The sequence below is a fragment of the Streptomyces sp. NPDC030165 genome (assembly GCF_055573595.1).
Genome location: NZ_JBVIBD010000006.1, coordinates 114,985 through 172,655, shown reverse-complemented (window position 1 = coordinate 172,655; position 57,671 = coordinate 114,985). Strand labels below are relative to the sequence as shown.

The window sequence follows — 57,671 nt, the reverse complement described above, 5'->3', positions numbered from 1 at the left end:
GACCGCTACTCCGACGCCCTGGACAAAACCACCTATCAGGGCACCTTCGTCGGCAACCTCTCCGCACTCGCCCGCGACACCGACGGCTCCCTCGCCTCCCTCTCCGACCGTTCCGTGCGCATCGGCCTGGACGGACGCAGCCACCGGCCGGTACGGGCGGACAAGATCACCGACGAGCAGGGCGCCGTCCTCGACGCCGAGGGCCTGGCCGTCGAACCGGGCGGAAACTACCTCGTCTCCTCCGAGGACGAGCCGGCCGTGCGGCGTTTCGACCGTTCCCACCGGCTTGTCGGACGGCTGCCGCTTCCTGGCGCGCTGCGCGTCGCGCCGGCCGGCCGCGCCCAGGCGAACCAGACCTTCGAGGGCCTCACGCTCGTACCCGACGGCGGCACGCTGACCGCCGCCATGGAGGGGCAGCTCACCGGCGACGGCAAGGACACCGCCGGCCGGCCGCTGCTGCGCTTCCAGACCTGGCAGCGGCAGGGCAACGGGTCCCGCCCCGTGCCATACCGGCTGAGCAGGCAGTACGCGTACCCGGTGGACGCCGGACTGGGCGTCTCCGAGGTCGCCGCCCTCCCTGACGGGCGGCTGCTCGTCCTGGAACGCGGCTTCACTGCCGGCGTCGGCAACACCGTGCGCCTCTACCTCGCCGATCCGCGCCGAGCCAGTGACGTCCGCCGCGTCACCGAGCTGCCGGGCGGCAAGACCGTACGTCCCGCTCACAAAATGCTCCTCGCCGACCTCGGCGCCTGTCCCTCCCTGGGCGCCCCCGCCCGCCAGCCGCAGGCCAATCCGCTGCTGGACAACATCGAGGGCATGACGATCACCGGCCGCGCGCCCGGCGGACGGCTGCGCCTCCTCCTGGTCAGCGACGACAACGAGAGCCCGAAGCAAACTACGCGCCTGTACAGCCTGACGGTGCGCCCCGGCAGCCGCTGAGAGCCCGCCGAGAGCCCGCCCGAAGCCTGGGACCGGACATTCGCCGCTTTCCCGCGGCGCCGCCCCGGAATGTTGCGGCGGGATGAAATCCGCTGCCCACGGCGTTGGTGCCTCCTGGTGAACGACGAGATGCGGGAGGCAGTGCGTGACGGGGACGGGGACCGATCCATCGAGACAGGGCGGCTGGGCACGGCGGCTGACGCGCCTGTGCTGGCAGTACAAGAAGGACGTACTGCTCGCACTCGGCTCGTCACTCGCCGGGATGGGCGTGATGGCCCTCGTCCCGCTCATCCCGAAGCTGATCATCGACGATGTGATCGTCAGCCATGAGCGCCCGCTCGCGCCGTGGGCGACCCTGCTGGTCGTCGCCGCGCTCGCCGTCTACGCGCTGACGTACGTACGCCGCTACTACGGCGGGCGGCTGGCGCTCGACGTACAGCACGACCTGCGCACCCGGATGTTCCGGTCGATAGCGAGGCTGGACGGGCACCGACAGGACGAGCTGAGCACCGGACAGGTCGTCGGCCGCGCCACCAGTGACCTGCAGCTCATCCAGAGCTTGCTGTTCATGCTGCCGATGATGATCGGGAACGTACTGCTCTTCGCGATCTCGCTGGTCGTGATGGTGGTGCTGTCGCCGCTGCTCACCGTCGTGGCACTCGCCGTGGCCCCCGCCCTGTGGTTCATCGCCCAGCGCAGCCGCAAGCGCCTGTACCCCGCTACCTGGTCCGCGCAGGGGCAGGCCGCCGCCGTCGCGGGGGTCGTCGATGGCGCGGTCTCCGGCGTCCGCGTCGTCAAGGGCTTCGGCCAGGAGGAGCAGGAGACCGGCAAGCTGCGTACGGCCGGCCGCCGCCTCTTCGCCGGCCGGCTCCGTACCGTACGGCTCAACGCCCGCTACACCCCCGCCCTCCAGGCCGTGCCCTCCCTCGGACAGGTCGCGATGCTGGCGCTCGGCGGCTGGCTGGCCACCAATGGGCAGATCACCCTCGGTACGTTCGTCGCCTTCTCCACCTATCTCGCGCAGCTCGTCGCGCCCGTGCGGATGCTCGCGATGATGCTGACCGTCGGACAGCAGGCGCGGGCCGGCGTGGAGCGGGTCTTCGAACTCGTCGACACCGAGCCGATGATCGAGGAGCGCCAGGACGCGCTCGAACTGCCCGCCGACGCGCCGGCCACCGTCGAGTTCGAGCACGTCTCGTTCGGTTACGGCAACGGGCGGCCCGTCCTGGAAGACTTCTCGCTGCGCATCGAGCCCGGCGAGACCGTAGCCGTCGTCGGTACGTCCGGCAGCGGAAAGTCCACCGTCTCGCTCCTGCTGCCCCGTTTCTACGACGTGACCGAGGGCCGGGTCCTGGTGGGCGGTCACGACGTACGCGACCTCAGCCTCACCTCGCTGCGCGCGGCCATCGGCCTCGTACCGGAGAACAGCTTCCTGTTCTCCGACTCCCTGCGCGACAACATCGCCTACGGAACCCCGGACGCCACCGACGAGCAGATACGTATCGCCGCGCGTGCCGCACAGGCCGACGGCTTCATATCCGCCCTGCCGGACGGATACGACACCGAGGTCGGCGAGCAGGGCCTGACCCTGTCCGGCGGCCAGCGCCAGCGGGTAGCACTGGCGCGCGCGATCCTCACCGACCCACGGCTGCTCGTCCTGGACGACGCGACCTCCGCCGTCGACGCCCGCGTGGAACACGAGATCCACGAGGCGCTGCGCGGCGTGATGGCGGGCCGTACGACACTGCTGATCGCCCACCGCGCCTCCACCCTCGCCCTCGCCGACCGCGTCGCAGTCCTGGACGGCGGCCGGCTGGTCGACATCGGCACGCGCGAAGAGCTGGAGAGCCGCTGCGAGCTGTACCGCCGACTGCTGACCGACCCGGATGAGCTGGGCGGGACGGGCGAGCTGGGCGCGGCCGACGAACTGGGCGGGGCCGGACGCGGCCCGGCGGGCGCGGACGGGGGACCCGCCGAATCCGCCCGGTCCGGCGCCGCGCCGGCCACCGCCGGCTCCGGCACCGCCCCGTCCCCAGCCATCCCCGACCAGCGCGTCAACGGCGTCACCCCCCATCTGTGGAAACGCGCCGACAAGGAAGCCGGCAAGGAAGCCGACGCGGTCTCCGGCACGGCCGCCGGTGCCGCCGACGCCGCCCCCGGCATGTCCGCCACCCCCGAACTCCTCGCCCAGGTCGCCGCGCTCCCGCCCGCGACCGACACCCCGGACATCGACGAGGAGCGGGCCGCCCGACCCGAGAAGTCCTACGGGCTGCGCCGGCTCCTGCACGGTTTCGGCGGCCCGCTGGCCGTCGCCCTCGCCCTGGTCGCCGTGGACGCCGTGGCCGGGCTGCTGCTTCCGGTCCTCATCCGGCACGGCATCGACGACGGCGTACGGCGCGCGCAACTGGCGGGTGTCTGGACGGCGGCCGGCCTCGCCCTGTTCGTCGTACTCGCCCAGTGGGCGGCCCAGATCGGCTCGAACCGCATGACGGGCCGCACCGGCGAACGCGTCCTGTACTCACTGCGCGTCAAGATCTTCGCGCAGCTCCAGCGCCTCGGCCTCGATTATTACGAGCGCGAGCTGACCGGCAAGATCATGACCCGTATGACGACGGACGTGGACGCCCTGTCCTCGTTCCTGCAGACCGGCCTGGTCACCGCCGTCGTCTCCGTACTGACGTTCTTCGGGATCCTCGTCGCCCTCCTGGTCATCGACGTCCAACTGGCGCTGGTCGTCTTCGCCACCCTCCCGCCGCTGATCATCGGCACGTACTTCTTCCGCAAGCAGAGCGTGAAGGCGTACGAACTCGCCCGCGAACGCATCAGCGTCGTCAACGGCGACCTCCAGGAGAGCGTCGCCGGACTGCGGATCGTGCAGGCCTTCCGCCGCGAACGCAGCGGCGCCGACCGGTTCGCGGAACGCAGCCACGCCTACCGCGCGGCCCGCGTCCGAGGCCAGTTCCTGATCTCGGTCTACTTCCCGTTCGTCCAACTGCTGTCCTCCGTCGCCGCGGCGCTCGTCCTGATCATCGGCGCCGGCCGGGTCGGCGAGGGCACCCTCACGGCGGGCGCACTGGTCGCGTACCTGCTCTACATCGACCTGTTCTTCGCCCCTGTACAGCAGCTCTCACAGGTCTTCGACGGCTACCAGCAGGCCGCCGTCTCGCTCGGCCGCATCCAGGAACTGCTGCGCGAACCGACCACCACGCCCCAGGCCGAAAAGCCGCGCGCGGTACGCGACCTGGCAGGCGAGATCACCTTCGAGGACGTGCACTTCCGGTACGGAGAGGCGGGCGCCTCTCTCGACCCCGGTCACGACTCCGCCGGTTCGCGCGATTCCCGCAACTCCGACGTGACGGCGCTCTCCGGCATCGACCTGACCATCCCCGCCGGGCAGACCGTCGCCTTCGTCGGCGAGACCGGCGCGGGCAAGTCGACGCTGGTCAAGCTGGTGGCACGGTTCTACGACCCGACCTCGGGCAGCGTCCGCGTCGACGGTAGGGACCTGCGCGAACTGGACCTCACCGGCTACCGGCACCGCCTCGGCGTCGTACCGCAGGAGTCCTACCTGTTCCCCGGTACGGTCCGCGACGCCATCGCCTACGGGCGGCCGGACGCCACGGACGCCGAGGTGGAGGCAGCGGCCCGGGCGGTCGGCGCGCACGACATGATCGCCGGGCTCGACGGCGGCTACCTCCACGAGGTCGCCGAACGCGGCCGCAACCTCTCCGCCGGCCAGCGCCAGCTGCTCGCGCTCGCCCGCGCCGAACTCGTCGACCCCGACATCCTGTTGCTCGACGAGGCGACCGCCGCTCTCGACCTGGCCACCGAATCCGCCGTCAACGAGGCCACGGACCGGCTGTCCGGACGCCGTACGACGCTCGTCGTCGCGCACCGCCTGACCACGGCGGCCCGCGCCGACCGGGTCGTGGTCCTCGCTCACGGCCGGGTCGTCGAGGACGGTACCCACACCCAACTCCTGGCCAGAGGCGGCCGCTACGCCGAGCTGTGGCGGACTTTCACGGGCGAGGAGGAATCGGTCGCGGCCTGAACGACCGCCGCGACGCTTCGCGCACCAGGCGCCGCGGGAACCGGCGGTCGGCCGTCACGACGGCCGGCCGCCGGCCGCCGGGACGACGTACCACCGGATCTTTGTGAAAAGAAGGGGCTGGTGGGACGGTTGCCGCGCCGATAGGTTCACCCCGACCTTTGCTGTCCCAAGGGGAGGGTGCAATGCGCAAGGCCATCAGATGCCTGCTGTCATTCGCGGTGCTCATAGGCACGGCGAGTGCGGGCACGGCGTCGGCGACCGCGGCCACCGCCGCCACGCCGAAGGCGACCGACATCAAGGACCGGATCCTGGCGATCCCGGGCATGAGTCTCGTCCAGGAGAAGCCGGTCGACGGCTACCGCTTCTTCGTCCTGAACTACACCCAGCCGATCGACCACCAGCACCCCGCCAAGGGGACCTTCCAGCAGCGGCTGACCCTGCTGCACAAGTCCGTCGACCGGCCCACGGTCTTCTTCACCTCCGGCTACAACGTCAGTACGGAGGTACGGCGCAGCGAGCCGACGCAGATCATCGACGGCAACCAGGTGTCGATGGAGTACCGGTACTTCACACCGTCGCGGCCGCAGCCCGCCGACTGGAAGAAGCTCAACATCCGGCAGGCGGCCAACGACCAGCACCGCATCTTCAAGGCGCTGCACCGGATCTACGACCAGAACTGGATATCCACCGGCGGCAGCAAGGGCGGCATGACCGCCACGTACTACCGCCGCTTCTTCCCGGACGACATGGACGGCACGGTCGCCTACGTCGCGCCGAACGACGTGAACAACAAGGAGGACTCGGCGTACGACCGGTTCTTCCGCACCGTCGGCACCGCCCAGTGCCGTGCCGACCTCGCGACGCTGGAGCGCGAGGCGCTGCTGCGCCGCGGCGAGATGGTCAACCGCTACTCGAAGTGGGCGCAGGCGAACAAGAAGACGTTCAAGGTCGTCGGCAACGTCGACAAGGCGTACGAGGTCCTCGTCACCGACCTGGTGTTCGGCTTCTGGCAGTACCAGCCGGCCGCCACCGCCTGCGCCGAGGTGCCCAAGAAGACCGCCACCACGGACGAACTGTGGAAATGGGTCGACAAGATCGGCGGCTTCGACAGCTACACCGACCAGGGCCTTGAGACCAACATGCCGTACTACTACCAGGCCGGCACCCAGCTCGGTGAGCCCGGCTACAAGTACGACCACCTCAAGGACCAGCTGCGCTACCCGGGCATCAACAACTCCCGGACCTTCGTGCCGCGTGACATCCCCATGACGTTCGAGAAGAACGCGATGCGCGACGTGGACCGGTGGGTGCGCCACCACGCCGAGCGCATGATGTTCGTCAACGGCGAGTGGGACCCGTGGAGCTCCGAGCCGTTCCGGCTGGGTTCCGGCTCCGAGGACTCGTACGTCTACAAGGTCCCCGGCGGCAACCACGGCTCGAACATCGCGAAGCTGCGGGAGGCCGACCGCAAGAAGGCGACCGAGGCGCTGCTCGAATGGGCGGACGTCGACGCTCCGAAGGGCGCCGAGTCCGCGCCGCTGGCTCCGTACGACAAGAAGCTGGACAAGCGGGACGACACGCACCTGCAGATGCTGCGTCCGTGACGCGCAACGGCTGACGGCCCGGCCTGACCGCCGGAACCGCCGGCCGGACCCGGCCCGCAGGACCACGCTCGTCCTCGGGCCGGCCGGATCACAGGCGGCGGGCGCACCCGACCGGTGCCCCGCCGCCGAGCTGTACGTACAGGTCCGTGTCGGCCGGGCAGACGGCACGGGCGCGGACCGCCGCCGTCACTATGAACACAGGTGCGTCAATCCCCGTACCGTTGCAGGCGGTCTCCTTCACCTCGCCCTGCCGCGACGGGCGGACGCAGTCCCCGACAATGGTGCGCGGTCCACCGCCACCGCCCGGGACGCCGGGATGCGGCGCCTCCAGGTTGCGCATACAGGCGTACCCCTGAGGCACCGCGCCGTCGCCGTTCTCGTCGGAGTCCGGCCGGCGTTCGCTGATGTGCAGGACGAAGTCCGTACGCTCCGGGCACAGCGGGCCCTGCGCCCGAGGGCCGTCGTACCGGGCGAGCACCAGCGCCGCGGCCTTCTCGCTGCGGCAGGACACCTGGTGGAAGACGGTACGCCCGCGAGTGCTGCACGTACCGGGGGTGAGAAACGTGGCCATGGGAGACGGGGACGCGGTAGCCGCACCACCGTTCCCGTCCGCGGGCGCGCCATTGCCACCGCCATCGCCCTCACGCTGACAGGCGGACAACGCCACGAGCAGCAGAGCCACCGCCACACAGCCCAACGCGCCGCCACCGTGCCCTCCGACCCCGCGCATCGCGGCCCCCCTGCGTTCCCCGGTGCGTGCACACCAGCGTGACCCGCCCATTCGGGCGCACGCCAGGCGTAACGGGCGCATTGCGCAAGAGGTACGGGGTGCGCAGTAGGCACAACTGCGGGGCCGGCGGTACATGAGCCGAACGGGGGCTGCCGGGGGGCTGTCAGGGGTTGTACGGGAATTCGCGAGGCTGGACCGTACGGGACTTTGGACGCCGGAGCCCGAAGCCCCGTACGGATGGGTGCGAACCGCCGCAGTGCGGATGGGCGCGACCCGCCACCGTGCGGATGTATGCGACCGCCCACTGTACGAATGCGTGCGACCGGCCACTGCCGGCCCACGGATCAATAGGACAAGCCGTGCCCGACCGGGTAGAGCACAGTGCCCGGCGCATCAGTACGCATCACCGGTACCGGCAGCTTCCCCTCCGGGTCGCGGCGCCCGGCGATCACTCGGGCCGCGGCCCGCAGCTCCACGTCCGTCCAGGAGTAAGTGGCCAGCGCCGCCCGTACGCCCGTCAACTGCGCGATGTCATACGGATTACGCACGGCCACCTGCACGACCGGCTTGCCGGTGCCCAGCAACGCGTCGACCAGGGCGCGCTGCGACGAGGCCGCCGTGACGTTGTACGTCGCCACGACCGCCGCGTCCTGGGCGCGGAGCGCCGCGACCGCCCGGTCGATCAGTTCCTGGGTGGGCGCGGTGCCGGTGGAGAGCGCGGTGGCTGTGAACCCCAGCTGATTGAAGGTTTCTGCGAGCACCTTCGTGGGCGGGCCCCCGGTTCCGGAGGGCGAGGCCGGGTCGGCACCGGCCACCAGCAGTCGGCGTTGCGCACGGCGGGACAACGGCAGCAGCCCGCCGTCGTTGACGAGGAGCGTGGTGGTGCGGTCGGCGATCCGGTCCGCCGTGGCGAGATGCCGCCGCGTGCCGACGGAACGTTCCACCGCGCGGTGCGTCGTGTACGGATCGTCGAACAGCCCGCGCCGCTCCTTGAGCACCAGGATGCGGATCAGCTTCTCGTCGACGGCGCGCTCGGTCAGCTCGCCCGTGCGTACCGCCTTGACCACGCTCGCGAAGGCGACGGCGATGTCCGGCGGATTGAGCAACTGGTCGACACCCGCCTTGAGCGCGAGCACCGGCACCCGGGCGTCACCGTACTTCGTCCGTACGCCCTGCATGCCGAGCGAGTCGGTCACCACCACCCCGTCGAATCCGAGACGTTCGCGCAGGATGCCGGTGAGGATCGGCCGGGACAGCGTGGCCGGGTCCTCACTCGCGTCGAAGGCGGGCACGACGATGTGCGCCGTCATGATCGAATCGATGCCGGCCTCGATGGCGGCCCGGAACGGCGGGGCGTCCAGCCGCTCCCACTCCTCGGCGGTGTGACGGATGTAGGGCAGGCCGACGTGGCTGTCGGTGTCGGTGTCGCCGTGCCCCGGGAAGTGCTTGGCCGTCGCGGCCACCCCCGCACGCTGGTACCCGCCTGCCTGCGCGGTGACCATACGCGCCACCGCCTTCGGGTCGGACCCGAAGGAACGTACGCCGATCACGGGATTCGCGGGATTGACGTTCACGTCGGCCACCGGCGCGTAGTCTTGCCGGATGCCCATCGCGTACAGCTCCTCGCCCGCGATCCGTCCGGCCGTGCGGACGTCCTCGCGTGAACGGCCGGCGCCCAGCGCCATCGCGCCGGGAAAGAGCGTCGCGGGCGCGCCGATGCGTGCCACTATCCCGTGCTCCTGGTCGGTGGAGATCAACAGCGGTACGGGGACACGCTGGGCGGCAGCGGCACGTTGGATGCCGTTGGAGAGATCGGCGATCTGGCGCGGCTCGCGGGTGTTGTGCGCCCAGCCGAAGTAGATGATGCCGCCGAGGTGATACTTGGCTACCAGTTCGGCGGCATTGGAGACACCCATCTCCTTGCGGTTCGCCTCGGCGTCGGCCGGGTCCGGATCGGTCGCGGAGTGACCGTAGACCCGCATCACGAACAACTGCCCGACTTTTTCCTCCAGATTCATCCGGGAAATGAGCCGGGCCGCACGTGCGCGAGCATCGGTGGCCACGGCGGCACGCGGGCCGGAAGGGACGGCGTGAACGGCGCCGCCGCCCATACCCATGGCACAGGCGGCGGCCGCGGCGGTGGTCAGGACGGTACGTCTGGAGTGCATCTGCGCTCCTTCCGGAGAGCTTCCTCGCCGAGTGCTGCCCCGGCGGTCTGAAGGAAACTTCCAAGAAGTCACGAGTAGTCGGAAAAGTATTGCCGGTCAATGCTCGGCGGCTCTGCCAGTCGGGGGACGGGGCGGCACTGAGGGCGGAGAAAGCGGCCGGGAGAAGGTGATGAGGCGGGTGCGCGGAGACCGGCGCGCTCGGGTGCGGACGGCTCGGAGCGGCCGGGCGCGGACGGCCTGGCGGAGGGCTCGGACATGGATGGCCCGGACGCGGACGGTACGGGAAATGTGATCCGCCACCGGCGCGTTTGGAGGGGGTGCACCGGTGGCGGGTGCTGCCGGCCGCAGGCGGCGGAGAGGGTGGTCAGCAACGCAGCCAGCAGCGAGGCCGACACCGCACTGCGGGGTCACACAGCACACCGTTTTGACGGTCGGCGGCCCGGGTGGGTTCCCGGGTTCGGCGGGAATACGGGAAATGGTACGGATGTGAGGGGATGTGCTCCTGAGGCGGCCACGGTGTGGTGCAGAAACGTTTCTGAAGTGGGGCGCGGCGGACTGACGCTACGTACGTCGGCGTCGTGACACGTGGACGTAGGTGCCCCGCGCTCGTGGCGCAACGAAGTACGCGGACGCCCCGGAGTCCCGCGCTTCTCAGGACGCAGCCGACGCCACCAACCGCTCCAGGTGCTCACGCCCCGCGCTGAGCAGCCCGGGAAGGGAAGCGGCGCGCGGATACCACCGCTTCTCGTACTCCCAGCACAGCCAGCCGTCCCACTGCGCGCGAGTGAGCACATCAATGCAGTCGGCCAACGGAACCGCGCCGGCGCCGAGCGGCAGGGGAGTGCTGTCCTCGGTCGAGGCCACGTCCTTGACCTGCACGAACCCGAGATACGGAGCGAGCGCCGCGAACGTGTCGGCCGGCGCCTCCCCGCCGGCCCACGGGTGAAGTACATCCCAGAGCGCACCGATGTGCCGGTGCCCCACGGGCCCCACGACCCGCGCCGCGTCGGCTCCGCGCGGGTGCGAGTCATGCGTCTCCAGGAGAACGCGTACATCCCGCTCCGCCGCGAACGGCGCAACCGCGGCCAGGTGCCGCGCCGCGTCCGCGTCGGCCTCCACGGCGGGCCGGTCACCGCCACCGGGGAACACGCGCACGAATCTCGCACCCAGATCCGATGCGAGCACGACCAGCTCGGTCAGCTCCGCCGCCAGCTCCTCCTCACCGCGTTCGTCATGTGCCGCGGCCACCCGCGCGTATCCGGACACCGCCAGAATCTCCACCCCGGCGTCGGCGAACTGCTGACGTACCGCGGCACGTTCGCGCAGCCCGATGCGCGGCTGTACCTGCTCCTCGGGGTGGGCCCGCAGCTCCACCCCGTCGAATCCGGCGCCGGCCGCCAGCTGCACGACCTCGCCCACCGGCATCCCGGGCACTCCGAGTGTCGAGAACGCATATCGCATATCGCTCATGAGAACCATGTGAACACAGATCAGAGCGGCAAACGCCAGTCCTGTCCGACGAGCTCCCGGCCGAAACTGTGATGCGGCTTCTCGGCGGTCAGCACGAAGCCCGCGCGCTCGTACAGGACGCGCGACGCGCTCAGTACGGAGTTCGTCCGCAGAACCAGTTCGCGGTAGCCGGTTTCGCGGGCGAATTCGACGCACGCGGTCACGAGCGCCCGGCCGACGCCGTGCCCGCGCGCTTCCGGCTCGACCAGGAGCAGACGCAGCCGGGCCGTACGCGGCGGCGTTTCGTCCGCCGGCTCGTGCGCCGTGTCGATCTCGTCCCGTACGCACATGACGGCGCCCACCCGTTCGCCGTCCAGCTCGGCGATCCAGGTGCGGTCCCAGCGCGGGTCGTATCGCTCGGCGTATTCGGCGACGATACGGGCCACCAATGCCTCATAGCTGAGGTCGAAGCCGTACTCCCGCGCATACAGGACGGCGTTGCGCTGCACCATCCAGCCGAGATCGCCGGGCTCGGGGACGCGCAACCGCATGACCGGTTCCGGGCGTTCCGCCGCGTCGCCGAGCAGTTCCCGCACGGTCGCCATCGACTCCGCGAGCCGCGCGCGCTCGCGGCGGGAGAGACGGTTGAGGAGCGACCCCGCGGAGTCGCACGAACGTTCCTCCAGAAGGTTTGCGGTGGCTCGGCCGTCCTCGGTGAGCGTGATGCGCTGCCGTCGCCCGTCCCGCTCCGAGGGGCCGCGGGTGATCAGGCCGCCCTCCTCGAACCTGGTGAGCAGCCGGCTGAGGTAGCCGGCGTCCAGGGAGAGCGACGTACGCAGGTCGGCGGCGTCCAGGCGGTGGGCGTGTGCGAGCTCGTACAGGACCCGGGCCTCGGTGAAGGTGTACGGGGTGTAGAGGTGGCGGCCGTAATCGAGCGCGCCGATGAGGTTCGTGTAGAAGCGGTTGAACCTGCGGATTTCCTGGACCTCGTGGGCCGTCATGGCGCATTCCGCCTTACCTTTGACCCAGTCAAGGTTGACTGCGTCAAGAATACGGCACGGATGTCGACTCCCGCACCATCAACTCGGCTCGGATCGCGGCGACTTCTCCCGGTGGCGGCGCCTCCCGTCCCATCGCCAGCCGTCCGGCCCGCGCGCCGGCTTCCTGGAGCGGCAGCCGTACGGTGGTGAGCGCTGGAGCCGCGTCCGCGCTGAACGGAAGATCGTCGAAGCCCGCCACGGAGACGTCGGCGGGTATCCGCAGGCCGTGGTCGCGCAGGGCGGCGCACACTCCCAGGGCAGCGGTGTCGTTGGCCGCGATGACGGCTGTCAAGGAAGGGTCTCGGCGGAGCAGTTCCTGCGCGGCGTCGTAACCGGCGGCGCGGTCGTAAGCGCCGTGGACGGTGCGGTGGGCCGGGTCAGGAATGCCGTGCCCGGCGAGGGCGGCACGGTGGCCCTCCAGACGGTGACGGGTGGTGGTGCGGCCGGCCGGGCCGGCGACGTATCCGATGTTCCGATGGCCGAGCGAGACCAGGTGCTCGGTCAACCGCCGGGCTCCGCCACGGTTGTCAAAAGTGAGAGTGACGGGGGAGAGAGCGGCAGGGCCGGCCGGAGCGGTGGCGCGGGGATGAGAGCGTTCCGCAGCAGTGCGCGTCTGAGGAACCAGGCCGTCCTCACGCACGCCGGCTTCTGGCCTGACAGGCGGGCGGCCGCACAGCACCACTCGGGTGCCGGATGCGGCAAGCCGTGACAGCGCCGCGGCCACAGCTTCAGCGTGACCGGCGTCCTCCACCGCGCCGCCGGTCAGGACGACCGCGGCCGCGCGCTGACGCCGGAGCAGCGTCAGGTAGGTGAGTTCGCGCTCCGGGGAGCCGCCGGTGTTGCACACGACGGCCAGTTTTTCGTCGGCCGGCACCAGCCCGTACGAACTGCCCGGACCGCGGCGCGTATCGCCGTCACCCGTCCGGGTGGCCGGTCCGTCGGCCGTCCGCCTGCCCGCCCCGCCACTCACCTCGGACTGCACGGCCGAGGCGATGATCCCGAAGAACGGGTCGGCGATGTCGTTGACGAGAATGCCCACCAGGTCCGAGGTGGCGGCGGCCAGCGCGCTGGCCGGGCCGTTGACCACGTACTCCAAGTCTGTCACGGCGCGCAGCACACGGGCGCGGGTGCTTTCGGCGACCGGATAGTTGCCGTTCAGTACGCGTGAAACGGTCGCCGTGGAAACCCGCGCCCGCGCCGCAACATCCGCCAGCGTCACTGCCATCGCTCGCCCCGCCCCTGTCGTGCCTCTTGTCCTTGCCTCGCGCCGCAGGCTAGCTTCTCCCGCGATGGAAAGCGCTTACTACACGTTTCTGGTCCGCGCTCGCCGTCGGCTTGGCCACCGTCGTCATGAACTGTCGACCGCTGTCCTCCGCAACCGCTGTCCTCCGCTTGCTGCGCGCGCCGACGCTCGCGCCGCGCCCGCCACGCGAGCCGCATTCTCCAGAAGGAAGGGCCGGACCGTGACACGTACGACCGTACGCATCGCCATGAACGGCGTGACCGGACGCATGGGCTACCGCCAGCACCTGGTCCGATCCATCCTCGCGCTACGGGAACAGGGTGGCCTGGACCTCGGCGACGGCACGGTGATCTGGCCCGAGCCGATCCTCGTGGGCCGCGCCGAACACAAACTGCGGACGCTTGCCGAACGCCACAACCTGGAGCACTGGAGCACCGACCTGGACGCGGTGCTCGCGGACGACGGCGTCGACCTCTATTTCGACGCGCAGGTCACCGCCGCGCGCGAGGACGCAGCGAAGAAAGCGATTGCTGCCGGGAAGCACCTGTACTGCGAGAAACCGACCGCCACCACTCTCGACAGCGCGCTGGAACTGGCTCGCCTGGCCGACGAAGCCGGCGTCAGACACGGCGTCGTACAGGACAAGATCTTCCTGCCCGGTCTGCTCAAACTGCGCCGCCTGGTCGAAGGAGGCTTCTTCGGACGCATCCTGTCCGTGCGCGGCGAGTTCGGCTACTGGGTCTTCGAAGGCGACTGGCAGCCGGCGCAGCGCCCGTCCTGGAACTACCGCACCGAGGACGGCGGTGGCATCGCGGCCGACATGTTCCCCCACTGGGAGTACGTCCTGCACGAACTCTTCGGCCGCGTACGGACCGTACAGGCCCAGGTCACCACACACGTACCGCGCCGCTGGGACGAGAACGGCAAGCCGTACGAGGCCACCGCGGACGACGCCGCGTACGGGATCTTCCAGCTGGACGGCGGCATCGTCGCGCAGATCAACTCCTCCTGGGCGGTGCGGGTCCACCGCGACGAACTGGTCGAGTTCCAGGTGGACGGTACGGAAGGCTCCGCCGTCGCGGGACTGCGCAAGTGCCGCATCCAGCACCGCGCCGCTACTCCCAAGCCCGTCTGGAACCCGGACGTCCCCGCGACCGAACCGTTCCGCGACCAGTGGCACGAGGTCCCGGACAACGCGGACTTCGGCAACGGCTTCAAGGCACAGTGGGAGCTGTTCCTGCGCCATGTCGTACGGGACGATCCCTGGCGATGGGACCTGGCAGCGGGCGCGCGCGGTGTCCAGCTCGCCGAATTGGGGCTGAAGTCGTCCGCTGAGGGCCGCCGCCTGGACGTGCCGGAGCTGGGGCGATGAGCGGGCAGGGGAGTGGGGCGGGCGGCATGCCTCCGTACGGGAACGGGCGCAGGCCCGGGGCGGCGTCCGCGGCGGGCCGTGGAACCGGTGCTGCCTTCACCTCCCGTACCGTCTTCGCCGCTGCTCACGTGGTCGCCGATCCCTTCGCCGACGCGAGTCCCGACGGCCCCGCCGCCATCGACTGGGACGCCACCCTGGCTTTCCGCCGCCACCTGTGGTCGCACGGCCTGGGCGTGGCCGAGGCCATGGACACCGCGCAGCGCGGCATGGGCCTGGACTGGTCCTCGGCGGCCGAGCTGATCCGCCGCTCCGCCGCCGAGGCTGCGGCGGTGGGCGGGCGCATCGCCTGCGGAGTCGGTACGGATCAGCTGAGCGCGCCTGCGGTGAGCCTGGCCGATGTCCGGGCCGCTTACGAGGAGCAGCTTTCCTTCGTGGAGGGCGTCGGCGCCCAGGCCATCGTCATGGCCTCCCGGCAGCTCGCCGCGACAGCCGCGGGCCCGGAGCCGTACGTGGAAATCTACGGGCACCTGCTGCGCCAGGCTGCCGAGCCGGTGATCCTTCACTGGCTCGGCCCGGTGTTCGATCCCGCTCTGCAGGGCTACTGGGGCAGTACGGGCCTGGACACCGCGACCGAGACGTTTCTGCAGATCATCGCCGAGCACCCCGGAAAGGTGGACGGCGTGAAGGTGTCGTTGCTCGACGCCGACCGTGAAGTGCAGCTGCGCCGACGCCTCCCGGAGGGAGTGCGCTGCTACACAGGTGACGACTTCCACTACCCCGAGCTGATCGCCGGCGACGCACACGGGTTCAGCGACGCCCTGCTGGGCATTTTCGACCCCCTCGCCCCGTTGGCGGCCGATGCCGTACGCCTTCTGGACAGCGGCGACACGGCCGGTTTCCGCAAGGTGCTGGACCCGACCGTCGAGCTCTCACGCCACCTCTTCCAGGCACCGACGCGCTACTACAAGACCGGTATTGTCCTGCTGGCCTGGCTCGCGGGCCATCAGTCGCACTTCACGATGGTCGGCGGCCTCCAGTCGGCACGCTCGCTGCCGCATCTGAAGCGGGCGTACGAACTGGCCGACGGCCTGCGGCTGTTCCCGGATCCGGACCTGGCGTCGGCCCGCGTGCGTCAACTCGGTGCGGTTTTCGGGGGCGCGGCATGAGCAGCAGCGCCGTGCCAACCCTTCAGGGAGAGTCTGACGCCCTGTTCTCGCGCCTCAGCCTCAATCAGCAGACCGTCAAGCAATGGTCCCTCTCCGAGCTCGTCGACGGCTGTACAAAGGCGGGAGTACGCGGCGTCGGTCTCTGGCGCGCTCCGGTGCAGGAGTACGGAGTGGCCGCCGCCGCCCGGCTCGTACGGGATGCGGACATGTCCGTCACCAGCCTCTGCCGCGGTGGATTCTTCACCGCCATCGACCCCAAAGAGCGCGCGGACGCTCTGGCCGACAACCGGGCCGCCATCGAGGAAGCCGCCACGCTGGGGACCGACACTCTCGTCCTGGTCTCCGGCGGGTTGCCGCCGGGCAGCCGCGACCTGCAGGGCGCCCGTGAGCGAGTCGCCGACGCGTTGGGCGAACTCGCCCCGTACGCCGCCGATGCGGGGGTGCGCCTGGCCATCGAACCGCTCCACCCCATGTTCGCGGCGGATCGCTGCGTCGTCTCGACCCTCGCCCAAGCCCTGGCGCTCGCCGAGCGGTTCCCGGCGGAGCGGGTGGGCGTGGTCGTGGACACCTATCACCTGTGGTGGGACGACACGATCGGCTCGCAGATCGGCCGCGCGGGCGCCACAGGCCGCATCGCGGCCTTCCAGCTCGCCGACTGGGTGACGCCGCTACCCGCCGGCGTACTGCTCGGCCGCGGCCAACTCGGCGACGGAGCGGTGGATCTGCCCTGGTTCCTGGAGCAGGTGGATGCCGCCGGCTATCGAGGCCCTGTCGAAGTGGAGATCTTCAATCCGGCGCTGTGGGAGCGGCCGGGAGCAGAGGTGCTGGCCGAAGTCGTCGAGCGGTTCACCACCCACGTCATGCACGCCAGGTAACGATGAAATAACTCAGCGGATCCGTGCAACCGTTCCCGGGCCGGGCGGGTCGTACTTGTCGTCAGGCTCCCGAGGGGAGAGGGAACCGGGGGGATCCGAGGGGGGATCAGGGGGCCGAACGGAGGGGGAATCGAGGGGCCCGGTCGTCGGACCGGGCCCCTCGAAGTGTCTGCGGCGAGGGCCGTGAACCGGTGGCGGAGTCCGTCGCGGCGCTTGCCGAAGCCGTGGCAAAGCGGTCACCGGGCCGCCTCGCAGAGCCTCCCGACCGAGTTATCCACAGGCCCGAACGCGATGTCGGAGCCCGGCGGTACCGTCGGTTCATGTTCATTCCAGCCGTGGTCGAAGGGGTCCTGGAGCGGATCACCTACGCCAATGAGGAGAGCGGTTACACGGTCGCCCGTGTGGACACGGGCGGCTCCGGCGATCTCCTCACTGTCGTCGGTTCGCTGCTGGGCGCACAGCCGGGGGAGTCGCTGCGGCTGGAGGGCCGTTGGGCCTCCCACCCGCAGTACGGACGGCAGTTCGTCGTCGAGAACTACACCACCGTCCTGCCCGCCACGATCCAGGGCATACGCCGCTACCTCGGCTCCGGCCTCATCAAGGGCATCGGCCCGGTCATGGCCGACCGCATCACCGGACACTTCGGTCTGGACACCCTCGACATCATCGAGAAGGCGCCGAAACGCCTCGTCGAGGTGCCCGGACTCGGTCCGAAACGCACGAAGCTGATCGGTGACGCCTGGGAAGAGCAGAAGGCCATCAAGGAGGTCATGATCTTCCTTCAGGGGGTGGGCGTCACCACCTCCATCGCGGTGCGCATCTACAAGAAGTACGGCGACTCCTCGATCTCCGTCGTCAAGAACCAGCCCTACCGCCTCGCCGCCGACGTCTGGGGCATCGGCTTCCTGACCGCCGACCGCATCGCGCAGGCCGTCGGCATCCCGCACGACAGTCCGGACCGGGTCAAGGCGGGCCTGCAGTACGCGCTGTCGCAGTCGACGGAGCAAGGGCACTGCTACCTGCCGGAGGAGGAGCTGATCGCCGCGTCGGTCAAGTTGCTCCAGGTCGACACGGGGCTGGTCATCGACTGCCTGGGGGAGCTGGCGGAGGATCCGGAAGGAGTGATCCGCGAGGCCGTGCCGTCCCCGGAGGGCGGCAAGCCGATAGCCGCGATCTACCTGGTCCCGTTCCACCGGGCCGAGACCTCCCTCGCGGCGCAGCTGCTGCGGCTGCTGCGGACGCAGGAGGACCGGATGCCGTCGTTCCGGACCGTGGCGTGGGACAGGGCGCTGGCCTGGCTGGCCAATCGGACGGGAGCCACGCTGGCGCCCGAGCAGGAGGCCGCCGTACGGCTGGCGCTCACCGAGAAGGTCTCGGTGCTCACCGGCGGGCCCGGATGCGGCAAGTCCTTCACGGTCCGCTCGATCGTGGAGCTGGCCCGTGCGAAGAAGGCCAAGGTGGTGCTCGCGGCCCCCACGGGCCGGGCCGCCAAACGGCTTTCGGAGCTCACCGGCGTCGAGGCGTCCACGGTGCACCGGCTGCTGGAGCTCAAACCGGGCGGGGACGCCGCGTACGACAGGGACCGGCCGCTCGATGCCGACCTGGTGGTGGTCGACGAGGCGTCCATGCTCGACCTGCTGCTCGCCAACAAGCTCGTCAAGGCGGTGCCGCCGGGTGCCCACCTCCTCCTGGTGGGGGACGTGGACCAGCTTCCCTCGGTGGGGGCGGGCGAGGTGCTGCGGGATCTGCTCGCCGAGAACTGCCCGGTCCCGGCCGTACGGCTGACCCGGATCTTCCGCCAGGCGCAGCACTCCGGCGTGGTCACCAACGCCCACCGCATCAACGAAGGAGTGCTGCCGATCGTCGAGGGGATGACCGATTTCTACCTCTTCGTCGAGGAGGACTCCGAGGGGGCCGGCCGGGTCACGGTCGACGTGGTCGCACGCCGTATCCCCGCGAAGTTCGGCCTGGACCCGCGGCGGGACGTCCAGGTGCTCACCCCCATGCACCGCGGTCCGGCCGGCGCCGGCACGCTGAACGGCCTCCTCCAGCAGGCCCTCACCCCGCCGCGGCCCGAAGCACCGGAGCGGCGCTCGGGTGGCCGGGTGTTCCGGGAGGGCGACAAGGTGACGCAGATCCGCAACAACTACGAGAAGGGCCACAACGGCGTCTTCAACGGCACGGTCGGCGTCGTCACCAAGATCAACCGGGACGAGCAGTGGCTGACGGTGCTCACGGACGAGGACGAGGAGATCTCGTACGATTTCGACGAGCTGGACGAGCTGGCGCACGCCTATGCGGTGACCATCCACCGCTCTCAGGGCAGCGAGTATCCGGCGGTGGTGATTCCGGTCACCACCGGCGCCTGGATGATGCTGCAGAGGAACCTGCTCTATACCGCCGTCACGCGGGCAAAGAAGCTGGTGGTACTGGTCGGCTCCCGCAAGGCTTTGGGGCAGGCTGTACGCACCGTGTCCGCGGGTCGAAGGTGGACCGCGCTGCGTCACCGACTCGTCGGTGCGGTGCGTGGTCACCTCTTCCCCAATCGGGGCGAAGGGGAGCAGGATGGGCAGCCGGAGCGGCACTGAGTGCCGTCCGCAGGCCCTATGGCCGACCCCGAGTGCACAGCCAAGGTCCAAATGGGGGAAGGTATAGGCAGTCAGGGCACCTCGAAGAAGAGGCACAACGTCGGTGAGGGATGACGTGAGCGACAACTCTGTAGTACTGCGTTACGGGGACGGCGAATACAGCTACCCGGTCGTCGACAGCAGCGTCGGCGACAAGGGCTTCGACATCTCGAAGCTGCGCGCCCAGACCGGTCTGGTGACCCTGGATTCCGGTTATGGCAACACTGCCGCGTACAAATCCGCGATCACCTATCTGGACGGTGAGAACGGCGTTCTTCGGTACCGCGGCTACCCGATCGAGCAGCTCGCAGAGCGCAGCACGTTCGTCGAGACCGCCTATCTGCTGATCAACGGTGAGCTGCCCACCGTCGACCAGCTGGCGAACTTCAAGCAGGACATCACCTACCACACCCTGCTGCACGAGGACGTCAAGCGGTTCTTCGACGGCTTCCCGCGGGACGCCCACCCGATGGCGATGCTGTCCTCCGTGGTCAGCGCGCTGTCGACGTTCTACCAGGACAGCCACAACCCGTTCGACGAGCGGCAGCGCCACATCTCGACGATCCGGCTGCTGGCCAAGCTTCCGACGATCGCTGCGTACGCGTACAAGAAGTCGGTCGGCCACCCGGTGGTCTACCCGCGCAACGACCTCGGCTACGTCGAGAACTTCCTGCGCATGACCTTCTCCGTGCCGGCCGCCGAGTACGATCTCGACCCGGTCGTGGTCAGCGCCCTGGACAAGCTGCTCATCCTGCACGCGGACCACGAGCAGAACTGCTCGACCTCCACCGTGCGCCTGGTCGGCTCCTCGCAGGCGAACCTGTTCGCCTCGATCTCGGCCGGCATCAACGCGCTGTGGGGCCCGCTGCACGGCGGCGCCAACCAGTCGGTGCTGGAGATGCTGGAGGGCATCCAGCGCGACGGCGGTGACGTCGACTCCTTCATCCGCAAGGTGAAGAACAAGGAAGACGGCGTGAAGCTCATGGGCTTCGGGCACCGCGTCTACAAGAACTTCGACCCCCGCGCGAAGATCATCAAGGCGGCGGCGCACGACGTCCTCTCGGCCCTCGGCAAGAGCGACGAGCTGCTGGACATCGCGCTCAAGCTGGAGGAGCACGCGCTCTCCGACGACTACTTCGTCTCGCGCAAGCTCTACCCGAACGTGGACTTCTACACCGGTCTGATCTACCGGGCCATGGGCTTCCCGACCGAGATGTTCACCGTGCTCTTCGCGCTCGGCCGACTGCCCGGCTGGATCGCCCAGTGGCACGAGATGATCAAGGAGCCGGGTTCCCGTATCGGCCGCCCGCGCCAGATCTACACCGGGGTCGTCGAGCGCGACTTCGTCCCGGTCGAGGAGCGCTGAGCGACTCCGTCCTTCGGGACAGCTGCTGACCGGCCGGCCGCCCGCGTGGCGGCCCGGGCCGGTCCGTCCAGCAGAAAGCGCCCCGCCTCCAGATCCCCCCACGGGTCCGGAGCGCGGGGCGCTTCCCTTGTTCCCCGGGTCGGATTCCCCCCACGGGATCCGTCCGGGCGCTTCATGGTGGTGCCGCGATCTGCCGGGACGCGCACGTACGGGAGGGCCGCTCAAAGCTCCCCGGGCACGTCGCCCCGGCCACGCGTTGCCGGGCGTGGTCCCCCAAGACCAGCCTGGCCGTTGCGGTACAGGCCCCGCCGAGGTGCCTGCACCGCACGGTTAGACTCGCGACCCCCCACAATGGTTACGTTCCAAACGATGTGATCTGGGTCTCTTGCCATAACTGGGCGAATGCGGTCAAGGGCCTCGATCTGGAGATCGAGGCCCGTCCGTATGGGTGTTGTGTCAGTTGTAGGGAACTCGTGAAGGCGAAAAAAATCCGCGCCGACCACATCCATCAGCGGAAGTGTCGCAACCGAAGGCTGTTGCTGACCACGAAGACCGACGAAAAGGCCATCGCCGCCCCCGCGATCATCGGATTGAGCAGACCGGCCGCCGCCAGCGGAACCGCCGCGACGTTGTAGCCGAAGGCCCAGAAGAGATTTCCCTTGATCGTGGCGAGCGTCCGTCGGGCGAGCCGGATGGCGTCCGGCGCGACCCGCAGATCGCCGCGTACGAGGGTGAGGTCACCGGCCTCGATGGCCGCGTCCGTGCCGGTGCCCATCGCCAGGCCCAGGTCGGCGGCGGCCAGGGCGGCCGCGTCGTTGACGCCGTCGCCGACCATCGCCACGCTGCGACCCTCGCCACGCAGCCGCTCGACCACCGCGACCTTGTCCTCGGGCAGCACCTCCGCGATCACCTCGCCGATGCCCACTTCGGCTGCCACGGCGTCGGCCACCGCCTGGTTGTCCCCGGTCAGCAGCACCGGCGACAGCCCCAGCGCGCACAGCCGGCGTACCGCCTCGGCGCTGCCATCCTTGACGGTGTCGGCAACCGACAGCAGGCCGCGTGGTCGCCCGTCCCAGGCGACGAGTACGGCGGTCCGTCCCCCGGCCTCGGCGGCGTCCCTGGCGGCGGCCAGCGCCTCCGGAAGGCCATTGGCGCCGGCCGTCGCCCCACCTCCGGTGTCCTCGCGCAGCAGCCGCTCGCGCCCGACGAGGACGTGACGGCCTTCCACCATGCCGCGCACGCCGAGGCCCGCCACGTTTTCGAAGCGTTCCGGCTCCGGAAGCACGCCCAGGCGCTCGCGCGCCGCCTCCGCGACGGCGCGCGCGATCGGATGTTCCGAGGCGTGTTCCAGCGCGCCGGCCAGCCGCAGCAGCTCGTCCTCCGTGACGCCCGGCGCCGGCACGGCCTCGTACAGGCTCATGCGTCCCGCGGTCACCGTGCCGGTCTTGTCCAGCACGACGGTGTCGATACGGCGGGTGGTCTCCAGGACCTCGGGCCCCTTGATGAGGATGCCGAGCTGGGCGCCTCGGCCCGTGCCGACCATCAGGGCGGTGGGCGTCGCCAGTCCGAGAGCGCAGGGGCAGGCGATGATCAGTACGGCGACGGCCGCCGTGAACGACGCGGTCGCATCGCCGGTCGCCAGCAGCCACCCGGCCAGGGTGCCGAAAGCCACCAGCAGTACGACGGGGACGAAGACGGCGGAAACCCGGTCGGCGAGCCGCTGCACCGCGGCCTTGCCGCTCTGCGCGTCCTCGACCAGTGCCGCGATCCGCGCCAGTCGCGTGTCGCCGCCGACCCGGGTGGCTTCGACCACCAGCCGGCCGCTGGTGTTCACCGTCGCACCCGTCACGCTGTCACCGGAAGCCACGTCGACCGGCACCGATTCACCGGTCAGCATCGAAGCGTCCACGGCGGAAGAGCCCTCGACGACCGTGCCGTCCGTGGCGATCTTCTCTCCGGGGCGTACGACGAACCGGTCGCCGACGGCCAGCTGCTCCACCGGTACGCGCACCTCGCGCCCGTCCCGCAGCACCGCCACGTCTTTCGCGCCCAGTTCCATCAGCGCGCGCAGCGCCGCGCCGGCCTTCCGCTTGGAGCGTGCCTCCAGGTAGCGGCCGAGCAGCAGGAACGCCGTCACCCCGGCCGCGGCCTCCAGGTAGATGGCCGACGATCCCTCCGTACGGGTCACGGTGAAGTCGAATCCGTGCCGCATGCCGGGCACCCCCGCGTCACCGAAGAACAGCGCCCACAGGGACCAGCCGAAGGCGGCGAGCGTCCCGATGGACACCAGGGTGTCCATCGTGGCGGCGCCGTGCCGCAGATTCGTCCAGGCGGCCCGGTGGAAGGGGTACGCGCCCCAGACCACGACGGGCGCGGCCAGCGTCAGGCACAGCCACTGCCAGTTGGTGAACTGGAGCGAGGCGACCATCGACAACAGGACGACAGGAACGGCCAGCGCGGCGGAAATGATCAGCCGCTGACGCAGTTCGGTCAGCTCCTGGTCGCGCGCGTCGGCGTCGTCGTCCGCGGCGGGCGGGACGGATGAGGCAGATGGGGCGGCGACGGAATCCTGATCGGAGGCGCCGGCCGGGGACGGCTTCGCGGGTTCGGCGGGCGCGGGTCGCTGCGCCGTGTAGCCCGTCTTCTCGACCGTGGCGATCAGATCGTCGACCGAGACCTCGGCGCCGTACTCGACGCGTGCCTTTTCGGTGGCGAAGTTGACAGTGGCGCTGACGCCCGGCATCCGATTGAGCTTCTTCTCCACGCGCGCCGCGCACGAGGCGCAGGTCATGCCGCCGATGGCGAGCTCGACCCGCGCCTGCGTGGTCGTACCGGTCATCGGGCTCAGGCCGCCAGACCCTCGAGTTCGTAGCCGGCCTCGTCGACCGCGGCGCGCACGGCCGCCTCGTCGAGCGGCGCCTTGGAGGCGACGGTCACCAGGCCGGTGGTGGCGGACGCCTGCACCGAGCGCACGCCCGGGATCTCCGAGATCTCGGCGGAGACGGCGCCCTCGCAGTGACCACAGGTCATGCCGCTCACCTTGTAGGTGGTGGTCACGTCGCCCACCTGGACATCAGTGGTCCCGGAGTTGCAGGAGCCCTCGGGGGAGCAGCAGGAACCGTTGGTCTGTTCGGCAGTCATGGGTCTCTCCTTGATGCGTGTGGTCGCCGTGCTCGAAGTCTTCACCGACATGCATGTGTGGCGTGGGAACTCCGGAGTCCCGAGAGTCCCCGGTGCTTCCCGACAACCACAACTCTATACCCCTAGGGGGTATGGATGCCAGAAGTGTCCGGGCGCTGTGTTGCCGAGCGCCCTGGCGTGCGCCGGTCTTGCGGTATCGACCTCGGGGGGTGAGGGGCGATGCGGAAATCGCTGCCGCTCTGCCGGTCGTCGCGGGCGGCGCGGCCTTCGGTGGCCTGCTGATGCGCCCGGTTGCGCGGCGCTTCGGCGGTCCCGTACGGTCCTGGATGCTCCGCCGGATGTACCGGACGTACCGGCGCGCGCTCCTGAAGTGGACTTCCTCGCGGGTGAGGTGCCACGGTGTGCCGTTGTTGCGGCGGTGTGTTTTCTGCCGGGGGGCGGATTGTGGGTGTGCCGGCGTCGGGAGTGGTGAGCTGCCGGTACGCGGGTACCTCGCGGACGCCGGAATCGCCGAAGTGGTGTGGGTGTCTCGGCCGTAACGGCTACTGCGGGCACGTCGGCGCAGTGGATGGCGCGCCGGTGTGCCGCGCGTCGTGTCCTCCAGGGCCTCGACAGCGAAGGCGATGAGGGCGCCGAGGGCAGCGAAGGCAACGAAATGCGGGATGTCGGCGTGTCCGTCAGGTGCGATCGCATTCGCGGCTGCGGGCTGCCCGCCGACGCGCCAAGGCGGACCCCGGCCCGGCACCGTCCGGCCGGGCGTGCCGGCTGACGGGCAGTAAGAAGCGCCCGTCCGGTCGGCCCGCGAAGCGGGGATGCGTCGCCCCTTATGGTAGAAAAGCGGCTTATGTCGCAGTCCGCAACGCTCGTATTGATCATGGCGATCGCCGTGGCCGCCCCGCTCCTCGCGTACGGCCTCGGCCGCTGGCTGCCCGTCCCTCTGGTCATCTTCGAGATCGTGCTGGGCATCCTGATCGGCCCGGACGTTCTGGGCTGGGCGCGCTCCGGAGAGGTCATCAACGCCCTCTCCGACCTCGGGCTGGCCACCTTGATGTTCATCGCCGGGTACGAGATCGAGTTCGCCAAGGTCCGCGGCGACACCCTCAAGCGCGCCGGTTACGCCTGGCTCGTCTCGCTCGTCCTCGGCCTGGCCATCGCCTTCGGCTTCGCCGCCGGCGACCTCACCAAGGCGATCGTCGTCGGCACCGCGCTCACCAGTACGGCGCTCGGCACCGTCCTGCCCGTACTGCGCGACTCCGGCGACCTGGGGACCCGCTTCGGTTCGGTGATGATGGCCACCGGCGCGGTCGGCGAATTCGGGCCGATCATCGCGATGGCACTGCTGCTCAGCGGACGCGATCCCGGCGAATCGACCATCCTGCTCTTCGCCTTCGCCCTGCTGACCGCCGGTGCCGTCTACTGGGCCCTGAAGCCCAGCCCCATGTGGTTCTACCGGATCATCGCCCGCACCCTGCACAGCAGCGGCCAGTTCGCCATCCGGCTGTTCGTTCTGCTGCTGGCCGTCATGCTCGGCATCTCGCAGGTGTTCGGGCTGGACATCCTGCTGGGCGCGTTCGCGGCCGGGATCATCATGCGGCTGGTGCTGCACGAGGCCGCGCCGGACAGCAGCCAGGAGATTCTCGGGCGTCTGGAGGCGATGGGCTTCGGATTCCTGGTGCCGTTGTTCTTCATCGTCACCGGCGTCGAGTTCGACCTCTCGTCCCTCTTCGCGAACGGACGTTCGCTCCTGCTGCTGCCGCTCTTCCTCGTCCTGCTGCTCGTCGTACGCGGGCTGCCGCTCGTTCTGCTCGCGCCCCGCGATCTGGGCCGCAAGGACCGTGCCGCGCTGATGCTGTACGGGTCGACGGCGCTGCCCCTGGTCGTCGCGATCACCACGATCGGCCAGGACAGCGGCGTCCTCGACGCCGGCGAGGCGGCGGCTATGGTGGGCGCGGCGATGATCTCCGTACTGGTCTTCCCGCTGGTGGCCATGCGGCTGCGGGCGGGAGCGGAAGGGCTGGCGCCGCTTCCGGAAGGGCCACGGAAGGGCGCGTCGGAGTCCTGGTGAGGTGCTCTTGCGGTTGGTCGACGCCTGCGAGCAAGGCGCCCGCCACCGGCGCCCGACCCGTATGACGCCAAGTCGGTTACGCCCTGGAGGTATCAGCGACCGCGTCTGCCGAGGCGTGTACGCCACCGGAGCCGTCGTACGCGTCCGTATGACCTGGGGCAGCGCGTACATCCGCGACCTTGACCGGTTCGCCGGTGCGGCGGGAGAGGTCGCAGGCCTCGGCGACGTACAGCGCTTCCAGCGCGTCGGCGGGCGGACAGGGGCTCTCCGTGCGGCCGGCGGCCACGTCCACGAAGGCGCGCAGCTCGGTGACGTACGCGTCGTGGAAACGTTCCATGAAGGTCGCGTACGGAGCGGACTGCCGCCAGGAGACGTGCGGTTCGGCGCTCGGCAGCGGGGCCCGGTCGTCGAGACCGACGACACGCGCGCCCTTGGAGCCGCAGACTTCCAGGCGGACGTCGTGGCCCGCGCCGTTGTAGCGGGTCGCGGTGACGGTGGCCAACGTGTCGTCGTCGAAGCGCAGCAGCGCGGCGCAGGTGTCCACGTCGTCGCCGTCGGCGAAGAAGGCGTCGCCGCGGTTGGCGCCTTGTGCGTACACGGAGAGGACTTCGCGGCCGGTGAGCCAGCGGAGGATGTCGAAGTCGTGGATGCTGCAGTCGCGGAAGAGCCCGCCGGAGGTGGGGATGAAGGCGGCCGGCGGTGGCGACTGGTCGCTGGTGCAGGCGCGGAGCGTGTGCAGCCAGCCGAGTTCGCCGGACCGCAGGGCCTCCCGGGCGGCCCGGTAGCCACGGTCGAAGCGCCGCTGGAAACCGATCTGTACGGGAACGGCGCTGGTTGCGCAACGTTCCACGACGGCGAGCGTGCCCGCGACGTCCAGCGCTACCGGCTTCTCGCAGAAGACCGGCACATCGGCGTCCAGCGCCTGGTGGATCAGCTCGGCGTGCGCGCTCGTCGCGGCGGCGATGACAACGCCGTCCAGGCCGCCCGCGTACATCTGAGGAAGCGTTTCGGCGGCCTCGGTGCCGAGGGTGTCCGCGAGTACGCGTGCGCGGGCCGCATCGACATCGGCGACGACGACGCGGTCCACGCCGGGCACGGACTTCAGGGTCTCGGCGTGGAACGCTCCGATGCGTCCGGTCCCGATGAGGCCGATCTTCATGTGCCAGCTCCTGTCGTCTGGGGGCCGATGTCGTCTGCGGCCGAGGGGCAGCCGGCTGAGGGGCTCCGGGACGAGTCGGTCAGGCGGGCGCAGGAAGGTTTCGGCGTTCCGGGGCCGCGAGGCTCGATCTCGGGCGCACCAAGGCTCCGCCGCAGCGTGCATGTCCAGACATACTTATGTCAACCCCTGGGGGTGGGGCGCGGCGTCGGCGCGTTGTTCCTCTCCTGAGGGCCGAGCACCATGTCGCGGTCCACCGCGCGCAGAAGGATGAGCAGCATGCCGTTGAGGGGAGTGGGAATGCCGTGTCGCTCCCCGGCGCGCACCACCGCGCCCGTGATGTGTTCATGCTCCATGGGGCGGCCGGCCAGGCGGTCGTAGAGCATCGACGATCCGCCGTCCGGCGGGACCATCGCGTACATCTCCAGTACACGGTCGATGTCGGCGTCGCGAATGTCCGCGCCCTCGGCCCGCGCGACCGCGGCCGCCTCGCCCAGGATGTCCCGGGTGAGAGCGGCCATGCCGGGATCGCTGAAGATGCGCATGCGCTGCTGGAGGAGGGCGGTGAGGGGGTTGGCCGCGAGGTTGGTGAGGAGCTTGTGCCAGGCGGTCGTCGTGAAGTCCGGGACGGGCACGACCTTGAGGCGGCCGGCCGCGAGGAGGTCGGCGAGGCGGGCGGCCAGGGGGCCGTCGGGTACGTGGATCTCGTTGCCCGCGTAATGCCTGACCTGGCCGGGGGCGGTGCACTCGACCGACGCGTAGATGACCGCGGGCAGGATCTCCGTACCGTCCGGAGCGTGCGGGGCCACGCGTTCGGTGTGGTCGATGCCGTTCTGGAGTACGACGACGACCGTGCCGGAGTGACAGAGCCGGCGCAGCCAGGCTGAGGCGCCGGCGGTGTCCTGGGCCTTGGTGGCCAGGAAGACCCAGTCCGCGGGCTCGGCCGTCTCGGAATCGACGGCGATATGTACGGGGGCGTCGATGCGTTCGCCGTCCGTTTCGAGGGCGAGCCGGTCCAGCGGTGTACGTACGCACAAGGCGACGTGGTGCCCGGTCAGGTGCGCCAGTGCTGCCACGAAACCGCCGATCGCGCCACCGCCGATCACAGCGATGCGCGAGGGCGTGGCCGGTACGGGTATGGGCGGCATGCGCCGAGCGTAACCCCCGCGTGGACGGGTTGCGGAGGCCCCGCGCGACGATTGCGCGGGGCCCGGGGGAGCGGGGCGTCAGTCCTTGTCGCGGCGTCCGCCGTGGCCGGGACGCTGGGCGACCCAGGTGCGGATGGTGTCGGCGAACCAGTACGGTCTGCCGCCCTCGACGAGATCCGGTGACGGCAGTAGCCCGTGTTTCCGGTAGGAACGCACGGTGTCGGGTTGGACTCGGATGTGTGCGGCGATCTCCTTGTACGACCAGAGTCTGCGGTCGGTCATATGTCTCGCACCTCCCTCAGCCGCTCGCAGCGACGGCCCGGGGGAGCCGGCGGAAGAACTGCGTGCGGTCTGGTGATCACTCAGCCTGTGCCCGGTGAACGACGGTGAGTGAGCAAGGGCGAGGGCCTGTTGATCGGCTGTGACGGAAGCCCCGCGTAACGGTGACAGCTGTGACGAACGGGGCATCGCTGTCACGGGATGAAGAAGGGGAGGGGGAGGGGGGGAGGGAGGGGGCAGGGCGGCGGGGCGGGAGAAGAAGGGGGGAGGTGTGGAGCCCTGCCGGTTCTCATCCCTCCGTACCGCTTCCGTCCCTGCACCGCTCGCCTCCCCGTACCGCTCGCCTCCGTACGGCCTACCTCTCCGTACGCCTACCTCCCCACCTCCGGCCCCGTGGCCGCCCTGCGCAGTTCGTGTTCCAGGTCTTCCAGGGCCATGCCCTTGGTTTCCGGGGCGTACCGCTTGCAGAAGAGCAGGGACAGTACGCACATCAGGCCGAAGAGCCAGAACGTGATGCTCGCGCCCGCCGCGTCGAGGAGCACCGGGAACACCAGCGCCACCGTGAAGTTGGTCAGCCACATGACGAACACCGCCGCGCCCATCGCCAGCCCCCGCACCTTCAGCGGAAACATTTCTGCGAGCAGCAGCCAGACGCCGGTGTTCAACGTCGCCTGCATGAAGCCCATGTAGAGGACCATCAGGCCCAGGACCAGACAGCTGACCCCGGTGGATTTCGGGAGGTGGAAGGAGGCTCCCAGCAGGGCCAGCGAGACGGTCATGCCGGAAAGGCCTGTGATCAGCATCGGTCGTCGTCCGACCTTGTCGATCAGTGACATTCCGATCGCGGTGGCGATGACGGAGACGGCGCCGACCGCGATGGTGGCGGTGATCGCGGCGTTGGTGCCCAGGCCCGTGGATCCGAGGATCTTGGGCGCGAAGTAGATGACCGCGTTGACGCCGGTGATCTGCTGGACGATCGCCAGTCCGACGCCGATGAGCAGCAGGCGCCGTACCCAGGGCACACGCAGTTCCTGCCAGGCGCCGCGCCGCGCGTCGGCCTCCAGGGCGCGGGCCTGGTTGATACGGCCCAGCTCCCCGTCGACCTCCTCGGCGGGCAGCGTGCGCCGCAGAACTCGCGCGGCCTGCTCCGTACGCCCCTTGCTGATGTACCAGCGCGGGGTGTCCGGCAGGAAGAAGAGTCCGACGAACAGGGCCACGGCCGGCAGCGCCGCCAGGCCAAGCATCCAGCGCCACGCTTCCCACTGGGCGAGCACCGCGTTGATCAGGTAGGCCAGCAACTGTCCGCTGACGATCATGAGGGAGTTGAAGGAGACCAGCCGGCCGCGGATGTGCGGCGGTGCGATCTCCGAGAGGTACAGCGGTGTGATCACCGAGGCGCTGCCCACCGCGAGACCGAGTGCGAAGCGCGCCACGACCATGAAGGCGACGGTGGGGGCGAGCGCCACCGCGAGGGCGCCGCCGATGAACACCGCGCCCGCCCACAGCAGTGCGTTGCGCCGCCCCAGCCGGTCCGACATCCGCCCGCCGGCCAGCGACCCGAACGCCGCGCCGATCAGCAGGGCGCTGGTGATGATTCCCTCGCCGAGTGACGTGAGGCCGAAGTGCGCCTCCATGAAGGGGAGCGCGCCGGAGACGACTCCGGTGTCGTATCCGAAGAGGGCACCACCGAGAGCGGCGATGGCAGCGATGCCGATGATGAAGCGCTTGGCGTTACGGGCGGCATCGGGAGGAGGCACGGGGGAGGCGGGAGTGCGGGGGTGGCCCGACGGGGCGGTGGCGGGGTCCGCGGCGTCGGGGCCGTCCGTGGATGCCGTCGGCCCGCTGGGTGCGGCCATCGTCATCGGCTCCAGTTCTTCTTGACGTACGTGTCGATCTGCTCGCGCATGAAGCGTGACGACTCCTTGGCGCGCTCCTCCCAGGCAAACACGGAGGAGACGAGAGTGCCGTCGAACCCGTTGGCGGCCAGTTCCCGGAAGAGCTCGTCGAAGTCCACCTCGCCCTGTCCGATGTCCAGGTGCTGGTGGACGCGTACGGCCGACCCGGGTGGGTTGACGATGTAGCGCAGCCCGGAGGACGGGGTGTGGTCGAAGGAGTCGGCGAGGTGCACCGCGGTGGTCAGCTCGCCGGCGCGCTTGAGGATGCCGGGGGCGTCGTTCCCCTGGTGGAAGGTGTGCGGTGCGCAGTAGAGGAAGGACACCAGGGGGGAGTTGATGCCGCGGATCAGGTCGACGGCGGCGTGCCCGTCCTCGATGAAGTCGTCCGGGTGTGGTTCGAGCGCGAGCGAGATGCCCTCGCGCTCGAAAAGGGGAAGCAGTTCTTCCAGCGATCGCCAGAATTGGCCCTCGCTGCGGTCCGACCGTTCCGGGCGGCCGTTGAACTCCGAGTTCATGGCGTCGACGCCGAGGTCGGCGGCGATCTGGATGGCGCGCTTCCAGTACCGGACGGCGGCCTGCCGCTCGTCCTCGTCCGGGGAGGACCACTTGTACAGGGGGAGTACGGAGGAGATGCCGACGCCCGCGGCGGACAGTTCCCTGCGGAACGCGCGGACGGTGGCGTCGTCGATGCGCGGGTGAAGGAAGAACGGATTGACATCGTCACGCGGTGAAAGTTCGAGCCATTCGTATCCCAGCTCGGCCACCAGGGCGGGAAGTTCGAGCAGCGGGACGTCGCGGAACATGTACGGGTCGAGAGCGATCTTCACGAGGGGGGAGACCTTTCGGGGATTGACGCGGGCCGCGTCCCCGGCCGGAGGACAGGCCGAAACCCGCCGTACCGTGACGTGAAACGCCGCACCGGTCAGGGCGGAAGGCGGCACGCCGGCCGTAACGGCAGGCAGCAGCGCACCGGACGTGACGAGAAGCAGCGGCGCACCGGCCGTAACGAGAAGCAGCAATGCGCCGGCCGTAACGAAACGCAGCGGCGCACCAGCCGCAAGGGAGCGATCGGCAGCGCGCCCACCGCGACGGAACGCAGCGGCGCACCGTCCGTGACGGAGAACGGAAAGCAACGGCGCGCCGACCGCGCAAAGGGATGTGACACGTGGGAAGCAGGTGCCGGCCGCGGCTCAGCGGTACAGCGCGGGCCGCTCGCCCAGTTCGACCTCGACGCGTTCGCCGGTGGTCTGGGCGCGTACGCCCGCTTCGCACACCGCGGCCGCCGCGTAGCCGTCCCAGCAGCTCGGTCCCTCGACCTCGCCGCGCCGCGTGGCGTCCACCCAGCGCTGCACCTGCCGGTCGTACGCCTCCTCGAAGCGTTCCACGAAGCCCGGCGTGATCGCGCCGCCCCATTTTCCGGCGGCGTTGACGAACACCCCGTGATCGTCACCGATCCGCGCGGTGCCCCCTTCGCAGACCGCCTCGCAGCTGACCTGGTAGCCGAAGCCGCAGTTGACGAACAGTTCGGTGTCGACGATCTGTCCGGCGGCGGTCTCGAAGAGGATGAGCTGCGGATCGCTGAGGCCGTCGGGCGCGTTGCCGATGGGTGCCGGGCGGAGTACGCGTACGGCGGTGATCTCCTCGTTCAGCAGCCAGCGCGTCACGTCGATCTCGTGGACGACGGAGTCGTGGATCATCATGGCGTTGGTGAAGCCGGGCGGTGTGCCGGCGTTGCGGTGCTTGTTGTGCAGCATCAGGGGGCGGCCGTATGCGCCTTGGTCGAGCAGCGACTTGAGTTTGAGGTAGTCGGTGTCGTACCGGCGCATGAAGCCGACCTGTACGCGCCGGTGGCCCAGTCGCTGTTCGGCCTCCAGGACGCGCAGCGCCGAGGCCGGGTCCGGGGTGAGCGGCTTCTCGCACAGCACCGGCAGGTCGCGCGCGAAGGCGGTGAGCAGCGCGTCCTCGTGGGCCGCGCCCGGCGAGGCGATCAGTACGGCGTCGACGTCCGGGTCGGCCATGGCGGCCTCCGGGTCGGTGTAGGGCGTACATCCCCCGATGGTGTCGGCGATGCGCTTGACCCGGTCCGCGTCGATGTCGACGACCGCCGCCACCCGTGCTCCGCTGATGACGTCGCTGATGCGGCGTACGTGGTCGGCGCCCATGCGGCCGGTGCCGATGACGGCCACGCCGAGCGTTCCGTGCTGCTGGCTCATCTCGTAGAACTCCTCGCTCCGTACCGACGGGACTCAGGCGCCGCAGGAGCGCAGGAAACGGCGGGTGCGCTGCGCGATGGGCAGGGGCTGGTCGGCGGGGCAGGGGTACATGTCCTGTTCGACGATGGCGAAGAGGTCGACGTCCAGGTCCTGGGCGGCCTCCAGGACGGGCGGCAGCGCGGGGACGCCCAGTGGCGGTTCGCACATCACGCCCTGCCGGACCGCGGGCCCGAAGGGCGTGCCCTTCGCGACGACGTCCGCGAGGATCTCCGGGTCGACCTGCTTGAGGTGGAGGTAGCCGATCCGTTCGCCGTAGGTCTTGATGAGTTTGACGTTGTCGCCGCCGCAGTACGCGTAGTGCCCGGTGTCCAGGCAGAGGTTGACCAGGGAGGAGTCGGTCCCGTCGAGGAAGCGTTCGACGTGTTCCTCGGTGTCGATGTGGGTGTCGGCGTGCGGGTGCACGACGATGTCGAGGCCGAATTCCTCCCGTACCTGCTTGCCCAGCCGTTCCATGCCGCTGTTCAGGTGGTGCCACTGTTCGGTGGTCAGTTCGCGCGGCTCCAGTTCCTCGGCGGTCTTGTCGTCGCGCCAGAAGGAGGGGATGACCACCAGGTGCTGGGCGTGCATCGCATGGGTGAGGGTGGCGACCTCGCTGACGTGTGCCCAGGTCGCGTCCCATACGTCCGGGCCGTGGTGGAGCGAGGTGAAGATCGTGCCGGCCGAGACCTTCAGCCGGCGCCGGTCGAGTTCCGCGTGGAGTACGGCGGGGTCGGTGGGCAGGTAGCCGTACGGGCCGAGTTCGATCCACTCGTACTGGGCCTCGGCGACCTCGTCCAGGAAGCGCTGCCACGGGACCTGCTGCTCGTCGTCGGGGAACCAGACTCCCCAGGAGTCGGGGGCCGATCCGATGCGCAGGCGGTCCAGAACGCGCGGGACGGCATGGGGAACGGACATGCTGCGGCTCTCCTCTCGCCGGTCGCCGGTGACCGGGAGGCGCGGGGCTGGGTTGTGGGCACAGCCTCCATCTCGGCCAGAGGAGTGTCAAGACTTCGTCATGACATAAGGACTTAAGGACTTTGTATCCGGCGGTACATCGTGGGGCCGCTCCCGCTCCCTGTCGCCTGACGTCAGAATGTAAGGACAAAGTATTGACAGCGTCTCGGACGCCCGGTTAGACCTGTGGTCAGTGACGAACCGGAGGGGCGCACATGACCGAGCCGCGGCAGGCCGCAGAGACCGGCCCGTACGATCTGATCACCATGGGCCGCATCGGGGTGGACATCTACCCGTTGCAGACCGGCGTTCCGCTGTCCCGGGTCGAGACGTTCGGGAAGTTCCTCGGCGGTTCGGCCACCAACGTCGCGGTCGCCGCCGCCCGGCTGGGCCGGCGTACGGCGGTCATCAGCCGCACCGGCCGTGATCCCTTCGGCGAGTACGTCCACCAGGCGCTGCGCGACTTCGGTGTGGACGACCGCTGGGTGACCCCCGTAGGGGAGTACCCGACGCCCGTCACCTTCTGCGAGATCTTCCCGCCGGACGACTTCCCGCTCTACTTCTACCGCCGCCCCAAGGCCCCCGACCTGGTCATCCACCCCGAAGAGCTGGACCGCGGCGCCGTACGGGACGCCCGTATCTTCTGGATGACCGGAACCGGTCTGTGTGAGGAGCCGAGCCGTACGGCGACCCTCGCCGCGCTGGAGGCGCGTGCCAAGGCGGGCATCACCGTCTTCGACCTGGACTGGCGGCCGATGTTCTGGGGCGGCGAAGGCGGAGCCTCCGGTGCCGGCGGCGTCACCGGCGCGGCGGCGATGGCCGCGGCCCGCCCGTACTACGAGGCGGCGCTCGCCCACGCGACGGTCGCGGTCGGCAACGTCGACGAGGCCGAGGTCGCCACCGGCGTCCGCGAACCGAAGCGGTGCGCGCAGGCGTTGCTCGACATGGGCGTCGAACTGGCCGTCGTCAAGCAGGGGCCCAAGGGCGTGCTGGCCGTGCACCGCGACGGCCGTACCGCCGAGGTGCCGCCCACTCCCGTCGAAGTCGTCAACGGCCTGGGTGCCGGCGACTCTTTCGGAGGCGCGTTGTGCCACGGGCTGCTGTCCGGATGGGAGCTGGAGCCGATGATGCGGTACGCCAATGCCGCCGGCGCGATCGTCGCGTCCCGGCTGGCCTGTTCGTCCGCCATGCCGACGCGTGACGAGGTCGAGGAATTCCTCGCCGCTCGCTGATCGCCGCGGTCGGTCCCGTACACCCGGCCGCCCCGTCCCGGCGCCTCCGGGCGCCTGCCCCGCCGCGCGCCCGACCGGGTGCCCCGCCCGGTGGCCACCCGTACGAACCCGTCCCACCAGAAGGTGAGAACCGCCTTGACCACTCGGATCTCCGACATCGTGACGCTGCGGGCCCGGTACCCCAAAGCCGTCGCGGAGGCCGCGGCGCGCCGCACCCGCCGCCCCCTGATCGGCGACAGCGGCCGGCTGATGATCATCGCGGCCGATCATCCGGCGCGGGGCGCGCTCGCCGTCGGCGACCGCGAGCTGGCCATGGCCAACCGCCTCGACCTCCTGGACCGCCTGTGCCTCGCACTGTCCCGCCCCGGCGTGGACGGCGTGCTCGCCACCGCCGACATCCTGGAGGACCTGCTGTTGCTCGGGTCCCTGGAGGACAAGGTCGTCATGGGCTCCATGAACCGCGGCGGCATCGCCGGCGCCTCCTTCGAGATGGACGACCGGTTCACCGGCCACCGCCCGCAGGACATCGCCCGGCTGCGCTTCGACGCCGGCAAGCTGCTGCTGCGCATCGATTACGGCGACCCCGGATCGCTGTCCACTCTGGAGTCCACGGCCCGCGCGATAGATGCCATGGCCGAATTGGAGCTGCCCACATTCGTCGAGCCGTTCCTCTCCCGCCGGGTGGACGGCAAGGTCCGCAACGACCTGAGCGCGGAGGCCGTGACGAAGTCCGTCGCCATCGCCTCGGGCCTGGGCGGCACCTCCGCGTACACCTGGCTGAAGCTGCCGGTCACCGACAATCCCGACGACATGGCGCAGGTCTGCGAGACCTCGACGCTGCCGACGGTGCTGCTCGGCGGCGACATCAAGGGCACTCCCGAGGACCAGGAAGCGGCGTACGAGAAGTGGCGCAAGGCGCTGCGCCTGCCGACCGTGCAGGGGCTGGTGGTGGGCCGGTCGCTGCTGTATCCGGCCGACGGGGACGTGGCGGCGGCCGTGGACACCGCCGTTTCCCTGCTCCAGCGGTAACCGTGGTGACTGTCAGTGGTCGGGAGGAGACTTGCAGGCATGACGAGCGAACTGCGTGACACCGAGTTCCACATCAGGGCGCAGAACACGGCCGACGGGCCGTACGAACTGGACATCGACCCGGACCGGGCGGGCTGGGGCCACTCGTCCCTGCGCGTGCTACGGCTGCCGCCCGGCGAAAGCCATACGTTCGCCACCGGGGACAGCGAGTGGATCGTGCTGCCCCTGAACGGCGGCTGCACGGTCACGGCCGACGGCGGCGCACCCTTCGAACTGGCCGGGCGCGAGGACGTGTTCAGCGGGGTCACCGACTTTGCGTACGTACCGCGCGACGCCGAGGTGGCGATCAGCAGCGCCGCCGGCGGCCGGTTCGCGCTGACCGGGGCCCGCTGCACGCGCCGCCTGCCTGCCCGCTACGGACCCGCGAGCGGCGTGCCCGTGGAACTGCGCGGGGCGGGCAACTGCTCGCGCCAGGTCAACAACTTCGGCGCGGCCGGCGTCTTCGAGTGCGACAAGCTCATCGCCGTCGAGGTGCTCACGCCCGGCGGCAACTGGTCCTCGTACCCGCCGCACAAGCACGACGAGGGCCGGCCGGGCGAGGAGAGCGAGCTGGAGGAGATCTACTACTTCGAGATCGCCCCCGCCCACGGCTCCGAAGGGCTCGGCTACCAGCGCGTCACCCCCTCCGGCAACGGACGTGGTACGGACGTGCTCGCCGAGGTCCGCAGCGGCGACGCCGTACTGATCCCCGACGGCTGGCACGGCCCGTCCATCGCCGCCCCGGGGCACGACATGTACTACCTCAACGTCATGGCGGGCCCCGGCGCGGAGCGTGCCTGGCTCATCTGCGACCACCCCGACCACGGCTGGATCCGCGGCACCTGGCCCGAGCAGCCGGTCGACCCCCGTCTGCCCCTGTACAACGCCCCTGAAGCCTCCGAAACCCCCGAAGTCCCCAAAAACTCCGCAATCCCCGAAGCCTCCGAAGCCCCTGACGCCCCCGCGGGAGACCCACGATGACCACTCGACGCCTCACGGTGGCGCAGGCACTGGTCGAGTTCCTGGCCCACCAGTACACGGAGCGGGACGGCGCCGCGGCCCCCGGTGACCAGGGTGGCGCGCCCACCAGGCACCGTCTGGTGGGCGCCTGCTGGGGCATCTTCGGACACGGCAATGTGGCCGGCATCGGCCAGGCCCTCCTGGAGGCGGGACCGGACACGATGCCCTTCCTCCAGGGCCGCAACGAGCAGGCCATGGTGCACGCCGCGGTCGGATACGCCCGGCAGCGCGACCGCCTGTCCGCGCACGCCGTGACGACCTCCATCGGTCCCGGCGCCACCAACCTCGTCACCGGCGCGGCCCTCGCCACGGTCAACCGCCTCCCCGTACTGCTGCTGCCCGGCGACATCTTCGCCACCCGTCCCGCCGACCCCGTGCTCCAGCAGCTCGAAGTCCCGTACGCGGGCGATGTGTCCGTCAACGACGCCCTGCGCCCGGTGTCCCGCTACTTCGACCGGGTCACCCGTCCCGAAGCGCTGATCCCGGCCGCCCTCCAGGCGATGCGGGTGCTCGCCGATCCCGTCGAGACCGGCGCCGTCACGCTCGCGCTGCCGCAGGACGTGCAGGCCGAGGCGTACGACTGGCCCGAGGAGTTCTTCGTCGACCGCGTGTGGCGGGTGCCGCGCCCCGCGCCCGACGCCGCCGCCCTGACCGAAGCCGTACGGGCGGTACGCGCCGCCGAGCGCCCGCTGATCATCGCGGGCGGCGGCGTCCACCACAGCGAGGCCGAGGACGCCCTGCGCGCCCTCGCCGACGCCACCGGCATCCCCGTCGCCTCCACCCAGGCCGGCAAGGGCTCCCTGCGCCACGACCACCCGGCCGACGTGGGCGGCATCGGCCACACCGGCACCGCCACGGCCGACGCGCTGGCTGCCCGAGCCGACCTCGTCATCGGCGTCGGCACCCGCTACACGGACTTCACCACCGCCTCCGCCACCCTCTTCGCCGCCCCCGGCGTCCGCTTCGTCAACCTGAACATCGCCTCCTTCGACGCCCACAAACTCGCCGCGACCTCCCTGGTCGCCGACGCCCGCGCCGGCCTCGAAGCGCTCACCGACGCCCTGTCCGGACACCGCGTCGCGCCGGCGTACGAGGACGAGTACGGCGCGGCAAAAGCCCGCTGGGAATCCCTGGTCGACGCCGCCTACGCCGCGCCCGACGACTCCGTACGCCCCTCCCAGACCCAGGTCCTCGGCGCGCTGGACGCCACCGTCGGCGACCAGGACGTCGTCATCAACGCGGCCGGTTCGCTCCCCGGCGACCTGCACAAACTGTGGCGTGCCCGGTCCCGCCGCCAGTACCACCTGGAGTACGGCTACTCCTGCATGGGCTACGAGATCCCCGCCGCCATCGGGGTGCGGCTGGCCGCGCCGGACCGGCCCGTATGGGCGCTGGTCGGCGACGGTACGTACCTGATGATGCCCACCGAGATCGTCACCGCGGTCCAGGAAGGGATCAACATCAAAATCGTGTTGATCCAGAATCACGGCTACGCCTCCATCGGCGGCCTGTCCGAGCAGACCGGCGCCGAACGCTTCGGCACGGCCTACCGCTACCGCGCCGCCGACGCCTCGTACACGGGCGACCCGCTGCCCGTGGACCTCGCCGCCAACGCCGCGTCCCTGGGAATGCACGTCATCCGCGCCGCGACCGTCGGCGAACTGCGCGCCGCGCTCGCCGCGGCCCGCGCCGACGAGCGCCCCACATGTGTCTATGTCGAGACCGCAACGGCCGACACTGTGCCGGGCGCGCCCGCGGCCCAGGCCTGGTGGGATGTCCCTGTGGCCGAGACCGCGACGCGTCCGGCGGCGGTCGAGGCCCGTAAGGACTACGACCGGCACGCCGCCGCGCGCCGCCGCCATCTCTGAACCGCGCACCCACGCCCGACCGCCCGAACCGTCCCCCGCCCCGCTTCTCGACCCACCCCACCGCCGTCACCGAGAAAGGCCCCCCGCATGAAGACCATCAACCACTGGATCGGCGGCAAGCCCGCCGAGGGTGTGTCCGGCTCGTTCGGCCCGGTCTACAACCCCGCGACCGGCGCCCAGGAGAAGCAGGTCGCCTTCGCCTCCGTGGACGAGGTGGACGCGGCCGTCGCCGCCGCCAAGGAGGCGTTCCGCACCTGGGGCACCAGCTCGCTGGCCAAGCGCACGGCCGTGCTGTTCGCCTACCGCGAGCTGATCGACGCGCACCGCGAGGAACTGGCCGCGCTGATCACCGCCGAGCACGGCAAGGTGCACAGTGACGCGCTCGGCGAGGTCGCCCGCGGCCTGGAGATCGTCGAGCTGGCCTGCGGCATCCCGCAGCAGCTCAAGGGCGAGCTGTCCACCCAGGTGTCCACCCGTGTGGACGTGGCCGCGATCCGCCAGTCCCTCGGTGTCGTGGCCGGCATCACGCCGTTCAACTTCCCGGCGATGGTGCCGATGTGGATGTTCCCGCTCGCCATCGCCTGCGGCAACACCTTCGTCCTCAAGCCCAGCGAGAAGGTGCCGTCCGCGGCCCTCAAGCTGGCCGAGCTGGCCGCCGAGGCGGGCCTGCCGGACGGCGTGCTGAACATCGTCAACGGCGACAAGGTCGCGGTGGACCGCATCCTGGAGCACCCGGACATCGCCGCCGTCTCCTTCGTCGGCTCCACCCCCATCGCCCGCTACATCCACACCACCGGCACGGCCAACGGCAAGCGCGTCCAGGCCCTCGGCGGCGCCAAGAACCACATGCTGGTCCTGCCGGACGCCGATCTCGACCTCGCGGCGGACTCCGCGATCAACGCCGCGTACGGCTCGGCGGGCGAGCGCTGCATGGCGGTCTCCGTGGTGGTGGCCGTCGGCGACACCGCCGACCCGCTGATCGAGAAGATCAAGGAGCGGGCCGCCGCGCTGACCATCGGCCCCGGCGACGACCCGGCCTCCGAGATGGGCCCGCTCATCACCAAGGCCCACCGCGACAAGGTCGCCTCGTACGTGTCCGGTGCCGCGGCCCAGGGCGCGGACGTCGTCGTCGACGGTACGGGCTTCACGGTCCCCGGCCATGAGAACGGCCACTGGATCGGCGTCTCGCTGCTCGACAACGTCACGCCTGAGATGGACGCCTACCGCGACGAGATCTTCGGCCCCGTCCTGTCGGTCGTCCGCGTGGACACCTACGACGAGGCGATCTCGCTCATGAATTCCTCGCCGTGGGGCAACGGCACCGCCATCTTCACCCGGGACGGCGGCGCGGCCCGCCGATTCCAGCTGGAGGTCGAGGCCGGCATGGTCGGCGTGAACGTCCCGATCCCGGTCCCGGTCGGCTACCACTCCTTCGGCGGCTGGAAGGACTCCCTCTTCGGCGACCACCACATCTACGGCAACGACGGCGTGCACTTCTACACCCGCGGCAAGGTCGTCACGACCCGCTGGCCGGACCCGTCCGACGGTGGCATCAACCTGGGCTTCCCCAGCAATCACTGATCACTACGGAGGTCACCGCCGAGATCATCGCCGAGGTCGGTGGCAGCCCGCGGGCCGGCAGCGACGGTCCGCGGGCTTGCTGGGCGGGCGCGGTCGGCGAACGCGGCCGGGGCGCCGGAGCCGGGGTGCCGGAGGGCGTGCCAGGCCCCTGGCGTCCCGCTGTTCACCGCCGTCCCGGAATTCCCGCCGTAATACCGGGGAACCGTTCAGGCCGGATGACGCATGATGCTGCGTATGAATGACGAACAACAGCCCATAGGCGCCGTGGAGATGCAGCGTGCCGCGGCGGGTGCTCCATGACGGGGGCCCCGGTCATCCGCCACGCGGTCCGCACGGACCTGCCGGACGTGGTCGCGCTGGCCGCGGAGCACGCCGCGTACGAGCGGTCCGCGCCGCCCGCCGCCGATCTGGCGGACCGGCTCGCGGACGCGCTCTTCGGGCCGCGCCCGCCGTGGCTGCGCTGCCTGGTCGCCGAACTGTCCGGCGGCGAACTCGCCGGATACGCCACCTGCTCGACGGCCTTCGACACCTGGCAGGGCCGCGAGTACCTGAGCCTGGACTGTCTCTACCTGCGCGCCGAGCACCGCGGCCTCGGCCTGGGTGCCCTGCTGACCGAGGCGGTCATCGCCGAGGGCAAGGCGCTGGGCGTCGCGGAGATGCAGTGGAACACGCCCGACTGGAACGCGGGAGCGATCCGCTTCTACGACCGGTTCGGCGCGACCCGCAAGGACAAGAAACGTTTCACGCTGGTACTGGAGACGGGCGGCAGGAGCTGAGAGCGGGGGCTGGGGGCAGGGACCGGAGCTGGAGCTGACAGGAGCGCTGGGAGCAGGGCCCGGAGCAGGAGCTGGGAGCAGGGGCCGGGGCAGGGAGCCGGTGGAGCGCTCGACGGCTCTCACCTCTTGGCGCCCGCGGTGGCGGTGGCCAGGTAGGTCTCGGCGTGAGCCGCCGTCATCAGCCAGTCGTGGTAGTCCGCCGGATCGGCGTACCCGTTGACGAAGCGGTGTGCCACGACGGGGTGTTCGGCGGCGGCCGCCAGCAGCCGTTGCACGTGCTGCGGCAGCGGCTCCAGCATCAGGTTGGTGAATTCCGTGACCTGCCGGGCGTGCCGCCAGAACGCGGCGAACGCCGCATGCATCCACTCCGGGTCGAAGGGCGCGTCCCCGCGCTCCAGGATCGAGTCCAGGTAGGCGGCCGCGCCGCGGGCCGCGGTGTTCGAGCCCTGGCCGGTGATCGGGTCGTTGGTCACGACCGCGTCCGCCATGCCCAGCACGTACGTGTCCGGCGCGACCTCGGCCACCGGATGCCGGACGACGGGGGTGACCGCGCCGTACAGCGTCGCGCCCGCGTCCGTGGGTGCGGCGCCCTTGCACAGCTCGTACTCCCCGGGCGCGTACGTGCGCAGCAGTTCGAGCGCGCGGGCTACGCAGCTGTCCGGCGAGGGCTGGTCGTGCCAGCAGTCGAACGGCCCGCCCGGCAGCGCCTCGAACAGCACGATGCCGCACGGCCCGCCCGTGGTGAGCGCCGGCAGCACGAACACCTCGCCGGCCCCGGCCACCGCGTTGATCCGCGTCTGCGGCTCCGGTTCGCCGGCCGGCGCCGCGATGCCGTGCACGTACACGCAGGCCAGCGTGCGCTGCGGGCGGTCGAAGGGACAGTAGAGCGGATTGCGGGCGAAGATCCGGGTGAGGTCGCCGCGCCCGGAGGCGACGATGGTCAGGTCGTGTTCGGCGGCGAGCGCGGGCAGCGAGGCGGAGGTGACGGAGCCGTACCGGACCCGGCCGCCCCTGGCCTCGTACAGAGCGAGCCAGCCGGCCATCTTCACCCGCTGGTCGACGGAGTGCGGCGGTTCGTCGAACTGCCCGATGAACGTCAGCGCGGATTTTCCGGGCGGATCCCACACCGTCACCCGCAGCGAACTCGCTCCGGGCGCGGTCGCGTCCCACAGATTGAGCCCGGCGGTCCGCTCCAGACGCCGCGCCGGGCCGAACATGAGCTGCGTCGACATCACCCGTCCGGCACGCACCTCCTGTGCCGTACGGTCGGTGACCAGCGTGACGTCGTAGTCCGCGGCGAGGAGGGCCAGGGCGAGATGCAGCCCCGCCTGCCCAGCGCCGACGATGGCGATCCTGCGCATTGCCGCCTCCCCTGGGCCGACCCGGCCCGCCCCCACATCGTCTTTTGTAGCGGCGGGGTGGTGCGGTGTACAGAGGGCCACGGGGCGCGCGGGCGCTTTGCGCGTACTGCGGACGCGGTACGTGCGGCGGCGCCCGTACTCCCGGGGGAGGCGCGCGGGTTCGCCCCGGCGGCTCGGTGGTCCGCGGCGGAACGTCCTTAGGATTCACCGTATGACTTTCCGACTCCGCGGACGACGGCTGTACGCGACGGCGGCCGTGCTGGCCGTACTCGCCGGGTCAGGTACGTGGGCGGCCGTCGCCGCCGACGACCCGCCGGCCGTACACCGGGAGGACCGGACGTTCAGCGTGCCGGAGAGCGGCGGGGGCGGGGAGGGGCAGACCGAAGGCGGTGCCGGTGCTGGTGCCGATGGTGACGGCAAGGTCCGGATCGACACCTCCTTCTTCACCGCGGGCGGCACCGGCCGCCGCCCCGCCGTCCTTCTCGGGCACGGCTTCGGCGGCAGCAAGGAGTCGGTACGCACGCAGGCCGAGCAGCTGGCGCGCGACGGGTACGCCGTGCTGACCTGGTCGGCGCGCGGCTTCGGCAGGTCCACGGGGAAGATCGGGCTCAACGATCCGGACCGGGAGGTGGCCGACGTCCGCCGGCTGATCGACTGGCTGGCGAAGCGCCCCGAAGTACGGCTGGACGGCGCGGGCGACCCACGGGTCGGTGTGGCCGGAGGCTCGTACGGGGGAGCGGTCGCGTTGCTGGCGGCCGGGTACGACAAGCGCGTCGACGCGATCGCCCCGCAGATCACGTACTGGAACCTGGCCGACGCGCTCTTCCCCAACGGCGTCTTCAAGAAACTGTGGGCCGGCATGTTCTTTTCGACGGGCTCGGTCGGTGTGGAGGCGGCGGAGGGAGCCGGGAACGGGAGCACCGGCGGGGGCACTGGCGGTAGCGGCAGCGGGGGCGCCGGCGGGAACGGGGGTGGCAGCGGTACCGGAGCGGACTCGGGTTCGGGGCCGGACGCGGGTTCGGGCACCGGCGCCGGACCGGGCGCCGGCGGCAGTGGGAAGTCCGCCGTCGGGACCACGTCCCGGGACGTCACTGATGGATGCGGCCGGTTCGAGCCGCGGTTGTGCGCGATGTACGAGCGGATCGCCGTCTCCGGGAAGCCCGACGATGCCGCCCGCGAACTCCTCGAAGCGCGCAGCCCCTCCGCCGTCGCGGACCGGATCAAGGTCCCGACGCTCCTGATGCAGGGCAGAACCGATTCGCTGTTCCCGCTCGGCCAGGCCGACGCGGCGTACCGGGCGCTCCGCAAGAACGGCGCACCCGTCTCCGTCGACTGGCTCGCCGGCGGGCACGACGGCGGTGACCGCGAGACCGGCCGCCTCGCCGGCCGTACGAAGGCGTGGTTCGACCGCTACCTGAAGGACGAGAAGGACGCGGCCACCGGGCCCGCCTTCCGCGTCAGCCGCGGCGGGGCCGTGGACTCCACCAACGGCGCCGCCCGGCTGCGCGGCGCGAGCGGCGACCGCTACCCCGGCCTGGACAACGACCCGCGCCCGGTGCGCCTGACCGGCCGCGAGCAGCGCTTCACCAACCCGGCCGGGGCCAGTCCGCCGTCCATCTCGACCGTGCCGGGCGTCGGCGCCCTCAACAGCCTCTCCAGTGTCGGCGCCGGACTCTCCCTCGACTCCCCGGGCCAGTACGCCCGTTTCGAGTCGCAGCCGCTGACCGACCCGCTGCGCGTCACCGGCGCGCCGACCGCCCGCGTACGCATCGGATCCACCGGCGACGACGCGGTGATCTTCGCCAAGGTGTACGACATCGGTCCGAACGGCAGCAGCCGGCCGGTGCTGCCCGCCGGGCTCGCCGAGCCGTACCGCATCACCGGCGCCAAGGCCGGCAAGAGCGTCGAACTGCGGATGCCCGCCATCGACCACGAGTTCGCGGCCGGGCACCGGCTGCGCCTGGTGCTGTCCTCGACGGACCTCGCGTACGCCTCGCCCGCCGAGCCTGCCACGTACACCGCGTCCCTCGAAGGCGACGGCAGTGGGGGCGGCAACGGCGGCGTGCTCAACGTGCCGACCGCGCCCGCCGTCAAGAGCGCGGCGACCCCGCTGCCGGCGTGGACGTGGGCGCTGCCCGCCGCGGGCGCGGTCGTCGCCGTACTGCTCCTGTCCGTGGGGCGGCGGCGGGCCGCGGCCGGCGCGCCCGACCCGGACCTGGCGGACGTGCCGCTGGAGATCACCGGCCTGAGCAAGCGGTACGCCAAGTCCACCGACCGCTACGCCGTACGGGACCTCTCCTTCCGGGTGGAGAAGGGCCAGGTGCTCGGCCTGCTCGGACCGAACGGCGCGGGCAAGACCACCACCCTGCGGATGCTCATGGGTCTGATCGGTCCGGACGCCGGCGAGATCCGCGTCTTCGGGCACGCGATCCGGCCCGGCGCGCCGGTGCTGTCGCGGGTCGGCGCGTTCGTCGAGGGCGCCGGTTTCCTGCCGCACCTGTCCGGGCGCGCCAACCTCGATCTGTACTGGCAGGCCACCGGCCGCCCGGCCGAGGACGCGCACATCGACGAGGCGCTGGAGATCGCCGGGCTGGGCGACGCGTTGCAGCGCGCGGTACGTACCTACTCCCAGGGCATGCGGCAGCGCCTCGCCATCGCGCAGGCCATGCTGGGCCTTCCGGACCTGCTCATCCTGGACGAGCCGACCAACGGGCTCGATCCGCCGCAGATCCGTGAGATGCGCGACGTGATGATCCGGTACGCGGCCGGCGGACGCACCGTGATCGTCTCCAGCCACTTGCTGGCCGAGGTCGAACAGACCTGTACGCATCTGGTCGTCATGGACCGTGGCCGGCTCGTCCAGGCAGGGCCCGTCGCCGACATCGTCGGCACCGGCGACACCCTGCTCGTCGGCGTGGAAGGCGGGGAACCGCTGTCCGACGTCCTCCTGGAGAAGGTGGCCGCGCTGCCCGGGGTGGCGGCGGCCGCCCGGGCCGACGAGGGACTGCTCGTCACGCTCGACGGCACGACGAGCACCGCGCGCCTGTTGCCCGAACTGCTGCGGCTGGAGATCCCGGTGGCCCGCATCGGCCCCCACCGCCGCCTGGAGGATGCTTTCCTCACCATGATCGGAGGTGACCGGTGACCCCAGTCGCCGAGCCCGGCAAGGACGGGCAGTCCGCGCTCTCCGAAGGGGACGCGTCCATCGGAGGAACCGCGCGCTCCGGTGGGGCCGCGTCGCCCGCCGGGGCCGCGCGCTCCGGTGGGTCCGTGCTCTCCGGCGGGCCCGCGGGTTCGTCCGTCCCCGGTGCGTCGCACGCCCCCGGTTACCGCGCGCGCCGCACGCTTCCGCTGCGCGTCGAGGCGATGCGGCAGCTCAAGCGGCGCCGCACGTTCGTCATCGCTGCGATCCTGGTGGCGCTGCCGTTCGTCCTGATCGCGGCCTTCGCGATCGGCGGCGACCCGAGCGGCCGCAACAACCGCGTCACCCTCATGGACACCGCGACCGCCTCGGGCGCCAACTTCACCGCGACCGTCCTGTTCGTCTCGGCGGGCTTCCTGCTGGTCGTTCCGGTAGCGCTGTTCTGCGGGGACACGGTCGCCTCCGAAGCGAGCTGGTCCTCGCTGCGCTACCTGCTCGCGGCTCCCGTCCCGCGCACCCGGCTGCTGATTGCCAAACTCACCGTCGCTCTGCTGTTCAGCGCTGCGGCGATGGTGCTGCTGCCGCTGGTCGCGCTCGGTGTCGGCACCGCCGCGTACGGATGGGGGCCGCTCCAACTCCCCACCGGAGGCGCGCTGGCCGCCGGCGACGCGCTGCCCCGCCTGGCGCTCGCCGTCGCGTACATCTTCGTCAGCCAGCTGGTCACGGCGGCCCTCGCCTTCTGGCTGTCGACGGTGACCGACGCGCCGCTGGGCGCGGTCGGCGGCGCGGTCGGCCTGACCATCGTCGGCAATGTGCTGGACCAGGTCACGGCCCTGGAGCACTGGCGCGACTTCCTCCCGGCGCACTGGCAGTTCGCCTGGGCCGACGCCCTCCAGCCCCAGCTCGACGGCACGGGGATGATCCAGGGGGCGGCGGTCTCGGTGGCGTACGCGCTGGTGCTGTTCGCGCTGGCGTTCCGGGGGTTCGGGAGGAAGGACATCGTGTCGTAGGGGCGGGGGACCGGGGCGAGAACCGTCTGACCGGGTGGGGCCCCGGCTACCGGCTGTGCCATTGCGCCGGCCAAGCGCTCGTAGGCGCCCGGCACCTGCGGAATTCCGCCGTCGTGCTCCGGGGCGGCGGCCGCCGTTGCTCCAGCCGGGTGGTGTGCCCGGCGGTCCGCAACCATCCCGGGACCCCGGGTGTCTCAGTTGGTGAAGACCGGCAATGCGCACATAGAACAGAAGTCGGAAGTCGAGGACATCTCATGCTCCGTCATGCTTCGCGCACAACAGCCACCGCCACTGCCACCTCCACCGTCATCGCCGCAGCGACCGCCGTCGTTCTCGGCCTCACACTGACCGCCGCCTCCGCGGCCCCGGCCATCGCTGCCGCCCCGGACACTTCCATACAGCAGCAGCCCCGTTCGGATCTGCGCGCCGACCCGAACGGCCGCTGGACCGCCGAGGAGATCCGTCGCTTCCTGGTCTCCTTTTACGGGAAGCACGGCCCCAGCGCCTGGGAGCGCGAGCACCAGGTCTCCGCCGAGCTCAAGAAGAAGGCGGCGGAAACGCCCCACTACGACCTGCTGCTGTGTTCCCAGAACACGCCGCGCAACATCTCCGTCGGCAAGGTCACCACCGCGCAGTCCGCAAGGGTCGGCTGGGCGACGGTCACCACGTATTGGAGCGGGAACCGGAAAGAGCACTTCACCGCGTACGTGGATCTGGACGCGACGCGGCCCATCGAATTGCTGGACGTGGCCTGCTCGGTGTGAGGCGCGGGGGGCGAGGAGGAGGGGACACGATGCGGTGGGCGTTCCGGGGTGGGGACGGCCCGAGGGGGCGGGAACGGCCCGGGGCGGGGGCGCGGGTTACTCCGCCGGCCCCTGCATATGGGCGCTGACCCACTGCATCGTGCCTTCGCCCATGCCCTTCACATACGTGTCGGCGCCGTGCGTACCGCCGGCCACCGTCTGCAGCCGCGTCTTGACCGGGCCGCGTCCGTAGCGCGCGATGAACTTCTTGACCTTCGGTACGACCGTGGCTTCCTTGGAACCGTCCTGGAAGGCCAGATACACGTCGGGCCCGCCCTTGCTGATCAGCCGCTGGGCCAGGACCTCGGGGTTGTTCTCCCGCTGCTCCTTCGCGTGTCCGCGCCACAGCGGTGAGTCCGGCACGATGTCGGGGCCGGACGGTATCGCGGCCTTGAAGGTCTCCGGGTGCTGCAGGACGTTCTTCAGCGCGGCGAATCCGCCGGACGAGGACCCCATGACCGCCCAGCCGTCCCGGCTCTTGAGCGTACGGAAGTTCTGCCGGACGAAGTCGGGGACGTCCTCGTTCAGCCAGGTGCCCATCTTCGGCTGGCCGGGTATGTCGCTGGCGTCGTAGTACTGCTTGGCGTTGGGGTTGAGCACCGGCATCACGACGATGAACGGCAGGCTCTTGCCCTCCTTCGACCACTGCGCCAGGCTCTCCTCCAGCTTCAGGTCGCCGCCGATCCAGTAATTGACGGGGTAGCCCTCGGCGCCGGGCAGCGCCATCAGGACCGGGAACCCCTTGTCGGCGTTCTTCTTCTCGTAGTACTCCGGCGGCGCCCATACCCACACCTTCCCGGTGAACCCGGACTTGGGGCCGTGGTACGTGGCCATGCCGATCGGGGTGCCGTTCCCGGCGCCGCCGACCTTGCGCTGCTCCTTGAAGCTGATCGGGTTGGTGGGCATCCGGGCGAGCGACGCCTTGCCCGGCCGCGTGGCGCCGTGCGAGCCGGACCCCTTCGCGTCACCGAAGCGCACCGGTGCGTCGTCGGAACCGCCCGAGCCGCCTGAGCCGCAGCCGGCGGTGGCGGCGAGGGCGGTCAGGGTGATCAGTACGACCACCGGGGTGAGCAGGGTTTTACGCACGGGACCTTCTCCTTGCTGAGCGGGCCGGAGGACGTCCGGCTGCCGAGCAAGAGGGCGCGGCCGGGGCCGGGGTTTCCCTCTCCGGGTGTCGCGTTGCCCGCGTGGATCGGCTCCGGTGGCGGGACACGTCCGTGACCTGCACGGTTTACCCGCAACAGAAACCGGCTTTACGGTGATTTTCTCGACGAATCGGCGGGCGGGGACGCGGTGAACCCTGTCCGGACCGCCGCCGCAACCCGCCGAGCTCCTCCCGTACCCCGCCGAGCTTCCCCTCGCACCCGCCGCGCCCTCCTCCCGTACCCCGTCGCGCCTCCTCTCGTGCCCCATCCGAGCCCCGCCGTGATCCGCCCGGCGGCGACCCGCCCGGGCCTCCGCCGCAACTCCCGTCCGAGCCCCTGCCGCGACCCCCACCCTGGCCCCTGCCGCAACGTCCCGAGCCCCTGTCGCGAACCCATCCGAGTGCCCGCCAAAACCCACCCACAAACCGGCACAGATCATTCCGTTTCGGCGCTCCCGAGTACGTATTCTCGGTGGCATGACCTGGTCGCGAGCGCTGAAGAAGACCGCCCGCTCCGGGCTGACCATCGAAAGGGCCAAGCTCACCCCGCTGATCGCGATCCGCGGCTCGGTCGGTGTCGCCATCGTCATCGGCCTGTGCCTCTACCTCGGCAACCCGGCCCTCGCGGTCTCGTCGGCCTTCGGCGCGTTCGCCGCCGGCATCGCCACCTTCCAGCGCAGCTGGCGTCCGCGGCCCGTCCTGGCGCTCGCCGTCGCGGGCGGTCTCTCCGTCTCCACCTTCCTCGGATACCTGGCCGCCGCGCACATCGTCGGCTTCCTGGTCCTGCTCTCCCTGTGGACCTTCCTGGCGGGCCTGGCCTGGTCGGTCGGGCCGGTCTCCGGGCTGGTCGGCACGCAGACCGTCTCGGTCATGCTCGTCACCGTCACGCTGCCGACCTCCGTCCTCGGGGCGCTGGAACACGCGGCCATCATCGCGTTCGGCGGGTTCGTCCAAGCCGCGCTGATCGTGCTCTTTCCCGTACGGCCGTGGGGTGTGCAGCGCGACGCACTCGCCGACGCGCTGGCCGCCGAAGCGGACTACGCGCGCCGGCTGCGGCACGATCCGGTCGCCCCTTTCGACCCGCAGCCCCTGATGAACGCCCGCCTGGCCTCCGCCGTGACCCCGCGTCAGGCCAAGCGCCGGCCCGTCCAGCTGCACGGGCCCCGGGCGCTGGCCGAGCAGGTCAGGCCGGTCCTGGCCTCGCTCGCCGACCCGGTCGTCGGCGCGCCCGTGGAGGGGCCCGAACGCGACCGGGCGCGCGAACTGCTCGGCGCGGCCGCCACCGTACTGGACGCCGTCGCGACCGCCATCCGGCACGGCAGGCCCGTACGCCTGCCGCCCGAGGCGATGGCCACCCTCGAAATGCCCCAGGACGGCGACGGGCCGCGGCTGACCGGCGCCGCCCGCCGCTCCGCGCTGCGGCTGATCTCGCTGCTCGCCGACGCCGTGGAGTTCACCGACGAGCCCGTCCAGGCCACCCGGCCCACCACCGAGGCGGAGCGCGGGCACCTGCTGCGCCCGAGCGTGCCGAAGCTGATCCCGGTGGCGCTGCGCGCCGTACGCCGTGAGCTCCGCTGGTCCTCGCACATCTTCCGGCACGCGCTCCGCGTCAGCGCGGTGGCCGCCGCGGGCTACCTCATCGGCCAGGCGCTGCCCTTCGGTCACGGGTACTGGGCGCCGCTGGCCTCGGTGATGGTGATGCGGCCCGACTTCGGGCAGACGTACGCGCGCGGCGTCGCCCGCTTCATCGGCACCCTGGTCGGGGTCGCGGTCGGCGGTGCGATCATGGGTCTCACCCACCCGAACCTGTACGTCAGCGCGGCGCTGGCGATCGTGTGCGTGCTGGCGATGTACCTGCTGATGCGTACGGGGGTGTCGGTGACCTCGGCGTGCGTCGCCGCGTACGTCGTCTTCCTGCTCGGCATCGCCGGCGCCGGCTGGGAACAGACCGTCCAGGAACGCATCGTCCTCACCCTCGTCGGCGGGCTGCTGGCCATGCTGTCCTACGCGCTCTTCCCCGCCTGGGAGACCCCGCGGCTGCGCGAACGGCTGGCCCAGTGGCTGGAGGCCAACGGCCGGTACGCCATCGCCGTCTTCGACCGCTACGCGCGGCCCGCCGAACGCCGCCCCCGCCAGGTCCGCGAAGCCCTCCTGGACGCCCGCGCGGCCCGCGCCGCCTGGGAGGAGAGCGAATCGCGCGCCGAGAAGGAGCCGGTGCGCCACCGCGGACTGTCGCTGAGCGCGGCAGCGGCGGCACAGTCCGCCCTGTCCACGATGGGCCGGGTGACGATGATCGTGGAAGCACATCTTCCGGACAAGGACGCGGAACCATCACCGGGTGCCCAAACGTTCACGGAAGAGCTGCGCGAGTCACTGCCGCGCGCGGTCGACGCCGTACGGGAGCGGCGCGACCTGGACTGGAGCGCGCTGCGCGCCGTACGGGAGGAGTGGGCGGCGCAGTCCGAGACCCGCGGTGTCGCGCTGCGCGGCGCCGAACTGCTTCTGGACGCGCTGGACGACCTGGCCGAAGCCCTGTCACGGGGCCCCGGCGGCAAGAACCGGGCGACTCGGGGAGTGGCGGATACGGGAGGGATGCGCCGAGTGGCGGACACGGGAGGGACGCGGAAAGTGGCGGACACGGGGCGAACGCAACGAGTGGGGGATGCGGGAGGGCCGCGAAAGGCTGCCCCGCCCTCCGCGTCGAGCTGAACGCGTCGGCCCGGAACCATTCGGCACCGCCTGTAGTCTTGATAATTGCCCGCAAATGGCGCCATTGGCGAGCTTGACGAGCTCGGTGGGCTTCACTTCCCGAGCGGATCGGCGAGCCACACGTGCCGCCCGGGGCGCGATGTTCGAGGGCCCCGCGCGCGGGACCCTGTCGTCCAGTCGAGAGAGAGCAAGCGAACCTCCCATGGCGTCCAGCACTTCGTCCGGTACGTACGACATAGGCATCGACCTGGGAACCGCCAACACCCTGGTCTACTCACGCGGCAAGGGCGTCGTCCTGAACGAGCCGTCCGTCGTCGCCGTGAACGCGTCGGGCGAGGTGATCGCCGTCGGTTCGGAGGCCAAGCGCACCATCGGCCGCACCCCGTCCGGCATCACCGCGATGCGCCCCCTTCAGGAGGGCGTGATCGCCGATTTCGACGCGGCCGAACAGATGCTGCGCGCCCTGATGAAGAAGGCGTTGCCCACCCGCCGCTTCTCCAAGCCGCGGGTCGTCATCTGCGTGCCCTCCGGCATCACCGGCGTCGAGCGGCGGGCCGTCATCGACTCGGCGCGCAGCGCCGGCGCCCGTGAGGTGCACCTGATCGAGGAGCCGATGGCGGCGGCGATCGGCGCCGGTCTGCCGGTGGCCGAGCCGGTCGGCTGCATGGTGGTGGACATCGGCGGCGGTACGACCGAGGTGGCCGTCGTCTCGATGGGCGGCATCGTCACCGCCCAGTCGGTACGGGTCGCGGGCGACGCGCTGGACGCGGCGATCATCTCGTACGTGAAGAAGAAGCACTCGCTGGCGATCGGCGAGCGCACCGCCGAAGAAATCAAGATCGCGATCGGCTCCGCGGCCTGGACCCCGGTCGACGTGGACGAGGAGGGCGAGCCGGATCGCCGTACGTCCTACACCGTACGCGGCCGGGACCACGTCAGCGGACTGCCGCGCATCCAGGAGATCACCGAGGAAGAGATCCGTTCGGCGCTGGCCGAGCCGGTCGACGCGATCGTACGGGCCGTACACCGCACCCTCGACGAGTGCCCGCCCGAGCTCTCCGGGGACATCATCGAGCGCGGCATAGCGCTCACCGGAGGGGGTGCACTGCTGCGTGGCCTCAGCCAGCGGCTGCGCCAGGAGATGGGCGTACCGGTGGTGGTCGCCGACGACCCGCTGGACTGTGTGGTCAACGGCACGGGGCGGTGCGTCGACGAATTCGCGACGCTGCAGGGGCTGTTGGCCGGGGCGATGGAGCAGCCGCGGAAGGCTGTGCGGCTCTGACGGGGCGTGCGGGGGCGTGGGGCGGCGCAGGAGCGGGGGTCGTGCGCGGGCCCGGCCACCGCTTCGTGGTGAGTCCGGTGGGCCCGCTGCCCGTCCGTCCCTGGCTGGATGCGCCGACGTGCGGTAACTCCCGGAACGGGTGAAGATGATTGCGCCGGCTGCGAGGCCGGTCGCGGTGAGTAATGACTTCACCCTGGAGGAACGATCATGCCGAACCTGTTGGCGCTCATGATCGATACGGGGATGCTTGAACCGGAGCCGGAGCCGGAGCCGGAGCCGGAGCCGGAGCCGGAGCCGGGGGCCATAGGGCCGTGGTCGGTGTTGCCGGTAATCGCGAGCGGAGAAGCGGCTGCACCCGAAGACACACGCCTGCCCTCATTCGCAACCGCATCCATGAGCTCGCCCGTAAGCCCGTCCGTGGCTGGATCCGGAAGCTGACGCCGATGCTGAACGCAAAAGTCCTCCAGCCGGCTGAATGGGTGCGGACGGGCTCCGTACCGACACGCCGCTGGGCCGTCGCCCACGGAAGGTCGATCACCGAGGGCAGTGAGTGCGCCGTGGCGACCGGCGGCCAACAGGAGGCCCCGGTCAAGGGGCCCAGGCCGTACATCGCGATGGTGCTCATGGAATCGCCGGGCAAGGGCGGCGGCGATCCGCTGTACGAGGAGAGCGTCATGCTCGTCTACGCGGCGGACGACGCGGACGCCCGCAGCCGGGCCGAGCGGCGGGCCCGCGCCCGGGAGACGAGCTACCTCAACGACCGGGGCGAGACCGTGTCCTGGTGCTTCAAGCGTGTCGTGGACGTGAGCCCGACACTGGACGAGGACCTGGCGCAGGACGCCGACCTGTACGCGCGGCACTTCCGCGACTACGCGGCCTATGAACGCTTCGAGCCGCTGCTGTCGGGCGAAGAACTCTGACCTGGAGTTCTCTTCAACGCCGCGTGGCGTCGCGTCAGCGCGCGGAGTCGGGCGCCGTGGTATCGGATGCCGCGGTGACGGGTGCCGGTGCCGCGGTGTCGCCCGAGGCAGCGGATGCGTCATCCTGCGCAGCACTCCGGGCCATATAGCTCTCCAAACCGTCCAGGATGCGCTCAAGACCGAACTCCAGAGCCTGGTCGCGGGAATCGCCGGCCGCGGCGGAGGTGACGGCGGCGGCGAGTGCGGGGTAGCGGTCGGAGCGGCCGGCCAGAAGCTCGTTCAGCGCTGCGCTCAGAACCTGTTCGGGACCTCGCGCGGCGCCGCGGGCGCTCCCCTTCGTCCGCGTACTGCCCACGCCCATGGACGCCGCGATCTGGGCGAGGGTGCGGACGTGGCCGTTGATCACGACCACCGCGTCGAGTTGTTCGGCACCGTCGAGGCCCGTGTCCGCGAGGGCGGCGAGGGCGCTCTCCGTCCAGCCGAGTTCATTGGGTCCCATGACCCGGGGGCCCACCGTGGCCGACAGCAGCCAGGGGTGACGGTGGAGGACCGCCGAGAGGCCTTCGGCCCATTCACGCAGCGCGGTTCGCCAGCCCGCGTCCGTACGCAGGGCGGGCGGTGCGCCCATGGCTGTGTCGATCATGAGGGCGACCAGCTCGGTCTTGCCCGGAACGTACCGGTACAGGGACATCTTGGTGAAGTTCAGTTCACCCGCGACCCGCTGCATGGAGACGGCGGCCAGCCCGCCCGCGTCGGCGAGGGCGATCGCCGTACGCGTGATCCGGTCCAGGCTCAGCGCGGGCTTGGGGCCACGACTGGGGCGTCCGCGACCGCCCCACAACAACTCGATGCTCCCCGCCTGCCCGGCGAAGACATCGGCCGCCACCTCGGGAACCTGCCCGTCGCTCAGCTCGCTGCTCTTCTTGTTCTCTCCGTCTCCGGCCACCTTCGCATCCTAAAACTGTGTCCGGGGTATACAGAACAGTGTCCGACGGATACAGTTTCTCTTGTCGAAGTGACGGATCAGCGTGGGGAGCGTGTGATGACGTACGGAACGGCATGCGCGGCGGCAGACGGGCCGACCGTCCTGATCTCGGGGGCAAGCGTCGCCGGGCCAGCCGTGGCGTACTGGCTGAGGTGCCACGGCTATCGCCCGACCGTGGTGGAGGTGGCTCCGGAGCTGCGCGGCGGCGGCTTCGCGGTCGACTTCCGGGGCGGCGCGAGCCTGGCGGTGCTGGAGCGGATGGGGGTGCTGGAGGAGATCCGGCGGCATCGCACGAGCGGCACTCCGTTGAGCTTCATCGACGAGCGCGGTGCCGAAGTGGCGGCACTTCCCCCGGAGTTCGCCGGCGGAGAAGTGGAACTCCTCCGCTCGGACCTCTCCCGCATCCTCTACGAACACAGCCTGCTCGGACCTACGGCGCATTCGGACAAACCGGAGGCCGCGGAGGAGGCAGGGGAGAGCCGGGCCCTACCCACCGAATACCTCTTCAACGACTCCGCGACGTCCCTGGTCGAGACGGCGGACGGCGTGTACGTCACCTTCGAACGCGCAGCCCCGCGCACCTTCGACCTCGTGATCGGCGCGGACGGCCTGCACTCCACCGTGCGGCGGCTGGCCTTCGGGCCCGAGGAGGAGTTCGTCAGCCATCTCGGCTATTACATAGCGGGCTGGGACCTGCCGGCCGACGGCGCCGACCTCGCCGCCCGGTCCGTGGGCTACAACGAGCCCGGCCGTCTGGTGAGCGTAGGACGTATGCCCCGACGCGCCGGCGACCCGGAGTACGTGGGCGAGGTCTTCACCGTCTTCGCCTCGGAGGAGCTCAACCATGACCGGCGTGACACGGAAGGGCAGAGGAAGCTGATAACGCAGGCGTACGAGGGGAGCGGCTGGCGGGTGCCGGAGCTGATACGCACGGTATGGGAAACCGACAGTCTTTACTTCGACTCCATCAGCCGGGTGGATGTGCCGCGCTGGTCGACGGGCCGAATAACCCTGCTCGGCGACGCGGCGTACGGAGCCACCGTCGGCGGCATGGGGACCGGGGCGGCTGTCGTCGGGGCGTACGTCCTCGCGGGCGAACTGGCGGCTGCCAACGGTGACCACGTCACGGCGTTCGCGCGCTACGAGGAACGGATGCGGCCCTTCGTCACGCGGTGCCAGGAGGGCGGCCGCGGAACCGGCGAATTCCTGGCCCCGCCGACCCAGGAGGCAATCGACGCACGCAACAGCCTGCTGAACGACCCACAGGCCTTGGCCACGACGCTGCAGGAGGGCGAAGAGGTATCCACGTCCATCGACCTGGGCGACCTGGGACGGTCTTGAAGCGTGGCTGGCCCATCTGCGGGTGGATGAAGATGGGCTGGTGCAAGCGGGCCGCGATGGCGGACAGGTCGTCGTAGGCGGGGCCATCCAGCGGACGGGTGCCCGTCCGTCCGTGGATCATCGCGCCGACATGACCCAGTCGGGTGGCGCACCGTTCGAGTTCTGCGGCTGCGGCTGCGGCCTGCGGGTCGCTGGTCGGCAGGGTCGCGAACGCGCGGAGGCGGACCGGATACGCGCGGAGCGCGAAGCGCCGTCGTGGTCTCGCGGTAGGCCGCACGGCTGACGCGGCAAGAGCACATCTGTCGACTGATGAATTGACCTCTCGGCAGCGGGGCCCGAATCTGCTCGGGGGCCCTTGCTGTCTGCTGCTGTCGGCTGTTGTCTGCTCGTGCCCCTTGCGGTGCGTCTGCTTCCGGTCGGGGAAGTCCTCGTCCGTGCTGCGGCGGCGGTGAGGGGTGACCGGCCCGGCTTCGCGGTAGGCGCCGTCGGCGATGGCTACGGTCTTCCCGACTGCGTCCTTCGCGCCGGACCCGGCGCAGGCCCGGCAGCCGTTGCGGTTGCCCGGCAGTGGTCGGTCGACCACGACCATGACCACGACCACCGGCTTCGGTCCGAGGCCCTCGGCGGTCCGGTCCGTCGCCGATTTCGACGCTCCGAACCGTGGGGCCAGCGCCTCGGCGTCAATATGGTGTGCGGTAAGCGGCCTCAAGCAGGACCTGGTCCGGCAGCGGGAGCTTTCAGGGCCGGCCACGGCCCGGCCTGCCGATGCCTTCACGTCGCAGCCGAGTCACCAACTTGCTGAAGGTACGGGGGCTCAGCCGGGAGAACGGCGCTGCCCGAGACGGCTCCGACGCCGTGACCGCAGCAGTTACCCAGTCACCCAGTTCGTCTTGCGCGGCGCTCGTGAAGTTGTGGGGACCGCGCGCCGCCCGATGGTGCCCGGGGCGGTCGAGTCCGTCGCATGGTGCAGGCGAGCAGGTCCGCGCGTCGGCTTCTTCCAACTGGCCGTTCGCCCTGTGGTTGCCGGTGATTCACTCGTCGGCCGACGGCGGTCGCCGCGTCGGCGGAGGGCTTCGATCCGCCTGTATAGGGCGAGGGGTGACCTGGCGTCAGCCCTTGATCAAAGGCGGTTATGCTACTTCCGGCCCAGTGTATGAAGGCAGTTACCGCAGGTATCTCTGCGGCGGCGCCGAACGGGGAGCTGGGGCCCGCTAGACGTCCTGTGATCTGTCGATGTTTTGAGGGTTTTAGGGTGCAGATGGTTCGAGAAGGATCGTCGCCCGAGGGGCCGCGTCCTGCCTCGGTTCTCGCGTGGATACTGCCCGCCGCGGCGACCGCCGTGGCCGCGGCCGTCGCCACTGCGATGGTCCCCGCGCAGGCGAGTACGCCGGTGGTGTGGATCGGCGTGGTCGCCACCGTGGCGGTGGCGCTGGTCACCGCCGAGGTCACCCGCCGGGGCCGGGCGCTCACCGCGCTCCGTGAGCAGGCCGCCGCGCAGCAGGCCGCACTGGACCGGCAGGAGGCCGAGACCGTACGGCTGGCCGAGGAGCTGCTGCCCGAGGTGGTGGCCCAACTCGGACGTGGCGAGTTCCCCGAGGACGTGCACGCGGCGATCACCGAGCAGGTGACGCGGCAGGGCCGGGAGTCCGGGCTGACGCCGGAGTTCACCGCGGCGCATCAGGCGGTGCTGCGCTCTGTCCTCGACGCCGTCGTCGCCGAGGAGGACCTGCGCGAGTCCGCGCAGCGCGCGTTCGTGAACATCGCCCGCCGTGTGCAGGCGATCGTCCACCAACAGGCTCAGGAACTGCGGGACATGGAGGACCGGCACGGCCAGTCCCCCGAGGTCTTCGGTGATCTGCTGCGGCTGGACCACGGTACGGCGCTGATCGGCCGTCTCGCCGACTCCATC

40 protein-coding genes and 1 pseudogene (2 of these 41 only partly in view) are annotated in these 57,671 nt (G+C 70.7%); 23 read left to right on the top strand and 18 right to left on the bottom strand.

The genetic code is table 11. The annotated features are described in order from the left end of the window. The 3 genes from ACZ4Z1_RS13895 to ACZ4Z1_RS13885 all read left to right on the top strand — a co-directional run. On the top strand, positions 1–939 hold the 3' portion of the coding sequence (locus tag ACZ4Z1_RS13895; RefSeq protein ID WP_468486803.1) for an esterase-like activity of phytase family protein. 315 nt of this gene lie to the left of the window's left edge; only the last 939 of its 1,254 coding nucleotides appear in the window; its start codon lies off the left edge, out of view; the stop codon is at positions 937–939. Positions 940–1,084: 145 nt separating this feature from the next. Continuing rightward, the gene (locus tag ACZ4Z1_RS13890) at positions 1,085–4,990 is read left to right on the top strand and encodes an ABC transporter ATP-binding protein (RefSeq protein ID WP_468486802.1); all 3,906 of its coding nucleotides are present in this window, start codon (positions 1,085–1,087) and stop codon (positions 4,988–4,990) included. 182 nt (positions 4,991–5,172) lie between these two features. After that, entirely contained in the window at positions 5,173–6,594 is a 1,422-nt protein-coding gene (locus ACZ4Z1_RS13885) for a S28 family serine protease (protein ID WP_468486801.1), read from the top strand. Between the two features lie 88 nt (positions 6,595–6,682). Here ACZ4Z1_RS13885 and ACZ4Z1_RS13880 read toward each other — a convergent pair whose 3' ends face one another. From ACZ4Z1_RS13880 to ACZ4Z1_RS13860, 5 genes are all read right to left on the bottom strand, one after another. Then, positions 6,683–7,324 carry a hypothetical protein gene (locus tag ACZ4Z1_RS13880; RefSeq protein WP_468486800.1) on the bottom strand — a complete coding sequence of 214 codons (642 nt, stop codon included), beginning with the start codon at positions 7,322–7,324 and terminating at the stop codon, positions 6,683–6,685. A gap of 344 nt (positions 7,325–7,668) precedes the next feature. Then, complete coding sequence (locus ACZ4Z1_RS13875) at positions 7,669–9,492, bottom strand: glycoside hydrolase family 3 protein (RefSeq protein ID WP_468486799.1); 1,824 nt, start codon at positions 9,490–9,492, stop codon at positions 7,669–7,671. 651 nt (positions 9,493–10,143) lie between these two features. Continuing rightward, on the bottom strand, positions 10,144–10,953 hold the full coding sequence (locus ACZ4Z1_RS13870; RefSeq protein WP_468487020.1) for a sugar phosphate isomerase/epimerase family protein: 810 nt from the start codon (positions 10,951–10,953) through the stop codon (positions 10,144–10,146). A 29-nt stretch (positions 10,954–10,982) separates the two neighbouring features. After that, complete coding sequence (locus tag ACZ4Z1_RS13865) at positions 10,983–11,942, bottom strand: bifunctional helix-turn-helix transcriptional regulator/GNAT family N-acetyltransferase (protein WP_468486798.1); 960 nt, start codon at positions 11,940–11,942, stop codon at positions 10,983–10,985. Positions 11,943–11,985: 43 nt separating this feature from the next. After that, positions 11,986–13,206, bottom strand: coding sequence for a LacI family DNA-binding transcriptional regulator (locus tag ACZ4Z1_RS13860; RefSeq protein WP_468486797.1), 1,221 nt, complete (start codon positions 13,204–13,206; stop codon positions 11,986–11,988). A 238-nt stretch (positions 13,207–13,444) separates the two neighbouring features. On the opposite strand from ACZ4Z1_RS13860, the gene ACZ4Z1_RS13855 reads away from it, so the two are divergent. From ACZ4Z1_RS13855 to ACZ4Z1_RS13835, 5 genes are all read left to right on the top strand, one after another. Beyond that, positions 13,445–14,596, top strand: coding sequence for a Gfo/Idh/MocA family protein (locus ACZ4Z1_RS13855; RefSeq protein WP_468486796.1), 1,152 nt, complete (start codon positions 13,445–13,447; stop codon positions 14,594–14,596). A gap of 26 nt (positions 14,597–14,622) precedes the next feature. Then, entirely contained in the window at positions 14,623–15,762 is a 1,140-nt protein-coding gene (locus ACZ4Z1_RS13850) for a dihydrodipicolinate synthase family protein (RefSeq protein ID WP_468487019.1), read from the top strand. Further along, positions 15,759–16,637 (top strand): sugar phosphate isomerase/epimerase family protein, encoded by an 879-nt coding sequence (locus ACZ4Z1_RS13845; protein WP_468486795.1) that lies wholly within the window; start codon positions 15,759–15,761, stop codon positions 16,635–16,637. The genes ACZ4Z1_RS13850 and ACZ4Z1_RS13845 overlap by 4 nt, the downstream gene beginning before the upstream one ends. Positions 16,638–16,957: 320 nt before the next feature. Continuing rightward, positions 16,958–19,225, top strand: coding sequence for an SF1B family DNA helicase RecD2 (gene recD2 / locus ACZ4Z1_RS13840; protein WP_468486794.1), 2,268 nt, complete (start codon positions 16,958–16,960; stop codon positions 19,223–19,225). A 115-nt stretch (positions 19,226–19,340) separates the two neighbouring features. Then, positions 19,341–20,630, top strand: coding sequence for a citrate synthase (locus ACZ4Z1_RS13835; protein ID WP_360122820.1), 1,290 nt, complete (start codon positions 19,341–19,343; stop codon positions 20,628–20,630). A gap of 508 nt (positions 20,631–21,138) precedes the next feature. On the opposite strand, the gene ACZ4Z1_RS13830 is transcribed toward ACZ4Z1_RS13835, so the two are convergent. Beyond that, positions 21,139–23,469 (bottom strand): heavy metal translocating P-type ATPase, encoded by a 2,331-nt coding sequence (locus ACZ4Z1_RS13830; protein WP_468486793.1) that lies wholly within the window; start codon positions 23,467–23,469, stop codon positions 21,139–21,141. A gap of 5 nt (positions 23,470–23,474) precedes the next feature. After that, entirely contained in the window at positions 23,475–23,771 is a 297-nt protein-coding gene (locus ACZ4Z1_RS13825) for a heavy-metal-associated domain-containing protein (protein ID WP_468486792.1), read from the bottom strand. 844 nt (positions 23,772–24,615) lie between these two features. On the opposite strand from ACZ4Z1_RS13825, the gene ACZ4Z1_RS13820 reads away from it, so the two are divergent. Next, entirely contained in the window at positions 24,616–25,836 is a 1,221-nt protein-coding gene (locus ACZ4Z1_RS13820; protein WP_468486791.1) for a cation:proton antiporter, read from the top strand. Between the two features lie 76 nt (positions 25,837–25,912). On the opposite strand, the gene ACZ4Z1_RS13815 is transcribed toward ACZ4Z1_RS13820, so the two are convergent. The 7 genes from ACZ4Z1_RS13815 to ACZ4Z1_RS13785 form a co-directional block, all read right to left on the bottom strand. After that, complete coding sequence (locus ACZ4Z1_RS13815; RefSeq protein ID WP_468486790.1) at positions 25,913–26,995, bottom strand: Gfo/Idh/MocA family protein; 1,083 nt, start codon at positions 26,993–26,995, stop codon at positions 25,913–25,915. 179 nt (positions 26,996–27,174) lie between these two features. Beyond that, positions 27,175–28,140 (bottom strand): 2-dehydropantoate 2-reductase, encoded by a 966-nt coding sequence (locus ACZ4Z1_RS13810; protein WP_468486789.1) that lies wholly within the window; start codon positions 28,138–28,140, stop codon positions 27,175–27,177. Positions 28,141–28,218: 78 nt separating this feature from the next. Next, entirely contained in the window at positions 28,219–28,422 is a 204-nt protein-coding gene (locus ACZ4Z1_RS13805; protein WP_365835152.1) for a helix-turn-helix transcriptional regulator, read from the bottom strand. A 368-nt stretch (positions 28,423–28,790) separates the two neighbouring features. Further along, positions 28,791–30,281 (bottom strand): sugar porter family MFS transporter, encoded by a 1,491-nt coding sequence (locus ACZ4Z1_RS13800; RefSeq protein WP_468486788.1) that lies wholly within the window; start codon positions 30,279–30,281, stop codon positions 28,791–28,793. Next, positions 30,278–31,141, bottom strand: coding sequence for a sugar phosphate isomerase/epimerase family protein (locus ACZ4Z1_RS13795; RefSeq protein WP_468486787.1), 864 nt, complete (start codon positions 31,139–31,141; stop codon positions 30,278–30,280). Before ACZ4Z1_RS13795 ends, ACZ4Z1_RS13800 begins: the two co-directional genes overlap by 4 nt. 363 nt (positions 31,142–31,504) lie before the next feature. Next, positions 31,505–32,527: a Gfo/Idh/MocA family protein gene (locus ACZ4Z1_RS13790; protein WP_468486786.1), complete on the bottom strand. Its 1,023-nt coding sequence runs from the start codon at positions 32,525–32,527 to the stop codon at positions 31,505–31,507. Positions 32,528–32,560: 33 nt separating this feature from the next. Next, positions 32,561–33,481, bottom strand: a complete 921-nt coding sequence (locus ACZ4Z1_RS13785) for a sugar phosphate isomerase/epimerase family protein (protein WP_468486785.1) — start codon at positions 33,479–33,481, stop codon at positions 32,561–32,563. A 254-nt stretch (positions 33,482–33,735) separates the two neighbouring features. Here ACZ4Z1_RS13785 and iolC point away from each other — a divergent pair, with 254 nt between their 5' ends. The 6 genes from iolC (at position 33,736) to ACZ4Z1_RS13755 (ending at position 41,065) form a co-directional block, all read left to right on the top strand. Beyond that, complete coding sequence (gene iolC / locus ACZ4Z1_RS13780; RefSeq protein ID WP_468486784.1) at positions 33,736–34,752, top strand: 5-dehydro-2-deoxygluconokinase; 1,017 nt, start codon at positions 33,736–33,738, stop codon at positions 34,750–34,752. A gap of 135 nt (positions 34,753–34,887) precedes the next feature. Next, complete coding sequence (locus tag ACZ4Z1_RS13775) at positions 34,888–35,781, top strand: Cgl0159 family (beta/alpha)8-fold protein (protein ID WP_468486783.1); 894 nt, start codon at positions 34,888–34,890, stop codon at positions 35,779–35,781. 39 nt (positions 35,782–35,820) lie between these two features. Then, positions 35,821–36,801, top strand: a complete 981-nt coding sequence (gene iolB / locus ACZ4Z1_RS13770) for a 5-deoxy-glucuronate isomerase (RefSeq protein WP_468486782.1) — start codon at positions 35,821–35,823, stop codon at positions 36,799–36,801. Then, positions 36,798–38,708 carry a 3D-(3,5/4)-trihydroxycyclohexane-1,2-dione acylhydrolase (decyclizing) gene (iolD, locus tag ACZ4Z1_RS13765; RefSeq protein WP_468486781.1) on the top strand — a complete coding sequence of 637 codons (1,911 nt, stop codon included), beginning with the start codon at positions 36,798–36,800 and terminating at the stop codon, positions 38,706–38,708. Before iolB ends, iolD begins: the two co-directional genes overlap by 4 nt. An 87-nt stretch (positions 38,709–38,795) precedes the next feature. Beyond that, positions 38,796–40,289 (top strand): CoA-acylating methylmalonate-semialdehyde dehydrogenase, encoded by a 1,494-nt coding sequence (locus ACZ4Z1_RS13760; RefSeq protein WP_468486780.1) that lies wholly within the window; start codon positions 38,796–38,798, stop codon positions 40,287–40,289. 296 nt (positions 40,290–40,585) lie between these two features. After that, on the top strand, positions 40,586–41,065 hold the full coding sequence (locus ACZ4Z1_RS13755) for a GNAT family N-acetyltransferase (RefSeq protein WP_468486779.1): 480 nt from the start codon (positions 40,586–40,588) through the stop codon (positions 41,063–41,065). A 119-nt stretch (positions 41,066–41,184) separates the two neighbouring features. Here ACZ4Z1_RS13755 and ACZ4Z1_RS13750 read toward each other — a convergent pair whose 3' ends face one another. After that, positions 41,185–42,426 carry a styrene monooxygenase/indole monooxygenase family protein gene (locus ACZ4Z1_RS13750; RefSeq protein ID WP_468486778.1) on the bottom strand — a complete coding sequence of 414 codons (1,242 nt, stop codon included), beginning with the start codon at positions 42,424–42,426 and terminating at the stop codon, positions 41,185–41,187. Between the two features lie 211 nt (positions 42,427–42,637). Between ACZ4Z1_RS13750 and ACZ4Z1_RS13745 the strand changes: the two genes are divergently transcribed. From ACZ4Z1_RS13745 to ACZ4Z1_RS13735, 3 genes are all read left to right on the top strand, one after another. Next, positions 42,638–45,571, top strand: coding sequence for an alpha/beta fold hydrolase (locus ACZ4Z1_RS13745; RefSeq protein ID WP_468486777.1), 2,934 nt, complete (start codon positions 42,638–42,640; stop codon positions 45,569–45,571). A 221-nt stretch (positions 45,572–45,792) separates the two neighbouring features. Then, positions 45,793–46,578: an ABC transporter permease gene (locus ACZ4Z1_RS13740; protein ID WP_468487018.1), complete on the top strand. Its 786-nt coding sequence runs from the start codon at positions 45,793–45,795 to the stop codon at positions 46,576–46,578. A gap of 254 nt (positions 46,579–46,832) precedes the next feature. Continuing rightward, positions 46,833–47,342, top strand: coding sequence for a hypothetical protein (locus ACZ4Z1_RS13735; RefSeq protein WP_468486776.1), 510 nt, complete (start codon positions 46,833–46,835; stop codon positions 47,340–47,342). Positions 47,343–47,438: 96 nt separating this feature from the next. Here ACZ4Z1_RS13735 and ACZ4Z1_RS13730 read toward each other — a convergent pair whose 3' ends face one another. Then, positions 47,439–48,467: an alpha/beta hydrolase gene (locus ACZ4Z1_RS13730; protein WP_468486775.1), complete on the bottom strand. Its 1,029-nt coding sequence runs from the start codon at positions 48,465–48,467 to the stop codon at positions 47,439–47,441. Positions 48,468–49,002: 535 nt separating this feature from the next. Here ACZ4Z1_RS13730 and ACZ4Z1_RS13725 point away from each other — a divergent pair. The 3 genes from ACZ4Z1_RS13725 (at position 49,003) to ACZ4Z1_RS13715 (ending at position 53,436) form a co-directional block, all read left to right on the top strand. Then, positions 49,003–51,234 (top strand): FUSC family protein, encoded by a 2,232-nt coding sequence (locus tag ACZ4Z1_RS13725; RefSeq protein ID WP_468486774.1) that lies wholly within the window; start codon positions 49,003–49,005, stop codon positions 51,232–51,234. A 202-nt stretch (positions 51,235–51,436) separates the two neighbouring features. Further along, entirely contained in the window at positions 51,437–52,516 is a 1,080-nt protein-coding gene (gene mreB, locus ACZ4Z1_RS13720) for a rod shape-determining protein MreB (RefSeq protein ID WP_468486773.1), read from the top strand. Between the two features lie 443 nt (positions 52,517–52,959). Next, positions 52,960–53,436: a DUF4288 domain-containing protein gene (locus ACZ4Z1_RS13715; RefSeq protein WP_468486772.1), complete on the top strand. Its 477-nt coding sequence runs from the start codon at positions 52,960–52,962 to the stop codon at positions 53,434–53,436. Between the two features lie 34 nt (positions 53,437–53,470). Here the strand turns inward: ACZ4Z1_RS13715 and ACZ4Z1_RS13710 are convergent, their stop codons facing one another. Further along, the gene (locus ACZ4Z1_RS13710; RefSeq protein WP_468486771.1) at positions 53,471–54,382 is read right to left on the bottom strand and encodes a TetR/AcrR family transcriptional regulator C-terminal domain-containing protein; all 912 of its coding nucleotides are present in this window, start codon (positions 54,380–54,382) and stop codon (positions 53,471–53,473) included. 96 nt (positions 54,383–54,478) lie between these two features. Here ACZ4Z1_RS13710 and ACZ4Z1_RS13705 point away from each other — a divergent pair, with 96 nt between their 5' ends. Next, on the top strand, positions 54,479–55,762 hold the full coding sequence (locus ACZ4Z1_RS13705; protein ID WP_468486770.1) for an FAD-dependent monooxygenase: 1,284 nt from the start codon (positions 54,479–54,481) through the stop codon (positions 55,760–55,762). A gap of 31 nt (positions 55,763–55,793) precedes the next feature. On the opposite strand, the pseudogene ACZ4Z1_RS13700 reads toward ACZ4Z1_RS13705, so the two are convergent. Then, positions 55,794–56,351, bottom strand: a pseudogene (locus tag ACZ4Z1_RS13700) (hypothetical protein); the annotation flags it as partial. A 669-nt stretch (positions 56,352–57,020) separates the two neighbouring features. Here ACZ4Z1_RS13700 and ACZ4Z1_RS13695 point away from each other — a divergent pair. Next, positions 57,021–57,671: the 5' portion of a sensor histidine kinase gene (locus tag ACZ4Z1_RS13695; RefSeq protein WP_468487017.1), read on the top strand. The gene runs 1,323 nt beyond the window's last position; only the first 651 of its 1,974 coding nucleotides appear in the window; the start codon lies at positions 57,021–57,023; the stop codon falls past the right edge of the window.

Coding starts and splice junctions, on each gene's coding strand:
- ACZ4Z1_RS13885 (WP_468486801.1), top strand. CDS start 5,173: ATGCGCAAGGCCATCAGATGCCTGCTGTCATTCGCGGTGCTCATAGGC.
- ACZ4Z1_RS13880 (WP_468486800.1), bottom strand. CDS start 7,324: ATGCGCGGGGTCGGAGGGCACGGTGGCGGCGCGTTGGGCTGTGTGGCG.
- ACZ4Z1_RS13875 (WP_468486799.1), bottom strand. CDS start 9,492: ATGCACTCCAGACGTACCGTCCTGACCACCGCCGCGGCCGCCGCCTGT.
- ACZ4Z1_RS13870 (WP_468487020.1), bottom strand. CDS start 10,953: ATGCGATATGCGTTCTCGACACTCGGAGTGCCCGGGATGCCGGTGGGC.
- ACZ4Z1_RS13865 (WP_468486798.1), bottom strand. CDS start 11,942: ATGACGGCCCACGAGGTCCAGGAAATCCGCAGGTTCAACCGCTTCTAC.
- ACZ4Z1_RS13860 (WP_468486797.1), bottom strand. CDS start 13,206: ATGGCAGTGACGCTGGCGGATGTTGCGGCGCGGGCGCGGGTTTCCACG.
- ACZ4Z1_RS13850 (WP_468487019.1), top strand. CDS start 14,623: ATGCCTCCGTACGGGAACGGGCGCAGGCCCGGGGCGGCGTCCGCGGCG.
- ACZ4Z1_RS13845 (WP_468486795.1), top strand. CDS start 15,759: ATGAGCAGCAGCGCCGTGCCAACCCTTCAGGGAGAGTCTGACGCCCTG.
- recD2 (WP_468486794.1), top strand. CDS start 16,958: ATGTTCATTCCAGCCGTGGTCGAAGGGGTCCTGGAGCGGATCACCTAC.
- ACZ4Z1_RS13830 (WP_468486793.1), bottom strand. CDS start 23,469: ATGACCGGTACGACCACGCAGGCGCGGGTCGAGCTCGCCATCGGCGGC.
- ACZ4Z1_RS13825 (WP_468486792.1), bottom strand. CDS start 23,771: ATGACTGCCGAACAGACCAACGGTTCCTGCTGCTCCCCCGAGGGCTCC.
- ACZ4Z1_RS13820 (WP_468486791.1), top strand. CDS start 24,616: ATGTCGCAGTCCGCAACGCTCGTATTGATCATGGCGATCGCCGTGGCC.
- ACZ4Z1_RS13815 (WP_468486790.1), bottom strand. CDS start 26,995: ATGAAGATCGGCCTCATCGGGACCGGACGCATCGGAGCGTTCCACGCC.
- ACZ4Z1_RS13810 (WP_468486789.1), bottom strand. CDS start 28,140: ATGCCGCCCATACCCGTACCGGCCACGCCCTCGCGCATCGCTGTGATC.
- ACZ4Z1_RS13805 (WP_365835152.1), bottom strand. CDS start 28,422: ATGACCGACCGCAGACTCTGGTCGTACAAGGAGATCGCCGCACACATC.
- ACZ4Z1_RS13800 (WP_468486788.1), bottom strand. CDS start 30,281: ATGACGATGGCCGCACCCAGCGGGCCGACGGCATCCACGGACGGCCCC.
- ACZ4Z1_RS13790 (WP_468486786.1), bottom strand. CDS start 32,527: ATGAGCCAGCAGCACGGAACGCTCGGCGTGGCCGTCATCGGCACCGGC.
- ACZ4Z1_RS13785 (WP_468486785.1), bottom strand. CDS start 33,481: ATGTCCGTTCCCCATGCCGTCCCGCGCGTTCTGGACCGCCTGCGCATC.
- iolC (WP_468486784.1), top strand. CDS start 33,736: ATGACCGAGCCGCGGCAGGCCGCAGAGACCGGCCCGTACGATCTGATC.
- iolB (WP_468486782.1), top strand. CDS start 35,821: ATGACGAGCGAACTGCGTGACACCGAGTTCCACATCAGGGCGCAGAAC.
- iolD (WP_468486781.1), top strand. CDS start 36,798: ATGACCACTCGACGCCTCACGGTGGCGCAGGCACTGGTCGAGTTCCTG.
- ACZ4Z1_RS13760 (WP_468486780.1), top strand. CDS start 38,796: ATGAAGACCATCAACCACTGGATCGGCGGCAAGCCCGCCGAGGGTGTG.
- ACZ4Z1_RS13755 (WP_468486779.1), top strand. CDS start 40,586: ATGACGGGGGCCCCGGTCATCCGCCACGCGGTCCGCACGGACCTGCCG.
- ACZ4Z1_RS13750 (WP_468486778.1), bottom strand. CDS start 42,426: ATGCGCAGGATCGCCATCGTCGGCGCTGGGCAGGCGGGGCTGCATCTC.
- ACZ4Z1_RS13745 (WP_468486777.1), top strand. CDS start 42,638: ATGACTTTCCGACTCCGCGGACGACGGCTGTACGCGACGGCGGCCGTG.
- ACZ4Z1_RS13740 (WP_468487018.1), top strand. CDS start 45,793: ATGCGGCAGCTCAAGCGGCGCCGCACGTTCGTCATCGCTGCGATCCTG.
- ACZ4Z1_RS13735 (WP_468486776.1), top strand. CDS start 46,833: ATGCTCCGTCATGCTTCGCGCACAACAGCCACCGCCACTGCCACCTCC.
- ACZ4Z1_RS13725 (WP_468486774.1), top strand. CDS start 49,003: ATGACCTGGTCGCGAGCGCTGAAGAAGACCGCCCGCTCCGGGCTGACC.
- mreB (WP_468486773.1), top strand. CDS start 51,437: ATGGCGTCCAGCACTTCGTCCGGTACGTACGACATAGGCATCGACCTG.
- ACZ4Z1_RS13715 (WP_468486772.1), top strand. CDS start 52,960: ATGCTGAACGCAAAAGTCCTCCAGCCGGCTGAATGGGTGCGGACGGGC.
- ACZ4Z1_RS13705 (WP_468486770.1), top strand. CDS start 54,479: ATGACGTACGGAACGGCATGCGCGGCGGCAGACGGGCCGACCGTCCTG.